55 protein-coding genes and 1 pseudogene (1 of these 56 cut by a window edge) are annotated in these 56,422 nt (G+C 59.8%); 23 read left to right on the top strand and 33 right to left on the bottom strand.

Features of this window, described 5'->3' with window-relative positions; translation table 11 throughout:
* From BVK86_RS21645 to BVK86_RS21630, 4 genes are all read left to right on the top strand, one after another.
* Positions 1-72, top strand: partial view of a hypothetical protein gene (locus BVK86_RS21645; RefSeq protein WP_075948373.1) — the final stretch only. Its footprint begins 486 nt before the window's first position; only the last 72 of its 558 coding nucleotides appear in the window; its start codon lies beyond the left edge, outside the window; its stop codon occupies positions 70-72.
* 400 nt (positions 73-472) lie between these two features.
* Positions 473-1,786, top strand: a complete 1,314-nt coding sequence (locus BVK86_RS21640; RefSeq protein ID WP_075948372.1) for a C4-dicarboxylate transporter DctA — start codon at positions 473-475, stop codon at positions 1,784-1,786.
* An 85-nt stretch (positions 1,787-1,871) separates the two neighbouring features.
* Complete coding sequence (locus tag BVK86_RS21635; protein WP_075948371.1) at positions 1,872-2,576, top strand: FadR/GntR family transcriptional regulator; 705 nt, start codon at positions 1,872-1,874, stop codon at positions 2,574-2,576.
* 25 nt (positions 2,577-2,601) lie between these two features.
* The gene (locus tag BVK86_RS21630; protein WP_083659344.1) at positions 2,602-3,372 is read left to right on the top strand and encodes a GntR family transcriptional regulator; all 771 of its coding nucleotides are present in this window, start codon (positions 2,602-2,604) and stop codon (positions 3,370-3,372) included.
* 21 nt (positions 3,373-3,393) lie between these two features.
* Here the strand turns inward: BVK86_RS21630 and yjiA are convergent, their stop codons facing one another.
* From yjiA to BVK86_RS21615, 3 genes are all read right to left on the bottom strand, one after another.
* A complete protein-coding gene (gene yjiA / locus BVK86_RS21625; protein WP_162279047.1) occupies positions 3,394-4,380 on the bottom strand; it encodes a GTPase in 987 nt (328 codons plus the stop codon).
* Positions 4,381-4,486: 106 nt separating this feature from the next.
* Complete coding sequence (locus tag BVK86_RS21620) at positions 4,487-4,684, bottom strand: YbdD/YjiX family protein (RefSeq protein ID WP_007895266.1); 198 nt, start codon at positions 4,682-4,684, stop codon at positions 4,487-4,489.
* 15 nt (positions 4,685-4,699) lie between these two features.
* Positions 4,700-6,766 carry a carbon starvation CstA family protein gene (locus tag BVK86_RS21615; protein WP_075948369.1) on the bottom strand — a complete coding sequence of 689 codons (2,067 nt, stop codon included), beginning with the start codon at positions 6,764-6,766 and terminating at the stop codon, positions 4,700-4,702.
* A gap of 159 nt (positions 6,767-6,925) precedes the next feature.
* On the opposite strand from BVK86_RS21615, the gene BVK86_RS21610 reads away from it, so the two are divergent.
* Complete coding sequence (locus BVK86_RS21610; protein ID WP_075948368.1) at positions 6,926-7,294, top strand: PilZ domain-containing protein; 369 nt, start codon at positions 6,926-6,928, stop codon at positions 7,292-7,294.
* A gap of 55 nt (positions 7,295-7,349) precedes the next feature.
* On the opposite strand, the gene radA is transcribed toward BVK86_RS21610, so the two are convergent.
* Complete coding sequence (gene radA, locus BVK86_RS21605; RefSeq protein ID WP_075948367.1) at positions 7,350-8,717, bottom strand: DNA repair protein RadA; 1,368 nt, start codon at positions 8,715-8,717, stop codon at positions 7,350-7,352.
* 540 nt (positions 8,718-9,257) lie between these two features.
* Here radA and mscL point away from each other — a divergent pair.
* Positions 9,258-9,680 carry a large-conductance mechanosensitive channel protein MscL gene (gene mscL, locus BVK86_RS21600; protein WP_075948366.1) on the top strand — a complete coding sequence of 141 codons (423 nt, stop codon included), beginning with the start codon at positions 9,258-9,260 and terminating at the stop codon, positions 9,678-9,680.
* A 35-nt stretch (positions 9,681-9,715) separates the two neighbouring features.
* Here the strand turns inward: mscL and BVK86_RS21595 are convergent, their stop codons facing one another.
* Complete coding sequence (locus tag BVK86_RS21595; protein ID WP_075948364.1) at positions 9,716-10,492, bottom strand: ferredoxin--NADP reductase; 777 nt, start codon at positions 10,490-10,492, stop codon at positions 9,716-9,718.
* A gap of 350 nt (positions 10,493-10,842) precedes the next feature.
* Between BVK86_RS21595 and BVK86_RS21590 the strand changes: the two genes are divergently transcribed.
* Positions 10,843-11,574: a helix-turn-helix transcriptional regulator gene (locus BVK86_RS21590; protein WP_075948362.1), complete on the top strand. Its 732-nt coding sequence runs from the start codon at positions 10,843-10,845 to the stop codon at positions 11,572-11,574.
* Positions 11,575-11,738: 164 nt separating this feature from the next.
* Complete coding sequence (locus tag BVK86_RS21585; protein WP_075948360.1) at positions 11,739-12,863, top strand: methyltransferase; 1,125 nt, start codon at positions 11,739-11,741, stop codon at positions 12,861-12,863.
* A gap of 72 nt (positions 12,864-12,935) precedes the next feature.
* Here BVK86_RS21585 and BVK86_RS21580 read toward each other — a convergent pair whose 3' ends face one another.
* Genes BVK86_RS21580 through BVK86_RS21570 form a run of 3 tightly spaced genes read right to left on the bottom strand, consistent with a single transcriptional unit; the run spans position 12,936 to position 15,583 of the window.
* Complete coding sequence (locus BVK86_RS21580; RefSeq protein WP_075948358.1) at positions 12,936-13,103, bottom strand: DUF2474 domain-containing protein; 168 nt, start codon at positions 13,101-13,103, stop codon at positions 12,936-12,938.
* A 32-nt stretch (positions 13,104-13,135) separates the two neighbouring features.
* Positions 13,136-14,143, bottom strand: coding sequence for a cytochrome d ubiquinol oxidase subunit II (gene cydB / locus BVK86_RS21575; protein ID WP_075948357.1), 1,008 nt, complete (start codon positions 14,141-14,143; stop codon positions 13,136-13,138).
* A 3-nt stretch (positions 14,144-14,146) separates the two neighbouring features.
* Positions 14,147-15,583: a cytochrome ubiquinol oxidase subunit I gene (locus tag BVK86_RS21570; RefSeq protein WP_075948356.1), complete on the bottom strand. Its 1,437-nt coding sequence runs from the start codon at positions 15,581-15,583 to the stop codon at positions 14,147-14,149.
* 493 nt (positions 15,584-16,076) lie between these two features.
* Here BVK86_RS21570 and BVK86_RS21565 point away from each other — a divergent pair, with 493 nt between their 5' ends.
* Positions 16,077-17,315: an MFS transporter gene (locus tag BVK86_RS21565; RefSeq protein ID WP_075948355.1), complete on the top strand. Its 1,239-nt coding sequence runs from the start codon at positions 16,077-16,079 to the stop codon at positions 17,313-17,315.
* A gap of 6 nt (positions 17,316-17,321) precedes the next feature.
* Here the strand turns inward: BVK86_RS21565 and BVK86_RS21560 are convergent, their stop codons facing one another.
* Together BVK86_RS21560 and BVK86_RS21555 are read right to left on the bottom strand one after the other, a co-directional pair.
* Entirely contained in the window at positions 17,322-17,873 is a 552-nt protein-coding gene (locus BVK86_RS21560; RefSeq protein WP_075948354.1) for a DJ-1 family glyoxalase III, read from the bottom strand.
* Between the two features lie 67 nt (positions 17,874-17,940).
* Positions 17,941-18,390, bottom strand: coding sequence for a DUF4879 domain-containing protein (locus BVK86_RS21555; protein ID WP_075948353.1), 450 nt, complete (start codon positions 18,388-18,390; stop codon positions 17,941-17,943).
* A 221-nt stretch (positions 18,391-18,611) separates the two neighbouring features.
* Between BVK86_RS21555 and BVK86_RS21550 the strand changes: the two genes are divergently transcribed.
* Both BVK86_RS21550 and trmA read left to right on the top strand, forming a co-directional pair.
* Positions 18,612-19,907: an NCS2 family permease gene (locus BVK86_RS21550; protein WP_075948352.1), complete on the top strand. Its 1,296-nt coding sequence runs from the start codon at positions 18,612-18,614 to the stop codon at positions 19,905-19,907.
* Positions 19,904-20,983 carry a tRNA (uridine(54)-C5)-methyltransferase TrmA gene (gene trmA / locus BVK86_RS21545; RefSeq protein WP_075948351.1) on the top strand — a complete coding sequence of 360 codons (1,080 nt, stop codon included), beginning with the start codon at positions 19,904-19,906 and terminating at the stop codon, positions 20,981-20,983. Before BVK86_RS21550 ends, trmA begins: the two co-directional genes overlap by 4 nt.
* A 57-nt stretch (positions 20,984-21,040) precedes the next feature.
* Here the strand turns inward: trmA and BVK86_RS21540 are convergent, their stop codons facing one another.
* Positions 21,041-21,247, bottom strand: coding sequence for a tautomerase family protein (locus BVK86_RS21540; protein ID WP_034148192.1), 207 nt, complete (start codon positions 21,245-21,247; stop codon positions 21,041-21,043).
* 119 nt (positions 21,248-21,366) lie between these two features.
* On the opposite strand from BVK86_RS21540, the gene BVK86_RS21535 reads away from it, so the two are divergent.
* The 3 genes from BVK86_RS21535 (at position 21,367) to BVK86_RS21525 (ending at position 23,779) form a co-directional block, all read left to right on the top strand.
* Positions 21,367-22,278 carry a LysR family transcriptional regulator gene (locus BVK86_RS21535; protein ID WP_075948350.1) on the top strand — a complete coding sequence of 304 codons (912 nt, stop codon included), beginning with the start codon at positions 21,367-21,369 and terminating at the stop codon, positions 22,276-22,278.
* 200 nt (positions 22,279-22,478) lie between these two features.
* Positions 22,479-22,919 carry a type II 3-dehydroquinate dehydratase gene (gene aroQ, locus BVK86_RS21530; RefSeq protein WP_075948348.1) on the top strand — a complete coding sequence of 147 codons (441 nt, stop codon included), beginning with the start codon at positions 22,479-22,481 and terminating at the stop codon, positions 22,917-22,919.
* 5 nt (positions 22,920-22,924) lie between these two features.
* Complete coding sequence (locus BVK86_RS21525) at positions 22,925-23,779, top strand: shikimate dehydrogenase (RefSeq protein ID WP_075948347.1); 855 nt, start codon at positions 22,925-22,927, stop codon at positions 23,777-23,779.
* A 35-nt stretch (positions 23,780-23,814) separates the two neighbouring features.
* Here BVK86_RS21525 and BVK86_RS21520 read toward each other — a convergent pair whose 3' ends face one another.
* Together BVK86_RS21520 and quiC are read right to left on the bottom strand one after the other, a co-directional pair.
* Complete coding sequence (locus BVK86_RS21520) at positions 23,815-24,492, bottom strand: TetR/AcrR family transcriptional regulator (protein ID WP_075948346.1); 678 nt, start codon at positions 24,490-24,492, stop codon at positions 23,815-23,817.
* A gap of 102 nt (positions 24,493-24,594) precedes the next feature.
* A complete protein-coding gene (quiC, locus tag BVK86_RS21515) occupies positions 24,595-26,496 on the bottom strand; it encodes a 3-dehydroshikimate dehydratase QuiC (RefSeq protein WP_075948344.1) in 1,902 nt (633 codons plus the stop codon).
* A 352-nt stretch (positions 26,497-26,848) separates the two neighbouring features.
* Here quiC and BVK86_RS21510 point away from each other — a divergent pair, with 352 nt between their 5' ends.
* Positions 26,849-28,150, top strand: coding sequence for an MFS transporter (locus BVK86_RS21510; RefSeq protein WP_231977849.1), 1,302 nt, complete (start codon positions 26,849-26,851; stop codon positions 28,148-28,150).
* Between the two features lie 116 nt (positions 28,151-28,266).
* Here the strand turns inward: BVK86_RS21510 and BVK86_RS21505 are convergent, their stop codons facing one another.
* The 3 genes and pseudogenes from BVK86_RS21505 to BVK86_RS21495 all read right to left on the bottom strand — a co-directional run bounded on the left by BVK86_RS21505 (position 28,267) and on the right by BVK86_RS21495 (position 30,673).
* Positions 28,267-29,145 (bottom strand): DMT family transporter, encoded by an 879-nt coding sequence (locus BVK86_RS21505; RefSeq protein ID WP_075948340.1) that lies wholly within the window; start codon positions 29,143-29,145, stop codon positions 28,267-28,269.
* A gap of 128 nt (positions 29,146-29,273) precedes the next feature.
* Positions 29,274-29,546: pseudogene (locus BVK86_RS21500) on the bottom strand (sugar phosphate isomerase/epimerase); the annotation flags it as partial.
* 350 nt (positions 29,547-29,896) lie between these two features.
* On the bottom strand, positions 29,897-30,673 hold the full coding sequence (locus tag BVK86_RS21495; protein WP_075948338.1) for an IclR family transcriptional regulator: 777 nt from the start codon (positions 30,671-30,673) through the stop codon (positions 29,897-29,899).
* Positions 30,674-30,890: 217 nt separating this feature from the next.
* Between BVK86_RS21495 and ypfJ the strand changes: the two genes are divergently transcribed.
* Both ypfJ and BVK86_RS21485 read left to right on the top strand, forming a co-directional pair.
* Positions 30,891-31,778 (top strand): KPN_02809 family neutral zinc metallopeptidase, encoded by an 888-nt coding sequence (gene ypfJ / locus BVK86_RS21490; protein ID WP_075948336.1) that lies wholly within the window; start codon positions 30,891-30,893, stop codon positions 31,776-31,778.
* A complete protein-coding gene (locus BVK86_RS21485) occupies positions 31,779-32,789 on the top strand; it encodes an alpha/beta fold hydrolase (protein WP_075948335.1) in 1,011 nt (336 codons plus the stop codon). It abuts the gene before it with no gap.
* Positions 32,790-32,817: 28 nt separating this feature from the next.
* Here the strand turns inward: BVK86_RS21485 and BVK86_RS21480 are convergent, their stop codons facing one another.
* The 3 genes from BVK86_RS21480 to BVK86_RS21470 all read right to left on the bottom strand — a co-directional run bounded on the left by BVK86_RS21480 (position 32,818) and on the right by BVK86_RS21470 (position 34,953).
* Positions 32,818-33,411 (bottom strand): HAD family hydrolase, encoded by a 594-nt coding sequence (locus tag BVK86_RS21480; RefSeq protein ID WP_075948333.1) that lies wholly within the window; start codon positions 33,409-33,411, stop codon positions 32,818-32,820.
* Positions 33,408-34,277, bottom strand: coding sequence for an acyl-CoA thioesterase II (tesB, locus tag BVK86_RS21475; protein WP_075948332.1), 870 nt, complete (start codon positions 34,275-34,277; stop codon positions 33,408-33,410). Before tesB ends, BVK86_RS21480 begins: the two co-directional genes overlap by 4 nt.
* 106 nt (positions 34,278-34,383) lie before the next feature.
* On the bottom strand, positions 34,384-34,953 hold the full coding sequence (locus BVK86_RS21470; protein WP_075948331.1) for a GNAT family N-acetyltransferase: 570 nt from the start codon (positions 34,951-34,953) through the stop codon (positions 34,384-34,386).
* A gap of 77 nt (positions 34,954-35,030) precedes the next feature.
* Here BVK86_RS21470 and BVK86_RS21465 point away from each other — a divergent pair, with 77 nt between their 5' ends.
* Positions 35,031-35,951, top strand: a complete 921-nt coding sequence (locus BVK86_RS21465; RefSeq protein WP_075948425.1) for a histone deacetylase family protein — start codon at positions 35,031-35,033, stop codon at positions 35,949-35,951.
* A gap of 281 nt (positions 35,952-36,232) precedes the next feature.
* Positions 36,233-37,474 carry a TIGR03862 family flavoprotein gene (locus BVK86_RS21460; RefSeq protein WP_175581351.1) on the top strand — a complete coding sequence of 414 codons (1,242 nt, stop codon included), beginning with the start codon at positions 36,233-36,235 and terminating at the stop codon, positions 37,472-37,474.
* 116 nt (positions 37,475-37,590) lie between these two features.
* Here the strand turns inward: BVK86_RS21460 and rhlE1 are convergent, their stop codons facing one another.
* Positions 37,591-38,928, bottom strand: a complete 1,338-nt coding sequence (gene rhlE1 / locus BVK86_RS21455; RefSeq protein WP_075948328.1) for an RNA helicase RhlE1 — start codon at positions 38,926-38,928, stop codon at positions 37,591-37,593.
* A gap of 65 nt (positions 38,929-38,993) precedes the next feature.
* Positions 38,994-39,923 (bottom strand): drug/metabolite exporter YedA, encoded by a 930-nt coding sequence (gene yedA, locus BVK86_RS21450; protein WP_075948327.1) that lies wholly within the window; start codon positions 39,921-39,923, stop codon positions 38,994-38,996.
* 163 nt (positions 39,924-40,086) lie between these two features.
* On the opposite strand from yedA, the gene BVK86_RS21445 reads away from it, so the two are divergent.
* The gene (locus BVK86_RS21445; protein WP_075948326.1) at positions 40,087-40,545 is read left to right on the top strand and encodes an Lrp/AsnC family transcriptional regulator; all 459 of its coding nucleotides are present in this window, start codon (positions 40,087-40,089) and stop codon (positions 40,543-40,545) included.
* A gap of 128 nt (positions 40,546-40,673) precedes the next feature.
* On the opposite strand, the gene BVK86_RS21440 is transcribed toward BVK86_RS21445, so the two are convergent.
* The 3 genes from BVK86_RS21440 to BVK86_RS21430 all read right to left on the bottom strand — a co-directional run bounded on the left by BVK86_RS21440 (position 40,674) and on the right by BVK86_RS21430 (position 42,725).
* A complete protein-coding gene (locus tag BVK86_RS21440) occupies positions 40,674-41,279 on the bottom strand; it encodes a 3'-5' exonuclease (protein ID WP_075948324.1) in 606 nt (201 codons plus the stop codon).
* A 22-nt stretch (positions 41,280-41,301) separates the two neighbouring features.
* Complete coding sequence (locus BVK86_RS21435; RefSeq protein ID WP_008022614.1) at positions 41,302-41,781, bottom strand: LabA-like NYN domain-containing protein; 480 nt, start codon at positions 41,779-41,781, stop codon at positions 41,302-41,304.
* 179 nt (positions 41,782-41,960) lie between these two features.
* Positions 41,961-42,725, bottom strand: coding sequence for a DUF2076 domain-containing protein (locus tag BVK86_RS21430; protein ID WP_075948323.1), 765 nt, complete (start codon positions 42,723-42,725; stop codon positions 41,961-41,963).
* 177 nt (positions 42,726-42,902) lie between these two features.
* Between BVK86_RS21430 and BVK86_RS21425 the strand changes: the two genes are divergently transcribed.
* Together BVK86_RS21425 and BVK86_RS21420 are read left to right on the top strand one after the other, a co-directional pair.
* Complete coding sequence (locus tag BVK86_RS21425) at positions 42,903-43,577, top strand: YciC family protein (RefSeq protein WP_075948322.1); 675 nt, start codon at positions 42,903-42,905, stop codon at positions 43,575-43,577.
* Positions 43,578-43,643: 66 nt separating this feature from the next.
* A complete protein-coding gene (locus tag BVK86_RS21420; protein WP_075948321.1) occupies positions 43,644-44,723 on the top strand; it encodes an endonuclease/exonuclease/phosphatase family protein in 1,080 nt (359 codons plus the stop codon).
* Between the two features lie 28 nt (positions 44,724-44,751).
* Here BVK86_RS21420 and BVK86_RS21415 read toward each other — a convergent pair whose 3' ends face one another.
* From BVK86_RS21415 to BVK86_RS21390, 6 genes are all read right to left on the bottom strand, one after another.
* Complete coding sequence (locus tag BVK86_RS21415; RefSeq protein WP_075948320.1) at positions 44,752-45,177, bottom strand: RidA family protein; 426 nt, start codon at positions 45,175-45,177, stop codon at positions 44,752-44,754.
* A 71-nt stretch (positions 45,178-45,248) separates the two neighbouring features.
* Positions 45,249-46,514 (bottom strand): flavin-containing monooxygenase, encoded by a 1,266-nt coding sequence (locus tag BVK86_RS21410; RefSeq protein ID WP_075948319.1) that lies wholly within the window; start codon positions 46,512-46,514, stop codon positions 45,249-45,251.
* Between the two features lie 338 nt (positions 46,515-46,852).
* Entirely contained in the window at positions 46,853-48,235 is a 1,383-nt protein-coding gene (locus BVK86_RS21405; protein ID WP_075948318.1) for an aspartate aminotransferase family protein, read from the bottom strand.
* Between the two features lie 28 nt (positions 48,236-48,263).
* Positions 48,264-49,709: an APC family permease gene (locus BVK86_RS21400; RefSeq protein ID WP_075948317.1), complete on the bottom strand. Its 1,446-nt coding sequence runs from the start codon at positions 49,707-49,709 to the stop codon at positions 48,264-48,266.
* Between the two features lie 101 nt (positions 49,710-49,810).
* Complete coding sequence (locus BVK86_RS21395) at positions 49,811-50,851, bottom strand: ABC transporter substrate-binding protein (RefSeq protein WP_075948316.1); 1,041 nt, start codon at positions 50,849-50,851, stop codon at positions 49,811-49,813.
* Between the two features lie 149 nt (positions 50,852-51,000).
* On the bottom strand, positions 51,001-52,491 hold the full coding sequence (locus BVK86_RS21390) for an aldehyde dehydrogenase (protein ID WP_075948315.1): 1,491 nt from the start codon (positions 52,489-52,491) through the stop codon (positions 51,001-51,003).
* 229 nt (positions 52,492-52,720) lie between these two features.
* Between BVK86_RS21390 and BVK86_RS21385 the strand changes: the two genes are divergently transcribed.
* Positions 52,721-53,641, top strand: a complete 921-nt coding sequence (locus BVK86_RS21385) for a LysR family transcriptional regulator (RefSeq protein ID WP_075948314.1) — start codon at positions 52,721-52,723, stop codon at positions 53,639-53,641.
* A 62-nt stretch (positions 53,642-53,703) separates the two neighbouring features.
* On the opposite strand, the gene argE is transcribed toward BVK86_RS21385, so the two are convergent.
* The 3 genes from argE to BVK86_RS21370 form a co-directional block, all read right to left on the bottom strand.
* A complete protein-coding gene (argE, locus tag BVK86_RS21380; RefSeq protein ID WP_075948313.1) occupies positions 53,704-54,900 on the bottom strand; it encodes an acetylornithine deacetylase in 1,197 nt (398 codons plus the stop codon).
* Positions 54,893-55,570, bottom strand: a complete 678-nt coding sequence (locus BVK86_RS21375) for a DUF1028 domain-containing protein (protein ID WP_075948312.1) — start codon at positions 55,568-55,570, stop codon at positions 54,893-54,895. Before BVK86_RS21375 ends, argE begins: the two co-directional genes overlap by 8 nt.
* 117 nt (positions 55,571-55,687) lie before the next feature.
* Complete coding sequence (locus BVK86_RS21370; protein ID WP_075948311.1) at positions 55,688-56,047, bottom strand: DUF6124 family protein; 360 nt, start codon at positions 56,045-56,047, stop codon at positions 55,688-55,690.
* Between the last annotated feature and the right edge of the window lie 375 nt (positions 56,048-56,422).

Genomic DNA, 56,422 nt, shown 5'->3' with positions numbered 1-56,422 from the left:
GGAGGCCGCCTGGTATTCTTCGAATTGAAAATCCTTGAGCGCGGTGTGCGCCAGTCCACTAACTCGAAGTAACGCAAAAAAACAGTCGGAACATGGTAAGCGCCGCGCCTTCATAAATGATTGCGGCACTTGCTGAACTCGAAAACCGGTCAACCCCTGACCGGTTTTTTTCTGGCCAAAACGGCTGTTCTCGGAGAATAACCCGACGCGCCTTTCACCATCGCGGTATCAATCGGGTCCCCTTACCGAATCCCGCATCCGAGCATTTACCCACTGCAATCGCTCAAGCTCGGGCATCAAGGCGCAACTGGTCAGACCGGTCATGCCAATTCATCACTTTTCGCTTGCGGATTGGAAAATATGGCGCCTAGACTAGGCCCGCACTGGACATACCGGTAAGACCACAATAATTAAGTCCTGAATCTGATGCGCACAGCGTACGGCAGCCAGGACACCGACCAGGATTCCTCCCATGCTCAGATGGTGCTCGCGTTCAATCTTCCTCCAAGTGGTTCTCGGACTGGTGCTCGGCATCGTCTGCGGGCTGACCCTTCCCGAATATTCCGCTCAGCTCAAACCACTCGGTGACGGTTTCATCAAACTGATCAAAATGCTCATCGGCCTGATCGTGTTTTGCGTGGTGGTCAGCGGCATCAGCGGTGCGGGCGATCTCAAGAAGGTCGGGCGCATCGGCCTGAAATCGGTCATCTACTTCGAAGTGCTGACCACCATCGCCCTGGTGATCGGCCTGGTGCTCGCCTTCAGCACCGGGATCGGCAGCGGCGCGAACATTCATCTGGACCAGCTCTCCGCCGCCGACATGGGCGACATCGCCCAGCGCGGTCAGCACATGCACACCACCACACAGTTCCTGATGGACTTGATCCCGACGTCGGTGATTGGTGCTTTCGCCGACAACAATATCCTGCAAGTCCTGCTGTTTTCCGTGCTGTTCGGCAGCGCGCTGAACCTGGTGGGCGAGGCGGCTTCAGGCATTTCGCGATTAATCAACGAACTGAGCCATGTGATCTTCCGCATCATGGGCATGATCGTGCGCTTGGCGCCGATCGGCGTGTTCGGCGCCATCGCTTTCACCACCAGTAAATATGGCCTGGATTCGCTACAGCATCTGGGTAGCCTGGTCGGCTTGTTTTACCTGACCTGTGTGGCCTTTGTGGCGCTGGTTCTCGGCCTGGTGATGCGCCTTTCCGGCTTGAAGATGTGGCCGTTGCTCAAGTACCTGCGCGAAGAACTGATGATCGTCATGGGCACCGCATCGTCCGACGCCGTGCTGCCACAAATCATGCGCAAGCTTGAGCATCTGGGCATCGGCAGCTCGACGGTCGGGCTGGTGATTCCTACCGGTTACTCGTTCAACCTCGACGGCTTTTCGATCTACCTGACGCTGGCCATCGTGTTCATCGCCAATGCCACCGGCACACCGCTGGCCTTGACCGATCTGCTGACGATTCTGCTGGTGTCGTTGATCACCTCCAAGGGTGCACACGGTATACCGGGTTCGGCGCTGGTGATTCTGGCGGCCACCCTGACGGCGATTCCCGCGATCCCGGTGGTGGGTCTGGTGCTAGTGCTGGCCGTGGACTGGTTCATGGGCATCGGCCGGGCGCTGACTAATCTGATCGGCAATTGCGTCGCCACTGTGGCCATCGCCCGCTGGGAAAAGGACATCGATATCCAGCGAGCAAACAAGGTGCTTTCCGGCCAGGAGGGTTATACCTTCCAGCCGAGAAAACCGGTCGCACCGGCGCATCAGCAGGAGTTCTGAATTCCCCCCCTGTAGGAGCCGCCGCAGGCTTCCATCGTTTGACCTAGCCTGCGGCACTGCCCTTACACGCTCATGGAGCAATCAAGTGATAAGCACCTCAACCGTCGTAAATTCAGTGGTAGAAAAACTTCGGGCCGCGCTGGCCCGTGGTCAGTGGCGCTCCGGTGAAATGCTGCCCGGGCAGCGCGAGCTGGCCGAACAACTGGGCATCAGCCGCCCGAGCCTGCGTGAAGCGGTTATCGTTCTGGAAACCCTCGGCCTGGTGCGCTCGATGCCGGGCAAAGGCGTGGTGGTGCTGGATGCCAATCTCGCTGACAGCCAGTCGCATGACAGTGCAGTGGCTGCGGCGAGCCTGGAAGACGTGCTGCAACTGCGCTACACCCTCGAACCGTTCATCGTCGGCCTCGTGGCGCAGTCCATCAGCAGCAAGGAAGTCGGGCAACTGCGCCTGACCCTGATGGACATGCGCGAAGCATTGGATGCCAACGACAGTGAAGCAGGTGTGAATGCCTACATCGCCTTCCACGAAGAGCTGTTCACACTGACGTCGAATCCGATTTTCCAGAGCGTGGTCCAGCAGACCAGCAACGCCCTCAAGCAAAGCGCCGAGGTGCTGCGCAACTCGCCGGAGCATCTGGCTGAACGCCTTGAAGAAAACGAAGCCGTAGTGCGTGCAATTCGCGGCAAGAACAGCGCTCAGGCGAGCGCCGAGATGCGTCGACACATTCTTCGCGAGGGCCAGCGAATGGGCATCGAATTGAACATTCCGGATGACAACCTCGGCAGTTGAAATCTCTTCGAACCGGAGACAGGCCATGAACAGCTTCGCCTCACTGCAAACCCTCGCCACCCTGCCCGTGCGTCCGAGCGTGGATGATCTGTATTCACAGGTCTTCGACGCCATTCTCGAACAGCGTCTCCACTCGGCCAGTCGATTTACCGAAGAAAGCCTGGCGCAAATGTTCAGCGCCAGGCGCAGCGACGTTCGCGCAGTGCTGACGCGACTGTCCCATCAGCAAGTCATCATCCTGCGAGTGAACCATCGTCCCCGCGTCGCCGAACTCGATACCGAGCAGACGCGACAGGCACTGCATGCGCGGCGTCTGGCCGAAATCATGTTGGTACGACTGGCCTGTCAGCGGCCTGTTGCGCAAGACCTGAAACGCCTTCGCGCACTGATCGAAAGCGAACGCCAATGCACAGAACAAGGCCAGGCACTGCGCCTCTGCGGAGCGTTTCATCTGCAATTGGCAGAGATGGCGGGTAACGCACCCCTGTCGCAGTTTCTCGACAACCTGGTACCCCGGATCTCGCTCGCGCTTGCGCAGTTTGATCAGCATTCGAAGGATTATTGCGTGTGGCAAGTGCACCAGGAGATTCTGGGAGCGCTAGAGCAAGGTGATGCCGCGAAGGCGGAAACCCTGCTCAACCAGCATTTGGATTATCTGGAAGAAGTGTTGCTGAGCCCTGTATCGGCAAGAGGTCAGAATTGTGCCGCAGGTAAGTCCGCTATCGCGAGCAGGCTCGCGGCCACAAGGGGCTGCATTTCAAATGTGGAAGCGAGCCTGCACGCGATATCGACTTAAGGCTCGCCGCCACTTCCAGCCTTAATCCGCCGCCACCCGCGCAAAGCCTTCGCGAATTTTCTCCTCAGGCAAATCATCGGCGATGAACACGATCACGCTTTCACGCACTTCGTCCACGGCCCACTCGGTATCCCAGTCGAAGCCGTAAAGCTTCAATACGCCCTGAAACACCATGCGTCGCGGTTCACCCAAAATGTTCAGCACACCTTTGTAGCGCAGCAGTTGTTTGCCGTGCTCTTCCAACAGCTCGTTCATGAACTCGCTGAGTTTGTCGATATCCAGCGGTTTGTCGGTGCGCAGCACCAGGCTGGAAATGCGGTCGATGGAAGGGGCCTGGCTCACCGGGCGCAGACTTACGCCACCGCCGAGGTCCGCATTGAGATTGAAACCGCGCACGTCGAGCAATTCGGCCAAGTCGATGTTGCCGTGATCGACCACACGGATCGGGGCGCGGCGGTTGATACGGGTCAGGCGTTCGCTCAATGCGTCGAAGGTCGGCTCGTCCACCAGATCGCGCTTGCTCACCAGCAAGCGGTCGGCAAAGCCGATCTGCGCCTGGGCGATGGTCTGGGTCAAGTGAGTCTCGGCATGCGCCGCGTCGACCAGCGTGATGATGCCGTCGAGGATGTAGCGCTCGCGCAATTCTTCATCGATGAAAAACGTTTGCGCGACCGGCGCCGGATCAGCCAGGCCGGTGCATTCGATCACCAGACGATCGAAGGCGATCTCTCCACTGTCCCGGCGTTCGAGTAGCAGATAAAGAGCCTTGGTCAAATCGGTGTGAATGGTGCAGCAGACGCAGCCGTTGGACAGCGTCATCACTTGCACCGGTTCGTCGCCCAATAGTTGGGTGTCGATACCGGCGTCGCTGAATTCGTTCTCGATCACGGCGATTTTCAGGCCGTGCTCGGCTTTGAGCAAATGGCGCAGCAAGGTGGTTTTGCCGGCGCCGAGAAAGCCGCTGAGGATCGTGACGGGGATTGGAGCTGACAAAAGAAGATCTCCCATGCGCTGAAAAAACTGCAGGAGCCCGGCTTGTCGGCGATAGCGACCTGAAGATCGCTATCGCCGGCAAACCGGGCTCCTGCAGTCGTGTGTGCCTAGACCTCGTGCCTCAACAGCACTTCGGCCCACCCTTGCCACCGTAACGGGCTTCCTGACGTTCTCGGAAGAACATCTCGTAGCTCATCACCGGTTTGTCCGGGTGCTTGGTTTGCATGTGCTCGACGTAGTTGTCGTAGTCGGGCATGCCGACCATCAAGCGCGCGGCCTGACCGAGGTATTTACCGAGGCGACTCAGGTCATTGAACATGCTGCAAATCCTCGATTACGCGTCCGGCTGGGCCTGGAATGGCGATTCTTTATCCGTACGCTCTTTTTTGCCCCAGGCGGCAATACCGACCTTGAGCGCATAGAACAGGATGCTGAACACCACGAACAGGAACAAAGCCGTCAGCGTTGCGTTGGTGTAGGCGTTGAAAATCACGTGCTGCATCTGAGCGATGTCCTTGGCCGGAGCGAGGATCTGGCCGTTAGCCAGGGCATCGCTGTATTTTTTCGCCAGGGACAGAAAGCCGATCGCCGGGTTGGCGTCGAACAGCTTGATGAAGCCCGCCGTCGTGGTGCAGATCAGCAACCACACAGCCGGCAACATGGTGACCCAGACATAGCGCTGGCGTTTCATCTTGATCAGCACGACGGTACCAAGCATCAACGCGATACCGGCCAGCATCTGATTGGAGATACCGAACAGCGGCCACAGGGTGTTGATGCCACCCAGCGGATCGATCACGCCCTGATACAACAACCAGCCCCACATCGCCACACAGCCGGCGGTGGCGATCAGGTTGGCGGTCCAGGACTCGGTGCGTTTCAGCGCCGGCACGAACGAGCCGAGCAAGTCCTGCAGCATGAAACGACCGGCACGGGTACCGGCGTCCACCGCGGTGAGGATGAACAGCGCTTCGAACAGGATCGCGAAGTGGTACCAGAACGCCATGGTGTTTTCACCCGGCAGCACACTGTGCAGGATTTGCGCGATACCGACCGCCAGGGTCGGCGCACCACCGGCACGGGCCAGGATGGTGGTTTCGCCGATGTCATGGGCGACTGCTTGCAGCGCTTCCGGGGTGATTGCAAAGCCCCAGCTGCTGACTGCCGTCGCCACCGACACCACATCACCGCCAACCACGGCGGCCGGGCTGTTCATGGCGAAGTACACGCCCGGCTCAATCACCGAAGCGGCCACCATGGCCATGATCGCCACGAACGACTCCATCAGCATGCCGCCGTAACCGATGTAACGGGCGTTGACCTCGTTATCGAGCAACTTCGGCGTGGTGCCGGAGGAAATCAGCGCATGGAAACCAGAGACCGCACCGCACGCGATGGTGATGAACAGGAACGGAAACAGACCGCCCTTCCATACCGGACCGGTGCCGTCGACGAACTGGGTCAGTGCCGGCATTTTCAGCTCGGGCATGGTCACCAGAATACCGATGGCCAAGGCAACGATGGTGCCGATCTTCAGGAACGTGGAGAGGTAGTCTCGCGGCGCCAGGATCAGCCACACCGGCAACACTGCCGCGACAAAACCATAACCGATCAGCATCCAGGTGATCTGGATACCGGTGAAGGTGAAGGCCTTGGCCCACACCGGATCAGCAGCAATCTGCCCACCGAGCCAGATCGAACCCAGCAGCAACAGCACGCCGATGATCGAGATCTCGCCGATGCGGCCCGGGCGGATGTAGCGCATGTAAATGCCCATGAACATCGCGATCGGGATGGTCGCCATCACCGTGAAAATACCCCATGGGCTTTCGGCCAAAGCCTTCACCACGATCAGCGCCAGCACCGCGAGGATGATGATCATGATCAGGAAGCAGCCGAACAGCGCGATGGTGCCGGGGATGCGGCCCATTTCTTCACGAACCATGTCACCCAGGGAACGACCGTTGCGGCGGGTGGACATGAACAGGACCATGAAGTCCTGAACGGCACCGGCCAGCACCACACCGGCGATCAGCCAGAGTGTGCCGGGCAGATAGCCCATTTGCGCCGCCAGAACCGGACCCACCAGTGGCCCCGCGCCTGCGATGGCCGCGAAGTGATGACCAAAGAGGATGTGTTTGTTGGTTGGAACGTAGTCCAGACCATCATTGTTGAGTACGGCGGGGGTGGCCCGTCGCGGGTCGAGCTGCATCACATTGTTAGCGATGAACAGACTGTAGTAGCGGTACGCGACCAGATAAATGGCCACGGCAGCGACCACAATCCACAAGGCATTGATTGCCTCACCTCGGCGCAGTGCCACTACACCCAGGGCGCACGCCCCTACGATTGCCAGCACCAGCCAGGGTAGATGGCGTAGCAGGCTATTATTATTTTTCATTTTATTATTCCAGCCAGAGTGGACAAGAAAGACAGCCACACCGAGTTTAGCTCTCCTGACGGTAAAGACCATACCCCAACGTTGGTCTAGAGCCCTGTCCTGGCTGGCAGGTTTGAACAATGCCGGTCTATAGTCAGCGAACATCCAGAGGATTGCGCCATGAGCGAGCACACCGCCAATCGCCGTCGTTTCAAACGTATTGCGTTCGATGCCAGGACCGAGCTCAGCCAGGGCGAGTACATCTGGCCGGTAAAGCTGATCGACCTGTCGCTCAAGGGGCTGTTGATCGAGCGGCCCGAACCCTGGCTGGGCGATGGTGAGCAAGACTTTTACGTAGACATTCATCTGAACGATGACGTCGATATAAAAATGGACGTGCGACTGGCCCATGAAGAAAACGGCCAGCTTGGATTCGTTTGCCGGCACATCGGCCTGGAATCGATCCAGCGCCTGAGACGATTGATTGAGCTGAACCTGGCGGATCCGCAGGAACTGGAGCGGGAGCTGGGTGCGCTGATCGAAGTTTGAACGCTGCTCCGTGCAGGAGCTGACGCGAGCTGCTCCTGCACAGGGGAGATTGTCGTTATTCGAAGAGTGCGTCGAGGGCTTGTTCCAGACGGGTCACGGCGATGATCTGCAGCCCTGGCGGCGATTCCTTCGGCGCATTGCCCTTGGGCACGATGGCCCGTTTGAAACCGTGTTTGGCCGCTTCCTTCAGGCGTTCCTGACCGCTGGGCACCGGGCGTACTTCACCGGACAGACCAACCTCGCCGAACACCAGCAAATCGTGGGGCAGCGGCCGGTTGCGCAGGCTGGACATGACGGCCGCCATCAATGCCAGATCGGAGGCGGTTTCCAGCACCTTCACCCCGCCTACCACATTGAGGAACACATCCTGGTCGTGGGTCGGAATGCCGCCGTGCCGGTGCAGCACCGCCAGCAACATCGCCAGGCGATTCTGATCCAGCCCCAAGGTCACACGGCGAGGGTTGGCCAGGTGGCTGTCATCCACCAGCGCCTGGACTTCCACCAGCATCGGACGGGTGCCTTCCCAAGTGGCCATGACCACACTGCCCGGGACTTCTTCTTGAGCACGGGTCAGAAAAATCGCCGATGGGTTGGAGACTTCTTTCAAACCCTTGTCCGTCATGCCGAACACACCGAGCTCGTTCACTGCACCGAAACGGTTCTTCACCGCCCGCAGCAAACGCAGACGACCATCGGACTCGCCTTCGAAATACAGCACGGTGTCGACCATGTGCTCCAGCACGCGCGGACCGGCCAGCGCGCCTTCCTTGGTGACATGCCCCACCAGGAAAATCGCCGTCCCGCTCTGTTTGGCATATCGCACCAGCAATGCCGCGCTTTCGCGCACTTGGGACACGCCGCCCGGCGCAGATTGCAACTGCTCGGTGAAGATCGTCTGGATCGAGTCGATCACCATGACCTTGGGTTTTTCGAGACGCGCCGTGGCGATAATGGTTTCGATGCAGGTTTCGGTCATGACCCGCAGTTGATCCTGCGGCAAGCCCAGACGGCGGGCACGCATCGCCACTTGTTGCTGGGATTCTTCCCCCGTGACGTAAAGGGCCGGCATGGTTTTGGCGAGATTACACAAGGTTTGCAGCAGGATGGTCGACTTGCCGATGCCAGGGTCACCGCCGATCAGCACCACCGAGCCATCGACGAGGCCACCGCCCAACACCCGGTCCAGCTCACTCGACGCAGTGGAAAAGCGCGGGATCTCTTCGACACTGACTTCGGCCAGGGTTTTGATCTGCGCCTGCTGCCCCGTCCAACCGGTGCGACCGCTTGGCGCCGCCGCCCCGCCGCTTTCCACCATGGTTTCGGTCAGCGTATTCCAGGCACCGCACTCGCCGCACTGGCCGGCCCACTTCGGGAAGGTTGAGCCGCACTCGGTGCAGCCGTACATGCGCTTGGCCTTGGCCATCTGAACTCCCGGCAAAAAACACGATGATAGCGCAGCTGACGTACATCAGCGCGAGGGAGTTGCCCGGTGGCGGCTCTTGAATATCAGACGGTTTCGAACCACCTGAACGCTGTCGTTAATCGCTCTAGTTTAAAACCTGTACAAAACTTCCCCACGGCGCGCCGTACCTTCGTTCAATTATTTATACAAAACCGTGACAATTTGAATTGGAGCGTACAAACATTAAGCGATTCATTTAGCACTTAGCGCACACACTCAAATATTACCCGTTACATCATTCATTGCATTTTTTCGTAACATGCCTGCACTGTTCCAAATGACGACCCATATTAGAGTACGCGCACTAAAAAACCCGACAACTGCAAAACCTATGAGAAACAAATTCCCATTTTTGCGCCTGACCCGTGATGTCATTCTGTAAACTTTTCGCCGTTGGTCAGGTCGATAGCAGGTAGCTTTGTAAGCAGTCGTGTCGAGCAGGATGTGTTTGGCTGATTTACACTGCGTTCACCAACCTCATCTGTAACAAGGAAATAACCTATGGGCGTGATAAGTGAGTTCAAGGCCTTCGCGGTCAAAGGCAACGTGATCGACATGGCCGTCGGTATCATCATCGGCGCCGCTTTCGGCAAGATCGTTACCTCCTTTGTCGGCGACGTAATCATGCCGCCCATTGGGCTGCTGATCGGCGGCGTGGACTTCAGTGACCTGGCCATTACCCTCAAAGCCGCCAGCGGCGATGCCCCGGCGGTGGTGCTGGCGTACGGTAAGTTCATCCAGAGCCTGATCGACTTCGTCATCGTCGCCTTTGCGATCTTCATGGGCATCAAGGCGATCAACCAACTCAAGCGTGAAGAGGCCGTCGCCCCTAAACTGCCACCGGTGCCCACCAAGGAAGAAGAATTGCTGGGAGAGATTCGCGACCTGCTCAAGGCCCAGAACAATCGGCCTGGACCGCTTTAGCGACATAGAAAACGGCGCCCTCGAGCGCCGTTTTTTTACCAGAAGTTTTCCACGGCGACCTGACCAGGCCGTCGGCTCAGGCTCAAATGCATGTCCCGTTGTTTGAGCAATTTACGCGTGTCGTCAATCATCTGTGGATTACCACACAGCATGACCCGCGAGTGTTCCGGCGTCAGCGCCACTCCAGCCGCGCGCTCCAATTCGCCATTTTCGATCAGGGTCGTAATCCGACCCTCTAGGGCGCCGGGATGCTGTTCTCGGGTGACGGTATTGATCAGTTGCAATTTATGCGCGTATTGCGCCAGATATTCTCGTTGCGCCAGCCCCGCGATCAATGCTTGATAGGCCAGTTCCCGCGACTCGCGCACACTATAGACCAGGATGATTCGCTCGAACTTCTCCCACACCTCAAAGTCCTGAAGGATCGACAGAAAGGGCGCAATCCCCGTGCCTGTGGATAACAACCAGAGATCACGCCCATCGACGAAGCGATCCAGTGTCAGGTATCCGAACGCCTGGCGATCGACCAGCAGTGTATCGCCAACGCCCAGCCGACTGAGCTCACTGGTGAACTCCCCGCCGGGAACGACAATGGAAAAGAACTCGAGATACTCGTCAAAAGGCGATGACACCATGGAGTAGGCGCGCCACACCGTGGTGCCGTCAGCCTTGGTCACGCCCAGCCGGGCAAACTGCCCGGCGCGGAATCGAAAGCCCTGATCCCGGGTGACTCGCAGGGTAAACAGGTTCGGGGTCAACGGCTGGACGTCCAGCAAGGTCTGGCGGGTAAATTTCTCTTCACTGGCGGTCATGGGTGGCTCCACTGAACGGATAACCGCAGTGTCTCGCAAAGAGGCCATCATAAACACCGATGTTTTGTAGTGCTTTTTAGCCAAGCACTCACAGTTCATATGTATCGCGTAAACCTTGGCAGCTTTACAGCTAACCATTCAGTTCACTTTGCTCAACTATTGAATTAACACCGTAATACATAATGCCTTTCAGGCCTGTAACAGAATATTTAGAACCAGATCCTTATCCATGCCTGGTGAATAAAGCAAAAAATTCTCATCATGCGTAGGAATGGTCCTACACTGAAATTCGCGCAGACCGGTTGGATCCAACTGCGCCCCCGATATCACAGCAGATAGGAGGTCTATTTATGGAGCGTTGGAAGGAGTTGCAACTCATACAATTGTCTCGAACAAACGACATTCAAATCGCCTACCGTATAGCACTCAATTTTGCAAAAAACATCGGATATAAATTTTGTGGCTTTTCAACCATTTACGCTACGACAGACGATCAACTCAAAACGTTTCGCTTCAACAACTATCCAAAGGGCTGGAACGCTCAATACGAAAAAAACAAGCTGTACTCCGTTGACCCGGTAGTAGCACATTGCAATCAATCCATGCTCCCTATTCTCTGGAGTGAAGACCTTTACAACAACATACCCTCAATGTGGGACTCACTCGAAACGCAAGGATTCCAGCATGGCTGGTCACAAGCCTTTCATGATGAAGAAAGCGGGCTGCGCAGCATTTTGAGCCTGGCGCGCAGTCATCGCTCAATCAGCGCGCTGGAGCTGTATGAACATCTTGGTTTTTCCGTATTTATCGGCCGTCACCTGCACAAGCTGGTCGCCCCGACACTGCCCATGAGGCCTGTCAAACCGCCAGGCCCACACTTGTCGCCACGGGAAATCGATGTGTTGAAACTGGCGGCGGATGGCAAAACGGCCTACGAAAGCGCCAGAATTCTCAATCTCAGTGCACGCACTGTTAATTTCCATGTGCAGGAATCCATTCGAAAACTAGGCGTCAATAACAAGGTCTCGGCCGTTATCGCTGCCGCCAAGGCGGGCCACCTCGACAGCAAGGCGATGAGCTGAGCGGAAAAACCTGCGGGTAATCCAGCACAAAAAACCGTACCATTTGCGGTCCCTCCTGAGTGATGAACGTGTGAACTCCCCACGACGCAGTCCACTCGGACGGCCCGCCCGCCAAGACGCCCCTGGGCCGCGGGATACCCGTTGATTTCCCAGAGCGACACTCCATGCCTTTGCTCCATACGCCTTTCGCCAGCCTCGATCTGATCCGCCAACCCGAACAGCAGAACGAACCGCTGCAAGCCTTTGATGCAGCCGATGAGTACCTGCTCAACCATCTGGCCGAACAGCAGCCTTCGGCCGACCTGCGAGTGTTGTTACTCAACGACAGTTTCGGTGCGTTGGCCGCCAGCCTGGCCGGCAAGGTCAGGGTAACCAGCAGCGGCGACTCGTTCCTGGCCGTTCAGGGCCTGGAAAAAAACCTGGTGCGCAATGGCCTGGCGTTTGACGCGGTAACACACGTACCTTCCAGTGAAGCCCTCGCAGGACCGTTTGACCGGGTGCTGATCCGGGTGCCGAAAACACTGGCATTGCTGGAAGAACAGTTGATCCGTCTGCAAGGCCAACTGGCGCCAGGCGCGCACGTGGTGGCCGGCGCAATGATCAAGCATTTGCCACGCGCCGCAGGTGATCTGCTGGAACGTTACGTGGGCCCGGTACAGGCCTCTCTGGCAGTGAAGAAGGCACGACTGCTGATGGCTACAGTCGAGACCAAGGCGCCGGTTACCTCGCCCTACCCGACCCGCTATCGACTCGACGAACCGGCAATCGAATTGCTTAACCATGCCAACGTGTTCTGCCGGGAAGGCCTGGACATCGGCACGCGGGCGTTTTTGCCGCACTTGCCGAAAAATCTCGGCGCCGCGCGGGTCGCCGACCTCGGTTGTGGCAACGGTGTGCTGGCCATCGCCAGTGCTCTGCAAAACCCCGAGGCGCATTACACGCTGGTGGACGAATCGTTCATGGCCGTGCAATCGGCCGCCGAAAACTGGCGCGCGGCATTGGGCGAGCGGGATGTCCTCGTGCGGGCCGGTGATGGTCTTGCCGGGCAGGAGCCCCAGTCGCTGGACGTGGTGCTGTGCAATCCACCCTTTCATCAGCAACAGGTCGTTGGCGACTTCCTGGCCTGGCGGATGTTTCAGCAGGCCCGAGAAGCGCTGGTAGTGGGCGGTGCGCTGTACATTGTCGGCAACCGACACCTGGGTTATCACAGCAAGCTTGCGCGCTTGTTCCGCGGTGTCGAGCAAGTGGCGGCCACGCCCAAATTCGTGATTCTCAAGGCCCGTAAATAACGGCAAAAAAACCCTCCGTCAGGAGGGTTGTGAAACCGTGCCGCAAGGCAACGGGATGGGATGTCAAGTTTTTCAGTGAGTGCTCAGGCCAGCGGCGTTCATGAACATGCGCATCAGGCTGGCGACGATGAACAGTGCACCGACGCTTCCCGCCCAGATCATGGCCAGCCAGCCGAGCCGCTGCCACAGCGGCTTTTTCTCGGCTTGTTGAATGTCGTGCAAGGATGGCTTGTTGGTCATTGCTTCAACCCTCTCGGTCAGGTCGATGGCGCCTAGTGATATCCATCTTCATGGGTCACCTTGCCGCGGAACACGTAGTAGCTCCAGAAGGTGTAGCCCAGGATGAACGGGATGATGAACAATGTACCCACCAGCATGAATCCCTGGCTCTGAGGTGGCGCGGCGGCGTCCCAGATCGAGATCGACGGCGGCACGATGTTCGGCCACAGGCTGATTCCCAATCCGCTGTAGCCGAGGAAGATCAGCACCAGCGTCAGCAGGAACGGCATGTAGTTCGCATTGCGCGCCACCGCCCGGATCAGACCGTACAACGTCACCAGCACCAGAATCGGCACCGGCAGGAACCAGAAAAGGTTCGGCAAGGTGAACCAGCGTGCAGCGATTTCCGCATGGGCCAGCGGGGTCCAGATACTGACGATACCGATCACCGCCAACAACACAAACGCCAACGGCCGCGCCAGGTCATGCATCTGTTCCTGCAACTTGCCTTCGGTCTTCATGATCAGCCAGGTGCAGCCGAGCAACGCGTAAGCCACCACCAGCGCGGCACCGCAGAACAGAGTGAATGGCGTCAGCCAATCCAGTGAGCCACCGGCAAACTGCCGATTGACCACCGGCAGACCATCGATGAACGCCCCCAGTGCCACGCCCTGGAAGAACGTCGCAGCCACCGAACCGCCGATGAATGCCTTGTCCCACAAGTGGCGTTTGTCGTCCTTGGCCTTGAAGCGGAACTCGAAGGCCACGCCACGGAAGATCAAGCCGATCAGCATGAAGATCAACGGCAGGTACAACGCCGAGAGCACCACCGAATAGGCCAACGGGAAAGCGCCGAACAGCGCCGCTCCGCCCAGGACCAGCCAGGTTTCGTTGCCATCCCACACCGGCGCGACGGTGTTCATCATCACGTCACGGTCAGTCTTGCCGGGAATGAACGGAAAGAGAATGCCGATGCCGAGGTCGAAGCCGTCCATGACCACGTACATCATGATGCCGAAGATGATGATCACGGCCCAGATCAGCGGAAGATCAATACCCATGATTCAAATCTCCTTGGTCACGGTGCGGTCGGTATCGGTGTTTTCATCGTCGGCTGCGGACAATGGACGTGCCGGGGTGCGTTTCTGGCCGGGACCGCCGTCGTTGGTTTCCTTGCCTTCATCGATTTTCGGCCCTTTGCGCACCAGGCGCATCATGTAGCCCAGACCCGCACCAAACAGCGCGAAATACACCACGACGAACAGGATCAGGGTGATGCTCATCTGCATGAAGCTATGGTTGGAGGACGCATCCGCCGTGCGCATCAGCCCGTACACCACCCACGGCTGACGGCCGATTTCGGTGGTGAACCAACCGGCGAGGATCGCGATCAATCCGGATGGGCCCATCCACAACGCCAGGTAGAGGAACGGGCGCGAGGTATAGAGCTTGTCGCTTTTGCGCAGCCACAGGCTCCACAAACCGGTGAAGATCATCAGCAAGCCCAGGCCGACCATGATCCGGAACGACCAGAACACGATGGTCGAATTCGGCCGGTCTTCAGGCGGGAACTCCTTGAGCGCCGGCACCTGTTTATCCAGCGAGTGGGTCAGGATCAGGCTGCCCAGGTAGGGGATCTCGACCGCGAATTTGGTCCTCTCTTCTTTCATGTCCGGCCAGCCGAACAGGATCAGCGGCGTTGCCTCGTCACCTTTGTTTTCCCAGTGGCCTTCGATCGCGGCAATTTTCGCCGGCTGATGCTCAAGGGTATTGAGGCCGTGGAAGTCACCGATGACCGCCTGGATCGGTGCCACGATCAGCGCCATCCACATCGCCATCGAGAGCATGGTGCGAATCGCCGGGTTGTCCTTGCCGCGCAGCAAATGCCAGGCTGCCGAAGAGCCCACGAAGAACGCCGTGGCCACAAACGCCGCCGTCGCCATGTGCATCAGGCGATAGGGGAATGATGGGTTGAAGATCACTGCCAGCCAGTCGGTTGGAATCACCTGACCGTTGATGATTTCAAAGCCCTGCGGTGTCTGCATCCAGCTGTTGGAGGCGAGAATCCAGAACGTCGAAATCAGCGTACCGATGGCCACCATGACGGTGGAAAAGAAGTGCAAGCCACGCCCGACCTTGTTCCAGCCGAACAGCATGACGCCCAGGAATCCGGCTTCGAGGAAGAATGCCGTGAGTACTTCATACGTCAGCAACGGACCGGTTACCGCCCCGGCGAAGTCCGAGAATCGGCTCCAGTTGGTGCCGAACTGATAGGCCATGACCAGCCCTGAAACCACGCCCATGCCAAAGTTGACGGCAAAGATCTTCGACCAGAAATGGTAAAGGTCCCGGTAAGTGTCGTTATGGGTCTTGAGCCACAAGCCCTCGAGCACCGCCAGGTAACTCGCCAGGCCAATAGTGATGGCCGGAAACAGGATGTGAAACGAGATGGTGAACGCGAACTGGATTCGGGCGAGATCAAGTGCCTCTAAACCGAACATAAGTCTTCCTCTATCAGGTAGTACGGCTGCGGGCTGAAAGCCTGCACCCACGGCCCCCACGGGTATGGAGTGTGGCGAATCTCTGTTTGTTCTTTTTTTTCACGCATCGCTACGCAGGGAGTCTGGCCGACTGGCCACCGAATCAACTCCCTCGGAAGGGTGTTGATCTGGATCAAGCAACGTAGAAAGAGTAGTCCCAATTTCGGGGATAAACTGCGTGGCCTTTTGCCGCGTGACAAGTTGCCTCATAGGGCTGTGGTATTCACCGGGGCGAGCGAGCTTGCTCGCGCTCGACTGCGCAGCAGTGGTCATACCGATAAAATGCCAGGGTTTGAGGGCGCTTCGCAGCCTGACAAAAGCAAGCTCCCTCGCCAGGGGAATCTGGCCCCGCTGATGATCGGTATCTAGCTAACTAAATATTCAGGCATGGCAACTTCCTGTTACACGTTGGTGATAACCTCACCCCTCCCTCTCCCCCAAGATTTGCCCGCAGATGCCTAGCCAAGAGCCCTTGCTGTTACGTCACCATCGCCCATTCCTTGCGTTCTGGCTGGCCCGGGTCTTTACCGCCAGCGGCTTTCAGATGCTCACGGTGGCCATTGGCTGGAACCTGTACCAATTGACCGGCAATGTGCTCGATCTGGGTCTGGTCGGGTTGGTTGAATTCGCGCCCCGCGTGCTGTTCATGCTGCACACCGGGCATGTCGCGGACCGCTACGACCGGCGCAAGGTCGCGGCCATCTGTCAATCTTTGCAAGCGCTGATTGCCCTGTCGCTGGCCATTGGCAGCGCGACTGATCATGTCACCCGGGAGATGATCTTCATCCTCGCCTTCCTGCTGGGAGCCGCCCGCTCCTTCGAGATGCCGACCACCCAGGCCTTGCTCCCCAGTATCGTGCCAAGCGCCCTCTTTCCACGCGCCGTAGCCGCCGCGCAATCGGCCCAGCAATCGGCAACCATCGTCGCCCCGGCCCTCGGCGGTTTGCTCTATGCGTTTGGCAGTGTGTGGGTCTATGGTCCGACGGTGGTCCTGTACATCATCGCTTGCGCATTGATGCTCAATTTGCCCGCTCGGCAAACGCCACTGAACAAGGGCAAGGCGACCCTGGATTCGCTGCTGGCAGGAATCCGTTTCATTCGCAGCCGGCCGGATATCCTCGGGGCGATTTCCCTGGACCTGTTCGCCGTGTTGCTGGGCGGGGCGACGGCGCTGCTGCCGGTCTTCGCCAAGGACATCCTGCTGACCGGTCCGTGGGGATTGGGCCTGCTGCGCTCAGCCCCGGCGGTGGGCGCGCTGCTGATGTCGCTGTACCTGGCACGGTTTGCCGTGGAGCGCAAAGTCGGGCGGGTGATGTTCACCGCCGTGGGCGTGTTTGGCGTGGCAACTATCGCCTTCGGCCTGTCGACCTCGTTCTGGTTTTCCCTGGCCGTGCTGGTGGTGCTGGGCGCGGCAGACATGATCAGCATGGTGATCCGCGCCTCGTTCGTACAACTGGAAACCCCGGACGAAATGCGCGGCCGGGTCAGTGCGGTGAACGGGCTGTTCATCGGCGCCTCAAACCAGCTGGGCGAATTCGAGTCCGGCCTGACCGCCCATTGGTTCGGCACCGTGCCGGCCGTGGTCATGGGGGGGGTTGGCACGCTGGTGGTGACCGGGACCTGGATCAAACTGTTCCCGACACTGGCGAATCGCGACCGCATGCATGCGCCTGCGGAGGAAGCCAGGACCTGAGCTGACCTAGGCCAAAAGCTCTGCCGCCACCGCCGCCCGTGTGGGCTTGCCGCACAATTGTTCCACCAGCGTCAGAGCAAACGCCAGCGCTGCCCCCGAACCCTGGGCGGTGATGCAGTTACCATCGACCACCACCGGTTGATCAACAAAGTTGCAACCTGACAGCTGATGGCTGGCTGAAGGCAAACACGTCATGCGCCGCTGACGCAGCACACCGGAAGCCTGCAGTGCAACGGCAGGCGCTTCGGCGATCCCGGCGAACAACCGACCGGCCGTGGCCTGATCCTTGATCAGCTGTTGCAATGGCTGGTGGGCTGCCAGGTGCTGCGCCCCTACGGAGCCACCGGGCAGGACGATCAGGTCGAAAGGCTGGGCCAGCAAATCCACCAGCATCGCATCAGAGGTCAGGCGAGTACCGCGTGCGCAGGTCAGCATGCGCCGCCCTTCGATGCTGGCCACCACGACTTCCACCCTGGCGCGGCGCAGTACATCAATCAGGGTCACGGTCTGCAGGTCATCAGTGCCCTCGGCGAGGGTAATCAAGGCTCGAAAGGTCATGGGAACAATCCACAGGAGGGTACTTAAAGCGTAGTCAGCTTTCCTTACCCTTGTTCGTGCCTGGTCGTTACTTGATGTAAAGCTGCGTCGACATCGTGTTGCGCGGCGCGTTGATCGAGGTATTGCTGTAGGTGAACGTGCCCTCCTGCTTGCCCGCCAGGCTGAAAATGTAGACGTTGCCGACGATTTTTGTTCGCTGCGAGCAATCCGTCAGGTTGCCGTTTTCGTATGCGCAGACGGGCGTACGGGTGCCATTCACCTCGAAACCATCCAGCGTCGCATGGGGCTGGCTGCGGCCGTAGCCCACTTCCAGCACGTAGATCCGGATATTCGGGCCATTGTGATTGCAGCGCGTCTGCGTCTGCCCTTCATCAATGTTTTCAAAACCACATTCAGGCGATTCGACCTTGAGCACTTTTACCTGGGTCAACGGCGGTGCCGAAGCCGCCGAAGCGCCTTGTGCCGCCAGCAGCAATGCCATCAAGCCACTGGACAAGATCGACAGACGCTTTTTCATCCAATTACCCCCCCAAAAAAACCAGTGCGCAGTATGGCGGGTTTACGTTAAACGCAAAACATCGACGACGATCACCGCCATAAGCAGCCATAACCCTGTGCGGCTGGTATGATGCGCGGCTTTTTCCGACCCACAGAAAAATCCCAGGCGCCTGCAGCGGTCTGTGCTTTGCTGTTGAGGTCGATACATTCACGGCGCCGGGCGCGCCACGGGGAGCAGACATGCTGGAAAGGCTGTTTCAACTCAAGGCACACAACACCAACGTACGCACCGAGATTCTGGCGGGCGTCACGACCTTTTTGGCCATGGCCTACATTCTGTTCGTCAACCCGAGCATCCTCGGCGAGACCGGCATGGACAAGGGCGCGGTGTTCGTCGCCACCTGCCTGGCAGCCGCCATCGGCTCGACGGTCATGGGCCTGATCGCCAACTACCCGATCGCCCTCGCACCGGGCATGGGCCTGAACGCCTTCTTCACCTACACCGTGGTCCTGCACATGGGCCACACTTGGCAAGTGGCGCTGGGCGCGGTGTTCATCTCGGCCGTGTGTTTCTTCCTGCTGTCGATCTTCCGCATCCGTGAATGGATCATCAACAGCATCCCGCTGCCGCTGCGCTCGGCGATTGCCGCCGGTATCGGCCTGTTCCTGGCGTTGATCGCCCTGCACAACGCCGGCATCGTCGTCAGTAACCCGGCGACCATGGTTGGCCTCGGCGATCTGAAACAACCGGCGCCGATCCTCGCCACCCTTGGCTTCGCCCTGATCGTCGCCCTTGAGGCCCTCGCGGTGCGCGGCGCGGTGCTGATCGGCATTCTGGTGGTGACCATCGCCTCCATCGCCCTGGGCTTCACCCCGTTCGGCGGTGTGATGTCGATGCCACCTTCGCTGGCCCCGACCTTCCTGCAACTGGACATCAAGGGTGCGCTGGATATCGGTCTGGTCAGCGTGATCTTCGCCTTCCTGTTCGTTGACCTGTTCGACAACTCCGGCACCCTGATCGGCGTCGCCAAGCGCGCCGGACTGATGGGCAAGGACGGCCACATGCCGAAAATGGGCCGTGCGCTGATCGCCGACAGTACTGCGGCGATGGCCGGTTCCCTGCTGGGCACCTCGACCACCACCAGCTACATCGAATCCGCCGCCGGCGTGAGTGCCGGTGGCCGCACCGGCCTGACCGCCGTTGTCGTTGCATTCCTGTTCCTGCTGGCGCTGTTCTTCTCGCCACTGGCCTCCAGCGTTCCGGCATTCGCCACCGCGCCGGCGCTGCTGTTCGTCGCCGTGCTGATGACTTCCGGCCTGGCCGAAATAGACTGGGACGACATTACCGTCGCCGCGCCTGTGGTAATCACCGCACTGGCGATGCCGTTCACTTATTCCATCGCCAATGGCATTGCCTTCGGCTTCATTGCCTGGACCGCCATCAAGCTGATGTCCGGTCGTGGCCGTGAGCTGAACCCGGCGCTGGTGATCCTGTCGATTCTGTTCGTGATCAAGCTGGGTTGGTTTAACGCATGACTTTTGATTCCCAGGCCTACGCCGTTCAGCTCGAAGACAAGGTCACGCGTTTGCGTGACCTGCTGGCCCCGTTCGATGCACCCGAACCCGCCGTTTTCGATTCGCCGCTGCAGAACTTCCGCCTGCGCGCCGAATTCCGCCTGTGGCGCGAAGCCGGCGAGCGGCACTACGCGATGTTTTCCCAGGAAGACAAACGCACGCCGATTCTGATTGAAGCGTTCCCGATCGCCAGCCTGCGCATCAACCAGTTGATGCCGCAACTCAAGGCCGCCTGGCAAGCCAGCGCACCGCTCAGCCACAAGCTGTTCCAGGTGGAGTTCCTGACCACCCTGGCCGGCGACGCGATGATTACCCTGTGCTACCACCGTCCGCTGGACGAGCACTGGCACGCAGCGGCGTCGAAACTGGCAGCCGACCTGAACGTCAGCATCATCGGCCGCTCCAAGGGCAAGCGCGAAGTCATCGGTCACGATTACGTGGTCGAGCAGCTGGAGGTCGGCGGCCGCACCTTCAGCTATCGCCAGCCAGAAGGCGCGTTCACCCAGCCGAACGGCACCGTGAACCAGAAGATGCTCAACTGGGCCTACGAGGCCCTGGGCGATCGCCCGGACGATTTACTGGAGCTGTATTGCGGCAACGGCAACTTCACCCTGCCGCTCGCCACCCGGGTGCGCAAAGTGCTGGCCACCGAAATCAGCAAGACCTCGGTCAATGCGGCGCTGAGCAACCTCAGCGAAAACGCTGTGGATAACGTCACGCTGGTGCGTTTATCCGCCGAAGAACTGACCGAAGCGCTGAACGAAGTGCGGCCGTTCCGTCGCCTGCAGGGCATCGACCTCAAGAGCTACGAATTCGGCAGCGTCTTCGTCGACCCGCCTCGCGCCGGCATGGACCCGGACACCTGCGAGCTGACCCGGCGCTTCGACAACATCCTCTACATCTCCTGCAACCCGGAAACCCTGGCGGCCAACATCGCCCAACTGCACGACACCCACCGCATTACCCAATGCGCGATGTTCGACCAGTTCCCGTGGACTCATCACATGGAATCCGGGGTGTTGTTGACCCGGCGTTGATCGCAAATGCCAAACACAAAAACCGTCTCAATGACGGTTTTTGTGTTTTGACGCCCGTCACCCAGGCTGATTTTTTCGAAACTCAGTCGTGGTAATGCCTTTGTATCCCCAGTTATCGGTGTCGATTTCCTCGATCACAATATGGGTCAGCTCCGGCGGCTTGCCGAGCACACGTTGCAGAGTCTCAGTGATTTCGGCGATGACTTGGGCTTTCTGCTCCCGGGTAACGCCGTCACGGGTAATGCGTACGCTGACGAAAGGCATGCTGCGTCTCCTGCTCACTGGTTGAGAAAAGCTACAGAGGGTGAATCCACTGTATCTGTGCGAGGCCATTTGAGAAATACTGAACCGAACACTTCATTTGATCCTCGGTGTAATCAATCATGCAACGACAATTCGACGATCTTCAACTGGGCAGCATCGAGCTGTTTTGCCTGGCCGCCGAGGCCGGTAGTTTCACGGCGGCGGCATTGGTGGCGGGCGTCACGCCGGCGGCGGTGAGCCGTTCGGTATCGCGCATGGAGGAGCGTCTGGGCGTGCGGTTGTTCGCGCGCACAACCCGCAGCGTCAAGCTGACCGACAGCGGTCGGCGCTACTACGAAGAATGCCGCCAGGCTTTGGCCCAGTTGGTGGAGGCCCAGCGCGAGGTCATGGGCCAACAGCAAGTGCCGTCCGGCACGCTGCGTGTCAGCATCCCGACCACCTACGCCCACCACCGGATCCTGCCGTTGATGCCGGCCTTTCGTGCGCGTTTTCCGGCGGTGAAGGTCGAGTCGCATATCAGCAATCGCAACATCGATTTCGTCGGCGAGGGTTACGACCTGGCGATTCGCGTGCGGGCGATTCCGGATTCCGGCTTGATCGCCCGACCGCTGGAGGACGCCGCGCTGGTCATGATTGCCAGCCCCGAGTACCTCAAGCACGCCGGTACACCGCAGACCCTCGACGATTTGCAGCAACACGACTGCATTCAGTACGAACTGCCCAGCAGCGGCCGACGCATTGCCTGGTTGTTCAATGACGATGGCGTGCAGCGGGAAATACTGGCCGAAGGCAATTACGTTTGTTCCGATGACGTTTTGGGCGGCGTGACCCTGGCAAAACATGGCGCCGGCCTGTTCCAGACCTATCGTTTCATCGTCGAAAAAGAACTGGCCGATGGCTCGCTGGTGGAAGTGCTCAAACCTTATGGCGGGCGTTCGCGTCCGTTTACTTTGTTGTATCCGCAAAGTCGGCATATGCCTCTGCGATTGCGGGCATTCATTGATTTTCTGGTTGAGCATTTGCCTCGTTGAATGATCGCAGCCTGCGGCAACCCCACCCAGGGTTTCAAATGCAGGAGCGGCTGCAGGCTGCGACCTTTTTTGTCCGATCACCGCACACAAATCGACTACAAGCCGGCGCGTCAATTGACCAAATTAACCAGCTAGTACAATTTATCTCCACAAGCCGAAACCTACGGCCAATGCCAAAAATAATAAGTGGAGAAACATCGATGTCCCCCATCATTCTGGTGCTCAACGGCCCGAATCTGAACCTGCTTGGCACTCGCGAACCGGCCACCTATGGCCATGAAACCCTCGCTGATATTTCTGCGCTGTGCGGCCGTGCCGCCGAAGAGTTCAGTCTGGCGGTGGAGTTTCGCCAGACCAACCACGAAGGCGAACTGCTCGACTGGATTCACGCCGCTCGAGGCCGCTGTGCCGGAATCGTGATCAACCCGGCCGCCTGGACTCACACTTCGGTAGCCATCCGCGATGCGTTGGTCGCCAGCGAGTTGCCGGTGATTGAAGTTCACCTGTCCAACGTCCACGCCCGTGAAGCTTTCCGTCACCATTCCTTTGTCTCAGCCATTGCCACTGCGGTGATGGCGGGCTTCGGCAGCCATGGCTATCGCCTGGCGCTTGAGCACTTCAGCCAACGTCTGAAAGGGTAACCGTCATGAGCCAGAACCAAGCGGTATTGGCCGGACTGATCGGCGCCGGCATCCAGGCATCCCGCACCCCGGCCTTGCACGAGCATGAAGGCGATGCCCAGGGTTTGCGCTACCTCTATCGCCTGATCGATCTCGATCAGTTGCAACTCGACAGCACTGCCCTGCCCGACCTGTTGAGCGCCGCCGAGCGCATGAACTTCACCGGGCTGAACATCACCTTCCCGTGCAAGCAGGCGATCATCCCGCTGCTCGACGAATTGTCGCCGGAGGCCCGGGGTATTGGCGCGGTAAACACGGTGGTGCTCAAAGATGGCAAACGCATCGGCCACAATACCGATTGCCTGGGCTTTGCCGAAGGTTTTCGCCGAGGCTTGCAAGGCGTTGCGGTTGAGCGCGTCGTGCAGATGGGTGCCGGTGGCGCCGGTGCGGCGGTGGCCCACGCGCTATTGAGTGAAGGCGTACGGCAACTGAGCATTTTCGATGTGGACATCAGCCGCGCCCAGAGCCTGACCGACAACCTCAACCAACATTTCGGCAGCGGGCGCGCGGTGGCAGGTCATGATTTGGCGCTGACGCTGGCCGAGGCAGACGGCCTGGTGAACACCACGCCGATGGGCATGAAAAAACTCCCGGGGATGCCGGTGCCGGTCGAATGGCTTCGGGCTGAACTGTGGGTGGCGGAAATTGTTTATTTCCCGCTGGAAACCGAACTGCTGCGCAACGCCCGCGCGCTGGGTTGCCGGACGCTGGATGGCGGCACCATGGCGGTGTTCCAGGCAGTGAAGGCGTTCGAATTGTTCAGCGGCGTGGAGCCGGACGCGCAGCGGATGCTGGCGCACTTTCAAAGCATGAATGGCTGAGATGTTCTGTGGCGAGCGAGCGTGCTCGCCACGGCTCAGGCCTGCAAATAGCGCAAAACCGACTCGCTAATCATCTCGCGATGACGCTGCTTGATGCTTTCGTCCGGCAAGTCGATCTGAAAGATCTCGCCAAAGGTGTGGCGGTTCGACACGCGATAGAAGCAGAACGAGCTGATCAGCAAGTGCACATCCAAGGGATCAAGCCCCGTGCGGAACAGCCCTTGCTCGGCGCCGCGACGGAGAATCTCGCCCAGTGAATCGAGGATGGTGTTGTTCATCGCCTTGATCGCATCGGAGCGCTTCACATACTCGGCGTTGTGAATGTTCTCGATACAGACGATACGCACGAAATCAACGTTGCGATCATGGTGATCGAAGGTGAATTCCACCAGCCGACGAATCGCCAGCACCGGTGCCAGTTCAGCCAGGTGCAATCGGCTTTCGGTGTTGCGGATATCGCCGTAGAGCTTTTCCAGAACCTCGACGTAGAGCTGTTCCTTACTGCCGAAGTAGTAATAGATCATGCGTTTGGAGGTGTGGATGCGCTCGGCGATGGCATCGACGCGGGCGCCTGAAAGACCCTGCTGAACAAACTCCACAATCGCTTCCTGAAGAATGTTCTCGCGGGTTTTTTCCGGATTGTTCTTGCGACTCTTGCGCGGCGGGGCAATCGGTTCGTCGGGCGCTGCGGAGAGTTCTGAAGTTATCGTCATTGCGGGCTCACGGCCATCACTGCACAGGCTGGCGATTATGAGCCGCGCCGCGCAGTGAAGGAAGCCGCGCGGCAGCGGTTTGTCAGCGTGGTTACGATTTTCCTACAACTTTGCCTGACGTACGGCGCCGCTTCGGGATTTGGCCATGGCCGCCAGCCGCACCGCCACGTTGGCCGCGCCATAACCGGCATAGCCGTTCTTGCGCTGGATGATCTCGAAGAAGAAGCGTCCCTCGAACGGCTCGGTGTACACGTGAAACAACTCGCCACCCTGGGCATCACGGTCGTACAGCACGTTGTAATAGGCCAGTTCACTGAGGAACTCGTCGTCAAAATCGAAGCGTGCGGCCAGGTCATCGTAGTAGTTGAGCGGGATATCCAGCAGCGGCACGCCGGCCTCTTTCGCGCGGCTGACCTGAGTGAAAATATCGTCGCAATCAAACGCAATGTGATGCACGCCAGAGCCGCGATAACTCGACAGCGCGTGTGAGATGGCGGTGTTGCGATTTTCGGAAATGTTCAGCGGCAGGCGAATCGAGCTGTCGCGGCTGCGCAGTGCGCGGCTCTTCACCAAGCCATAAGGATCGGGCAGCACCACTTCGTCATCGGCTTCGAAGTCCAGCATGCTCTTGTAGAACAACACCCAACTGTCCAGGCTGTCGGCCGGCAATGCCATGGCCATGTGGTCGATGCGCTTGAGGCCACCAGCGGTCTGCGCCTGCGGGAACAGATTGAAGTCAGTGCCATAGACGTCGACCTGCTGGTCGACCAGGTAAATCAGGCTGCCATCCGGCGCACGCACGGCCGCGAGCTCGAGTTCGTTCGGACCCACCAGCCCGCGATAGGGCTGGCCTTTATAAGCCACGGCCCGAGCCAGCGCACTGGCGCTGTCCTTGACCCGCACGGCGGTGGCGCACAATGACGGACCGTGCGCCTCGAAGAAGCTGTGGGCGAACGAGTACGGTTCGCAATTGAGGATCAAATTGATATCGCCCTGGCGCAGCAGGCTGACACTCTTGGAGCGATGCTGGCCCGCCTTGACGAAGCCCAGTCGCTCCAGCCAGTGGGAAAGCTTGGCGCCAAGGCTTTCGTCCACGGCAAACTCGAGAAACTCGATGCCGTTGTATTCGCTGGCCCGCGGCGTCTCGAACAGAATGTCGAGGTGGGTCGATGGCTTGGCTTGCTGTTCCAGGCGCTGGCGGGTTTTCTCTTCAAGGTAAAGCAACGAGCGCAAACCGTCGGCAGCGTTGGCCCGGGGCGGGGCGGCGCGGAAACCGTCATTGAAGATTTCCAGCGACAGCGGCCCGGTGTAGCCGCTCTTGATGATTGGCGCGAGAAAGCCTGGCAGATCGAACTCGCCCTGCCCGGGGAAACAACGGAAATGCCGGCTCCACTCCAGCACGTCCATGGCCAGGATGGGCGCGTCGGCCATTTGCACGAAGAAAATCTTGTCGCCGGGAATCTCGGCGATGGCGCTCGGGTCGCCCTTGAGCGACAGCGTATGGAAGCTGTCGAGCAACACACCGAGGCTTGGATGATCCGCCTGACGAACAATGTTCCACACCTGTTGCCAGGTGTTGACGTGCTTGCCCCAGGCCAACGCTTCATAACCGATACGCAGGCCTCGCGCGCCCGCGTGTTCGGCCAGCAGGCGCAAGTCATCGACTAAAATCTGTTCATCACCGACAGAATCTGCCGAGGCGTTGCTGCACACCAGCACCAGGTCCGTTCCCAGCTCCTGCATCAGGTCGAACTTGCGCTCGGCCCGCTCCAGATTGCGCGACAGGCGGTCGCGGCGGCAGCCTTCGAAGTCGCGGAACGGTTGAAACAGGGTGATGGCGATCCCGAGATCGGCGCACATCTGCTTGATTTCCCGCGGACTGCCGTCGTAGTAGAGAAGGTCGTTTTCGAAAATCTCGACACCATCAAATCCGGCGGCGGCGATGGCTTCGAGTTTTTCCGGCAGGGTACCGCTCAAGGACACGGTGGCAATGGAACGCTGCATGTTTCGACTCCTGATGGTGGAGACATCTTGTTAGGGGCATCGCACGCGGGCTCTGTCTCGGAGCTGCCGAAAACAGCGCCGACAGGGATTGCGTTTAGCTTTGATTGAATTATTGGCTGCGTGATCCTTCAGGGCAATTTAAAGTGTACTATCCGGTTAGTTTTGCGTGCGATTATCGAACACAATGGCCGTTGGCGAATTGACGATTTTTTGTTCACTGCTCAACATCAACGCCACATTGAGCCAGGTTGAAAACCATCCGGCTCGGTTACCAAAGACCCGGAACACCACATAAAAATAATCGGTGGACTACATGAATCCTTCGCAAAGTTCTCCCGTGGAGCACGCCTCCATGACTTCTGCCACTGGTGGCATCGGCGACAAAATCCGCGGCGCCATGGCTGTCGGCAAGACCCGTTGGGGAATGCTGGCGCTGGTGTTTTTCGCCACCACCCTGAACTACATCGACCGCGCCGCCCTCGGCGTCATGCAGCCGATCCTCGCCAAGGAAATGAGCTGGACGGCGATGGACTACGCCAACATCAACTTCTGGTTCCAGGTCGGCTACGCCATCGGCTTCGTCCTGCAAGGCCGTCTGATCGACCGGGTCGGCGTCAAGCGCGTGTTCTTCTGCGCCGTGCTGCTCTGGAGCCTGGCGACCGGCGCCCACGGCCTGGCCACGTCGGCGGTCGGCTTCATGGTCTGCCGCTTTATTCTCGGCCTCACCGAAGCCGCCAACTACCCGGCCTGCGTGAAAACCACGCGCCTGTGGTTCCCGGCCGGTGAACGTGCGGTAGCCACCGGTATTTTCAACGCCGGTACCAACGTCGGTGCGATGTTCACGCCGATGCTGTTGCCCTTGATCCTCCACGTATGGGGCTGGCAAGCCGCGTTCCTGTGCATGGCGTCACTGGGCGGGATCTGGTTGCTGTTCTGGGGCCTGAAATACTTCAACCCGGAAGATCACCCGAGCGTTAAAAAATCCGAACTGGACTACATCCAGAACGAAGTCGAACCTGAGCAAACCCGCGTACCGTTCTCGAAAATCCTGCGCATGCGTGGCACCTGGGCCTTCGCCCTCGCCTACTCGATCACCGCGCCGGTGTTCTGGTTCTACCTGTACTGGCTGCCGCCGTTCCTCAATCAGCAATACAACCTGGGCATCAACGTGACCCAGATGGGTATTCCGCTGATCATCATCTACCTCACCGCCGACTTCGGCAGTGTCGGTGGCGGGATCCTCTCCTCGTTCCTGATCGGCCGCGGCGTCAACCCGATCAAGGCGCGACTGATGTCCATGTTCCTGTTCGCCTGCTGCATCATTGGCGTGATCATGGCAGCCGGCTCCAGCAACCTGTGGGTCGCGGTGGCTGCCATTTCGCTGGCCATCGGTGCGCACCAGGCCTGGACCGCGAACATCTGGAGCCTGGTGATGGACTACACGCCCAAGCACATGATGAGTACGGTGTTCGGTTTCGGCGGCATGTGTGCGGCGATTGGCGGGATGTTCATGACCCAGTTGGTCGGCCATATCCTGACGGTCACCAACAACAACTACACCGTGCTGTTCACCCTGATTCCGGCGATGTACTTCATCGCGCTGATCTGGATGTACTTCATGGCACCGCGCAAGATTCCGACCATCACTGACTGACGTTCCACGCATTATCCCTGTGGGAGCCAGCCTGCTGGCGATAGCGAATGGTCATTCAACATTGACCCGACGCCATCGCCAGCAGGCCAGCTCCCATCGTTGTTTGCGCAGCCCTTCTACTTACGGCTTTGCTGCCAGGCCGCCGCCAGGCCACTGCAGCAAATCACGGCGATACCGATCACGGTGGTCAGGGTCGGTGTGTGGGAAAACAGCAACCATCCCAACAGGCCGGCAAAAATGATCTGGCAATAGCTGAACGGTGCCAGCAATGCCGGCGCCGCGAGACGGAAAGCCTGGGTCAGAAACAGGTGCGCCGTCATCCCGCAGGCCCCCAGCGCGAGCATCATCGCGCCATGCGCAAGGCTCGGTGTCTGCCAGAAGAACGGCACCAGCGCACTCATCACCAACGTGTTGCACAGCCCCGCGAAGAAGTTGCTGGTGGTCGGGCTGTCGATGTTGCTGAGCTTGCGCGTCAGCAATTGGTAGAAGCAGAAAAACAGTGCCGAGCAGAACGGCAACAACACCGCCGGCGTGAACAAATCACCGCCGGGGTGAACGATGATCAGCACCCCGATAAAGCCAAAAATGACCGCCAGCCATTGCCCCCGCGTAACCCGCTCGCCCAACAATGGCACCGACAATGCGGTGACCAGGACCGGTGCGAGGAAGTTCACCGACGTGGCCTCGGCCAGCGGGATGTACATCAACCCGGTGGTGAAAAACAGACTGGTGCCCAGCAGGCACAGTGCGCGGATCAACTGCAGCAGCGGCCGCTTCGTGCGTAAAACCCGCAGCCCCGATTGCGGGAGGAAAATCCCGGCCATCAGCAACGTGTGAACCACGTAACGCGCCCAGACCACCATGACGATCGGATAGAAACCGGAGAGGTACTTCGAAAATGCATCGTGACTGGAAAACAGGAACGTCGCGACAACGATCAGCAGGATCCCCTTGAAGGGCTGGTTGACGCCGGAGAGCGGGGTGCTGACGGTCATGAAGGCCTCTAAATGAAAGGTATGTGGCGAGAGCGCTTGCTCCCGCTGGACTGCGCAGCAGTCCCAAAACAGCATCGGCGACCGCTTCGCGCTCGAACGGGAGCGAGCTCCCTCGCCACAAAAGCAAGTCAAATCCGCGTCAACAATTCCCGATCCAACGCCATCTGCGCCCGATCCAATCCACTCACACCCTGTTCCAACAACTGCACAGTGGGAATCTCCTGACTCAATGGAATGTTAGCCGGCAAACAGCGCAACAACCCCGACAGATCGCAGTCGCCGTTGCCCGGCGAACGTCGCTCATTACGCGCCTGACGCAACATTTCGGCCATGTCTGCCGGTCGTGGTCCGGCGACATCGCACAGCTGAGGCGCAAACCGACGTGACTGTAACCGGCCCGGGCCGCGACCTCGACCATTGGCGGTGGTGGCAACGCCAGCACTGTCAGACTGGCTAGGGAAAAGATTCGTTCACTCATGGTCAGCCCCCGCCGCTCGCCCTGAAGGCAGCCACCCGCTCTCGAGCTTCATGCTGCCAGCGCCGATCAACGCGATTCGAAGGGGCGACTTCAAGATGCGGTCCTCTTATGGTTCTTGTTGGAAGGTTGACCTCCATTAATTTAGAACCTGGTTCCACAATCTTACACAGACTAACGCTGAAAGTGTTCGAACAGCGCACAGCTTCACAAGTTGAACGCTGTTCAACATGCAGAAGCGAGCCTGCTCGCTTCTGCAGGGGATGGGGATTGGCTTTAACTGAACCACTCCGACGCCAGACTCGCCGCCGCCAACTCTTCAGTAAACGCCAGCAGCAACGGCGCCAGCTCATGCAACCGCGCCCCCGGCATCCGCGCACTCGGCCCGGCGATACTGAGCACGCCAATCACCCGACCCTCCCCCGGATGACGCACCACCGCGGCAATCGCCGAAGTACCGACGGCTGAACTTTCTTCGACGCACGCGTAACCCTGCTCCCGCGCCAGACGCAGGCGTTCAAGCAGTTCGATGTTCGAGCGCGGTGCATTCGGCCCGAGCTCCTGCGGCCGGTCAGCCGCTTGGCGTTCCACCAGCGACAAGGCCTCGGCATCGCTCATGGTTGCCAGCCATGCATGCCCCGAAGCGGTGTAGAACAGGGGCGCATCGCGGCCCATGTCCGGGTCGTAACGCAGGCCAGAGCGGGCACCCTGGGACTTGGCGATCCAGGTCTGGCGCTCCCCCTCGATCACCCCGAGTCGCACCAGTTCTCCGGTTTCCTGAGCCAACCGGTCAAGCACCGGTTGCACGATATCCGCACCACTGCTCGACAGGTAACGGAAACCCATTGCCACCAATTTGGTCGACAAGTGGTAACGCAAACTTTCCGGATTCTGCCGCACATAGCCCAACCGGATCAGCTCGGCGAGCAGGCGATGGGTTGCGCTTTTTGGAATGTCCAGCTGCTGCGCCAGCGTCTGCATCGGCAAGCCGCGGGGGTCGCTGGTGAGGCTTTCGAGCACACTGAAAACACGTTCGATCTGACTGCCGGCCATGGGAGCTTCCACGCAAAATTTGCTCGATTCTAGAAGACAACCCACCGAATGCGAAATCTGGAACTGCTATCCGCGTTCAATACAAGCCTGAATCGTTCTCGGCAGCCGTCACGGATTGCCGGGACATTGGCGTGCAGGGAAAAAGCCGGACGACCGGACTGGCGCCGCTCCCACTTGGCAGCAACACTCATCGCACGGACAAACAGAGGATTCCCACATGCTATGGAAAAAAGGCCGACGCAGCGACAACGTCGTCGATGCCCGTGGTGATGATGTCGGCGGTGGCGGCGGGATGCGCTTTGGCGGCGGCAAAGGTCTGAGCCTGACTGCAATCCTGTTGATCGTCGGGATCGGCTGGATCACCGGCCAGGACCCGATGCAAATCCTCGGACAGCTGACCGGCCAGATGGACCCATCCGCACCGGCCACAACGCAGACGCGCAAGGCACCGCCGGCCAATGACGAAGGCGCCGAATTCGTCCGTTCGATCCTTGGCGACACCGAAGACACCTGGCGGCAGATTTTCCAGCAGGGCGGCCGTCAATATAAGGACCCGACCCTGGTGCTGTTCAGCAATCGGGTGAATTCGGCCTGCGGGCTGGCGACATCCGCGACCGGTCCGTTCTATTGTCCGGCAGACCAGAAAGTCTATCTGGACATGGCGTTTTTCCAGGAAATGTCGCAGCGCTTTTCCGCCGCTGGCGATTTCGCACAGGCCTACGTGATCGCTCACGAAGTCGGACACCATGTGCAGACCTTGCTCGGCGTTTCCGCGAAAATTCAGGCAGCCCGCCAGCAAGGCCGGCAGATGGAAGGTGACGGTGGCTTGCTGGTTCGCCAGGAACTTCAGGCTGACTGCCTGGCCGGGGTCTGGGCCAGCAATGCGCAGCAACGGCTGAACTGGCTGGAACCGGGCGACATCGAAGAAGCCTTGAACGCTGCAAACGCCATCGGCGACGATCGCTTGCAGCAACAGGGTCAGGGCCGTGTGGTCCCGGACTCGTTTACCCATGGCACGTCAGCGCAACGGGTGCGCTGGTTCAAAACCGGATTCGCCCAGGGCCAGGTTGGCCAGTGCGATACCTTTGCGGCGAAAAATCTGTAAATGAAGAAGTGGTTGTTGGTTTTGCTGTTCACTTGCGCAACGTCCCAGGCTGCCGAGCAGGGGGTCAAAGAGCTCAGTCCCGGGCGCCTGCTGTTGAAGTCAGGTGAAATAGCGGTGGGCATCAGCCCGGCTCCGGCAAAAATCGAGCGCGTGTTGATCATCGTCCATGGTCGGTTACGCAATGCGCAAAGCTATCTCCAGAGCGGCAACCGCGCCGCCGAACTGGCCGGTCAACGTGACTCGACCCTGGTGATCGCCCCGCAGTTTCTCAATGAAACCGACGTCGAAAAACATCCCGTGGCTGACACCGTACTGCGCTGGCAGGGCAATGAGTGGATGGCTGGCGGCGAATCCACTGCACCGTTTCGCATGAGTTCCTTCGAGGCGCTGGACGAAATCATCGCCCGACTGGGGGATCGTCAGCAGTTTCCAGACGTGAAGCAAATCGTGATCGCCGGTCACTCCGGCGGTGCGCAGGTGGTGCAGCGCTACGCCTTGCTGGGCCACGATCAGTCGGCGCTGGAGGCCGCTGGGGTAAAGCTTCGCTACGTGATCGCCAACCCTTCGTCCTATGGGTATTTCGATGAACGCCGGCCGGTTGCCTTCAACCATGCCGCTTGCCCGGACTTCAATCGCTGGAAGTATGGGCTGACAGATTTACCCGCCTACGCCGACGGACAAACCGCTGCGCAATTGCAGGAAAAGTACCTCAAGCGTGACGTCGTTTATCTGCTGGGGCAGCAGGACACTGACCCGAATCATCCGGCGCTGGATAAAAGCTGCGAGGCCAAGGCCCAAGGTCCGAATCGACTGGCCCGTGGGCGTTTTTACTTTAATTATCTGAAGCGCTTGCAACCGCAGGGATTGAATCAGCAGCTGATCGAAGTACCCGGCGTCGGGCATAACGGGGGTGGGATGTTGACTTCGCCAGAGGGGCAGAAGGCGTTGTTTGACCAGTCACCTGGGTTGTCAGCTCCGACGCATTCGCGAGCAGGCTCGCTCCCACAATGAAATGCGATCAACTGTGGGAGCGAGGGCCTCAAGCGCAAAGCATTTCCCGTAACGCCACACAATCCGCCACATGCCAATCCGTCAGCTCCGGCCATGGATTATCCGGCAGGTTTACCAGCACCGTTCGCGCCCCTGCCGCCCGACCGCAATCCAGATCAAAACGGTAATCGCCGACCATCACCATTTCGCTGGCCGGCACCTGCCAGGCTTTGGCAAGCTTCAACAACCCACCGGGATGCGGCTTCGGCGGAGCTTCATCGCGGCCCAGCACATCCTCCACCGCGAAACAGTCAGCCAGGCCGATTGCCTCCAGCGTGACATGCGCCAGCTCACGGGCATTGCGCGTGAGAATACCCAGGCGATAACCACGCCCGGCCAACTCACGCACCAGTTCCACCGCACCTGGCGCCGGTTTCGAACCGAGCGCCAGATCCCGCTCATGCTCCAGCAACCACGCATGTTTGGCCGCCGCTTCATCGGCGGGCAGCGCGGCGAGGTGAGTCAGGATGTCGTCTTCTGCCGGGATCGCCAATGCCACGCGAATCGCTGCGAAATCATGCACGGCCACCGTCAGGGTTCCGTCCATGTCGAACACCCAATGGCGTACGTCGGTCAGGCTCATGCCCAGTCCTTGCGATGACGGATCAGGCCTTCCTGAGTGACCGAGGCCACCAGTTGCCCGGCGCGGTTGAACACGCTGCCACGGGAGAACCCACGGGAATTGCCGGCCCACGGACTGTCCATCGCATAGAGCAACCAGTCATCCGCGCGCAGGTTGGCGTGGAACCACAACGCATGGTCGAGGCTGGCGACCTGCATGTCCTTGTGCCAGACCGATTTGCCGTGCGGCTGCATCGAGGTGGTCAGCAGACCGAAGTCGGAGGCATAGGCCAGCAAATACTTGTGCAGCGCCGGGGAATCGGCCAAGGCGCCGTCGGCGCGAAACCAGACGTACTTGATCGGATCGGAGGGCAACGGGTTGTAGGGATCTTTCTCGGTCACCGGGCGAAATTCGATCGGCTTCGGGCACAGCAGCTTTTCGCGCATTTTCTCGGGGATCAAGTGCGCGCGTTGCTGGGTCAACTCCAGCTCCGAAGGCAGGTTCTCCGGGCCGACCACTTGCGGCATTTCACTCTGATGCTGGAAGCCGGCTTCGTCGTACTGGAACGAAGCGCTGCAGGTGAAGATCGGGTGGCCCTTCTGGATTGCCGTCACGCGGCGCGTGCTGAAACTGCCACCATCGCGAACCCGGTCAACCTGATACACCACTGGCAAACCGGCATCGCCCGGACGCAGGAAATAACCGTGCATCGAATGCACATGACGCGCCTCTTCTACCGTCTGACTGGCCGCCGACAGCGACTGACCAAGCACCTGACCACCGAACAACTGACGAAACCCCAGATCCTGGCTACGGCCACGGAACAGGTTTTCTTCGATCGGCTCCAGCGTCAGCAGGTCGACCAGATCTTCCAACACTTGGCTCATTCAGACTCTCCTCACACAACGCAATACCGCACAGTCTTGGCTGCGGCGGTCAATTCATTTAATGGCCCGGGCCAACATGGGGTCCATTGTAAACGTCCGTGCCAGGTTATCCATGCAAGGTTTGCAGCCATTGTTCACGGCTGATGCGGTACAACACGTGATGCCGCAGGGGATGATCGACGGCGAGCTTGGGGTGATCGAAGTCATCGGCCGGATCGTGATGCATGCCGATCGCCTGCATGACTTTTTGCGAAGGCAGATTACTGTCGGCAGTGAAGGACACGACCTCGTTCAGCAGCAATCGGTCAAACCCGCAGCGCAGAGCCGTCCAGGCCGCTTCGCTGGCATAGCCAAGGCCCCAATGCTGCCGCGCCAGGCGCCAGCCGATCTCGATGGCCGGGCTGAACGGTGCCTCGAAACCGACCACGCCAAGCCCGGTAAACCCGATGAACTGGCCGGTATCCTTGCGCTCCAGCGCCCAGAGGCCAAAACCGTGTTCGGCAAAATGGCCACGGATTCGCCCGATCAATGAAGCACTTTCCAGTCGGCTCAACGGCGCCGGAAAATAACGCATGACCTGCGGATCGGCACACATCGCGGCAAATTCCGGCAAATCCTCATCACGCCATTGCCGCAACAGCAGTCGCGCGCTTGCCAGTTCAAGTATCGGCTCCATCGTGCCACTCCCCCATTTCCATGCCGCAAGTCTACAACGCTGGTAGGATCCGTCTCTCACTCTTGTCCGAAATCATCATGCCGCTGCCGCTGATTTATCACGAAGACTACAGCCCCGAGTTTCCGGCGGATCACCGCTTCCCGATGGACAAGTTTCGCCTGCTGCGCGATCACCTGGTGGACAGTGGCCTGACCCGCGACGCCGACCTGCTGCGCCCGCAACTGTGCCCGCCAGAGATTCTCGCCCTTGCCCATGACCCTTCGTATATCGAACGCTACATGACGGGTGAGTTGTCCCGTGAAGATCAACGGCGCCTCGGCTTGCCCTGGAGCGAAGCGCTGGCGCGGCGCACGGTGCGGGCGGTCGGCGGTTCGTTGCTGGCGGCCGAGCAGGCGCTGGAACATGGGCTGGCCTGCCACCTGGCGGGCGGCACTCACCACGCGCATTATGATTACCCGGCGGGCTTCTGCATCTTCAACGACCTGGCGGTGATCAGCCATTACCTGCTGCAAAGCGGTCGTGTGAATCGGGTGCTGATCTTCGATTGCGACGTGCATCAGGGCGACGGGACTGCACGCATTCTGCACAACACCCCGGAAGCCATTACCGTTTCCCTGCATTGCGAGAAGAATTTTCCTGCGCGCAAGGCCGCAAGTGACTGGGACATTCCATTGCCCAATGGCATGGGCGATTCCGATTACCTGAAGGTGGTGGACGATGCGCTCAACTACTTGCTGCCGCTCTATCAGCCAGACCTGGTGCTCTATGACGCCGGCGTCGATGTGCATAAGGACGACGCACTCGGTTATTTGAAACTGACAGACGAAGGCGTCGCCGCCCGCGATGAAAGCGTGATGCGCCATTGCCTCGGCCGGGAAATTCCAGTGGTGGGCGTGATTGGCGGCGGCTACAGCAAAGACCGTCATGCCCTGGCCCGCCGCCACGGCATCCTTCATCACAGTGCGCAGCGCGTCTGGCAGTCATCAGGTTGTCACTGACCTGTGGATGCTTTACCCACAATGCCTGTGGAACCGCCTGTGGATAACCTGAGTGAAAGGGACTACAGCCCACGCCACGCATAGGCTACAGACTGTTGTTGGTTTTTTGACCAGCCCTGGAAAGCACCACCGAACCCGGTGGAAGCGAGCCTGCTCGCGATGAGGCCGGCACATCCAGCATCTTCGCCAACTGACAGACTGCCATCGCGAGCTGGCTCGCTCCTACAGGGATCCGGGCTGCTAGAATGCGCGGCTTATCCCGTCAGACCGCAGTGCATCCCATGACCCAATCCTCGCCAACCCTCCCTCACCAAGTCGCCATCATCGGCGGCGGCCCCGCCGGGCTCATGGCGGCCGAATTGTTGAGCCGGGCCGGGATCAAGGTCGATCTGTACGACGGCATGCCTTCGGTGGGAAGAAAATTCCTCCTGGCCGGCGTCGGCGGCATGAACATCACCCACTCTGAAGCCTACCCCGCGTTCCTTTCGCGCTACGCCGAACGCGCACCGCAAATCGCCCCGCTGTTGCGCAGCTTCGCTGCCGACGCGTTGTGCCAGTGGATTCATGAACTGGGCATCGAAACCTTCGTCGGCAGCTCTGGCCGGGTTTTCCCGACCGACATGAAGGCCGCGCCGCTGTTGCGCGCCTGGCTCAAGCGATTGCGCGACAGCGGCGTCGTTATCCACACCCGCCACCGCTGGCTTGGCTGGAATGACCAAGGTGATTTGCGCATCGCCAGCCCTGATGGCGAAAAAACCGTTCAAGCCGATGCCACCCTGCTCGCCCTCGGCGGTGGCAGCTGGTCACGCTTGGGGTCGGATGGCGCGTGGATGCTGCCGCTGGAGCAACGCGGCGTAGGACTTGCGCCCTTGCAACCGAGCAATTGTGGCTTCGAAGTGCAGGCCTGGAGCGAATTGTTGGTCAGCAAATTCGCCGGTGCCCCGCTGAAAAACATCGCTATCGGCCTCAACGACGACGTGCCCCGGCTCGGTGAATGCGTGATCACCGCCACGGGAATTGAAGGCAGTTTGATCTACGCCCTGTCCGCATCGATTCGCGAGGCGATCAACCAGCGCGGTTCGGCCACGATTCACATCGATCTCTTGCCCGGCCGGCCTGTGGATAAAGTCCAGGCAGCGCTGCGCAAACCACGGGGCTCACGCTCCATGGCCAAGCACTTGCACAGTCAGTTGGGCATCGATGGGGTGAAAGCGGCGCTGTTGCGAGAACTGACCACGGCCGACACCTTCACCGACCCGGCGCTGCTGGCCCAAGCCATCAAGGCGTTGCCACTGACACTGGTGAAAACCCGTCCACTGGATGAAGCCATCAGCAGCGCGGGCGGCGTGTTGTTCGAGTCGATGGATGAACGATTGATGCTCAAGCAATTGCCTGGGGTTTTCTGCGCGGGAGAGATGCTGGACTGGGAAGCGCCCACGGGCGGCTATCTGCTGACCGCGTGTTTTGCCAGCGGGCGTGCGGCGGCGTCGGGGACGATTGAGTGGTTGCAGCGCAAGGGCTGAAAACCGAGTCGCCTCCATCGCCAGCAGGCTGGCGCCCACAGGGGATTTGTGTCGTTCACAAAAAACTGTGGGAGCCAGCCTGCTGGCGATGACGGCCAATCAGACGCCGCGTGTAATCAAGGCTTACGCTTACGCGGCCCGGTATTGAACACCGGCACTTTTCGCACAGGCTTGATCGAAGGTTCTGCCGGCGCAACTTCCCCGCTGTCCACCCACTTGCCCAGATTGCGCTTGCCGCCACCCCCCGAGGCCTTTGGCTTCTTCGGTTTCTTCGGCTTCTTGACCACTTGCCCGCTGGCATCCGTATCCGGCACGCGGTGCTCAGGTTCGAAATCCGGTTCGTTCTGACGCTTCAACGTCTGACGGGTCAACATCTCGATGGCCGACAGCAGATTCACTTCATCCGCGCACACCAGGGAAATCGCCTCGCCGGTCGAGCCCGCACGGCCGGTACGACCGATGCGGTGGATGTAATCCTCGGCGACGATCGGCAGGTCGAAGTTGACCACCAACGGCAAGTCTTCAATGTCCAGGCCACGGGCCGCCACGTCAGTGGCAACCAGGATCTGCACGTCACTCGCCTTGAAACGGTCCAGTGCGCGTTGACGGGTGGCCTGGGGTTTGTCGCCATGGATGCCGTCGGCGTTGATGCCCAGCCCCTGGAGTTTTTCCACCAGCGCGTCCACGCCGTTGCGGGTCTTGGCGAACACCAGCACTTGCTTCCACTTGCCCTTGCGCATCAGGTGCACGAAGAGTTCCGGCTTGCGCTTCTTGTCCACCGTCACAATCCATTGCTTGACGGTGTTGGCCGCAACGTTGCGCGGGCTGACTTCAATGCTCAGCGGGTCATTGAGCATTTGCCCGGCCAGCAGGCGGATGTCGTCGGAGAAGGTTGCGGAGAACAGCAGCGTCTGACGTCTCGAAGGCAGCGCGCGGTAAATGTTCGCCAGTTCCTCGGAAAAGCCCAGGTCGAGCATGCGGTCGGCTTCGTCCAGCACCAGGGTTTGCAGTTGGTTGAACTTCAGCGCGTTCTGGCGGAACAGGTCGAGCAAGCGGCCCGGGGTCGCCACCAGCAGGTCGACGCCGCTGCGCAGCTTCATCATTTGCGGGTTGATGCTGACGCCGCCATAGACCGCGTAGGTGCGCAGCGGCAGGTTCTCGGCGTACTGGCGCACCGCTTCGTGAACCTGCTCGGCCAGTTCGCGGGTCGGCACCAGGATCAGCGCGCGTACCGAATTGGCGGTGACTTTCGGCCCTTCCATGGCCAGCAGTTGCAGCAGCGGCAGGGCGAAACCGGCGGTCTTGCCGGTACCGGTCTGGGCGGCGGCCATCAAGTCGCGACCGGCCAGCACGGCCGGAATGGCTTGCGCCTGAACCGGCGTGGGAGTCTGGTAGCCGAGCGTCTCGAGGGAGCGCAGCAAGGGTTCGATCAGGCCAAGGGTGGCGAAAGTCATGGGAATACCGTAGGAAAATTCAGCGCGGTTATGCGAAACAAGTGTGCAATGCCGCGCAGTTTACCCTAATTCACACGGGATTCTGTCGGCACCACCTTCACCGTCGGCAGCGCGGGAGCACGACGCCACTGCGGCAGGCCGATCAACACCACGGCGCTGATGATCACCGCCATCGCCAACGCTTCCTCGATGCCGATCGTCTCGCCGACAAACACGATCCCCAGCAACACCGCCACCGCCGGGTTGACGTAGGCATAACTGGTGGCCGCCGCCGGGCGCACATGTTTCAACAGGTACATGTAGGCGTTGAAGGCGATGATCGAACCGAACACAGTCAGGTACGCGAGTGCGGCCCAGCCTTCGATCGGCGGCACCTTTTCCAGGTGTTCACCGCTGACCGCGCTGGCGATCAGCAGCACCACGCCGCCGACCAGCATCTCCACGGCGCTGGCCATTGCCCCTTGAGGCAAAGGCAAGTGTTTGCTCCAGACTGAGCCAAAGGCCCAGGTCGCCGCCGCAAAGATCAGCAGTGCCGCGCCAAGGGGGCTCGATTGCAGGTTGGAGCCGAGGTTGAGCATGGCGATGCCGATCAAGCCCAGCACAATCCCCGCCCATTCGAGACGGGTATTACGTGCACCCCAGAAATATCCGCAGAGCAAGGTAAACAACGGCACCGTCGCCACCGCCAGCGCCGCCACCCCGGACGCCACGCCGGTGTGTTCAGCCACGCTGACTGCGCCGTTGCCACAGGCCAGCAGTAAAATCCCGATGATCCCGGCGGCTTTCCACTGCGCCCAGGTCGGTGCCGGCGCCCCACGCCAACGCAGGAAGGCGTACATCAAGGTCCCGGCGATCACAAAACGGATGCCCGCCAGCAGCAATGGTGGCCAGTACTCCACGCCAATACGAATCACCAGATAGGTCGAGCCCCAAATCACGTACAACGCGAAGAAGGCAGCGATTAACGGTAAAGGGAAACGACGTAGGCCGGGCATGGGGTGACTCGCAGGCAAGACAAGTGAACGGCTATTCTAGAAAGGCGGGCGCCGGAAAATAAGTTACAAAACCTGTTTAAACCGCCCATACACTTTTCAAAACACGGAGTTCAGCGCTATAAACCGTTTTTTCGAAAGTCGGCTATTTTCAGGAGTGACCGCGATGGATAAATACGACCGAATGCTGCTCAGCGCCCTGCTGGAAAACGGTCGCGCGTCCTACGCCGACCTCGCGCGCAAGGTTAACCTGTCCGCCCCGGCCGTGGCCGAACGCGTGGCCAAGCTCGAAGCCAGCGGCGTGATCACCGGTTATCAGGCGAAGGTCGACATGGCCAAGCTTGGCCTGCCGATCCAGTGCGTCATCGAACTGCGACTGAACCAGCACGGCAACCAGAAAGCCTACGACGAGCTGATCAAAATCCCACAGTTAACGGAATGCCACCGGGTGACGGGCGATCCGTGCGTGATCATGCAAGCGGCGGTGGGATCGATGCCGGAACTGGAAGAGTTGATCAACCGGATTGCCACGTTCGGGTTCAGCAAGACGTCGATTGTGTTGTCCAGCGCCATCGAGAAGCGGGTGCCGTTAGGGCACATCGAGGGGAATGGCAAGTCGATCTAGGATGCAGAAGATCCATTGTGGGAGCGAGCCAGCTCGCGAACGCGCAATGCCAGTCGAGATTGATGTTGAAGTTAAATAGCCTTCGCGAGCAGGCTCGCTCCCACAGGGGTTATGCGGTGTTTTCGAGGCTAGCGGTAGCGCTGGAGGTGCTCGGTTACTTTCGCCGCCGGCACCTTCTGCAACTTGCACAGCAAATCATGGGACAACTCACGCAAGCCGTGCTTGTGCCGCAATTCCTCGGCCAGATGCGCCGTCAGGTTCGCCGCCATCTCGGCATCGGCCATCGCCCGGTGAGCCTTGCCGGTGTGGGGCAGGTTGGCAAAGGTGGTGAGGGTGCCGAGTTTGTGGTTCGGCGCGGCGGGCATCAGGCGGCGGGCCAGCAGTAGCGAACAGGCAAAGTTTTGCAGGCGGGTGCGTTTGATCCGGCCCAGTTCGAAGTCCCAAAACTTTTGGTCGAACGCGGCGTTGTGCGCCAGCAAAGGCGTGATGCCGACGAATTCATTCACTTCGTTCATCACCTGCTCGGCCGAGGGCGCGGTGCGCAGCATGGCGTTGCTGATGCCGGTGAGTTGTTCGATGAAGGCCGGGACGCGCACGCCGGCGTTCATCAGGCTCTGGTAACGCTCGACAATGCGCCCCTGTTCAAGGATCACCACGGCAATTTCCGTGGCCCGGCAGCTGTTGCTCGGGGAGATCCCGGTGGTTTCAAAGTCGATGACTGCGATGCGTTCCAAACCTGTTTCAACTCCGTAAAAATCAATTCTTGAGCAGCAATGCGCCTTCGATCGGCACGTAGCGGCTGGCGGCGCGGATCAGCGAATTGGCGGTCAGGCCCGGCACGCCGTAGGCCACCGCTTGCACCCCGTGTTTGCTGATGATGCGTTCAAGCAGCATGTCGAAATCACCGTCGCCGGAGGCCAGGACGATTTCGTCGACGTGGTCGGCGGCGTCCATGATATCGAGGGTGATGCCCACGTCCCAGTCGCCCTTGGCCGAGCCGTCGCTGCGCTGGATGTAAGGTTTGAGTTTCACCGTGAAACCGAGGTTGCGCAGGATCTGCTGGAACTGCTGCTGTTTGCTGTCGCCACGGTCAATCGCGTAGGCATAGGCCTCGACGATCTCGCCCTGTTTGCTGACATCAGCCCACAGCGCGGCGTAGTTGAAGTGGCAACCATAGGCCTGACGCACGGTGTAATAGAGGTTCTGGACATCGGCGAACACAGCGATCTTTTTCACCGCACATCCCCTTGGGCGCAGGCAGAATCAGGCACCAGGCCCGAAAAGTTGCCCAGTATGCCAGCCCGGAGGATTGTTCCGCGAATAATCACCCGTAAGCACCTGGGCGGCGCAGACGAATGGCACTATCGAATGACAACCTGTGGCGAGCAAGCTCGCTCGCCACAGGTTCGGGGTTGTCAGACGTAGGAGTCGTCGTCGCCGCCAAAGAACGATGAACTGTCATCGCTGTAGTCGGCGTCGCTGAAGCCGCCCTGGTCATTGCCGTAGGAATCGTTGCCGGCCATGCGCTGGTCATCGCCCCAGCCGTTGTTGCCCTGATCGTTGACCTGGGCCGGCTCTTCCTTGATGACTTCGACGATTTCTTCCGGTTGCTGGTTGTGATGGAACAGGCTGCTGATGCCTTGCGCCAGCATCACGCCACCGGCGACACCGGCCGCGGTTTTCAGTGCGCCACCGAGGAAACTGCTGCCGGCCGCTGCCTGCTGTGGCGGTGCGTAGTTTTGCGGCGGCGCGCCGAAGTTTTGCTGGGGCGGCTGCGAGTTGAACGAGGGCCGCGCAGGCTCACGCCAGCCACCACCGTTCGACACCGGCGCACTTTGCACCGGCGCAGGCTGCGGATCACGATTGCCGCCACCAAAGATGCTCGACAGAAAGCCACCGCTGCTTGGCGCCGGCGCGGTTGTCTGAGCCTTGGCCTGCTGCAACTCGGCCTGCAATTGCTGGACTTGCGCAGTCAGTTTTTTGTTCTGCTCGTCGAGGCTCTTGATGGCCGCCTCTTGCACCAGAATCGCCTGGGTCATGAAATAACCTGCCGCCGGTTGGCGCGTCAGGTGTTCCTTGATCCGCGCCTCGGCCTGGGCGTCGCGCGGGGCTGAGTCCGTTTCGGCTTGTTGCAGCCGGGAAAACAGTCCATCGATCAGGGTTTGTTCTTCGCTGTTCATGGCGACCTCGTAGATTGCCGGGGAAATCGTTGCCCTTCTTCACTGAAGATACGGGACTCGACCTTAATGGAGGCTGAAACAAGATGTTTCAATGGCCTTTACCGAACGTTTACGTTTGCTTCAGGCGGTACATGATCGGTTACAGTGAGTCACTGTTTATGACTGCGATACCGACTGATGAATCCGTTAGATGTACTGCGTGACTCCCTGTATTTCTTCAAGCGCAATCTTCGCCAGATCGTGCAGCTGTGCCTGCCGCTGGTGATCGTCGAAGCCCTGTTGCAACAAGTGGTCGACCACTCCACCGAGCCGGACAGTTTCCCCGGTATCAGCGTGATCGTCGGCCTGCTGATCTATCCGCTGTACACCGCCGCGCTCATTCTGTTTCTCGACGCCCGCAGCCGTGGCGAATCGCCGAGCAACCGCGATCTGTTGTCGAGGTCGGCCTACCTGTGGCCGCGCTTCGCCCTGCTGACCGCGCTCAACACCCTGTTGATCCTGCTCGGCCTGTCGTTGTATTTCCTGCCGGGTATCTGGCTGATGGTGACCCTGGCGTTCGGCGAGTACTTGCTGGTGCTGCGTGGCCTGGCGCCGTTGCAAGCGATGAAGGAAAGCCTGCGCCTGACCCGTGGCCATTTCTTGCGCATCCTGGTGTGCATTTTGTGTGTGATGGGGCCGTTGTGGCTGCTCAAGGGCGCAACGCTGGCGGTGTATCCCGATCCGCAGAACCCGGTGCTTTCGCTGCTGATCGACAGTGCCCACAGTTTCCTGCAACTGTTCACCAGCGTGGTGCTGTTCCGCCTGTTCATGCTGATCAGCGATGTGCCGGAAAAAATCGACGGACCACTCTGACCTTGGGGGGGCGCCCGTCACTCGGGTATGCTCGGGATCAACTTCCGTAACGCTATAAGCCGAGCCATGACCCGACTGCTGCGCTACACCTTGCTGGGATTGTTGATGGTCGTCGGCCTGGCGGGCGTGATGATCTACAACCTGACCTGGCGCCCCGAGGCCCGCGAAGTGCTGCCGGTCAGTTGCAGCACCCGGGCGCCGACCCTGACGCCCGGCCAGGCACTGAAGGTGATGACCTGGAACGTCCAGTACCTGGCGGGCAAGCGCTATGTGTTCTGGAATGACCTGGCCAACGGCACCGATGAAAAGCCCACCCCTGAAGACATGGCGTTCAGCCTCGATGAAGTGGCGCGGGTGATTCGTGACGAGCAGCCGGACGTGGTGCTGTTGCAGGAACTCGATGATGGCGCCAAGGCCAGCGATTACCAGCACCAGCTCAAACTGCTGCAGGAACGACTTGCCGACCTGTATCCATGCAGCACCAGCGCGTTCGACTGGAAGGCCGACTTTGTCCCCTCCCCCCACATCTTCGGCAGCGTCGGCCGGCAACTGGCAACGCTGAGCCGCTACCAGATCGACCATGCCCAGCGCCTGCAATTGCCGGTGACGCCGGCCAACCTGATCAGCCGCCAGTTCCAGCCGAAAAACGCCATGCTGGTCAGCTATCTGCCCGTGAACGATGGCAGCCAGGTCGCCATTCTCAATACTCATCTGGACCGCGCCACACAACCCGACGAAACCCTGCAAGCGCAGGTGTCGGCCGTGGCCAAAGTCCTCGATAAATTCGAAGGCCGCGGTACGCCATGGCTGATCGGCGGCGACTTCAATCTGTTGCCGCTGGGGCAATATCAACGCCTGCCCGCCGAACAACGCTCGCCCTACTCTGCCGACAGTGCGTTGCACGTGCTGTGGGACAAGTACCCGATGATCCCCAACAACAACGAAGCCAGCGGGATCGACCGCGCGCGCTGGCTGACCCAATACCCGAACGATACGAGCCTGAACGGCCCGGATCGAACCGTCGACTACCTGTTCTACAGCCCGCGCATCAAGCGGGTCGAGGCCACGGTCAGGCAGGACGATACGTTGCGCATCTCCGATCATTTACCGGTGATAGCACGGTTCCTGCTGCCCGCCACGCCATAACAACCGCCTCATACCCTGTGGGAGCGTGTCAGCCCTTCTGCCAATCGTCCGGGATGACCGCGATCACATCGATTTCCATTAGCCACTGTGGTTGGCCGAGCCCGGAGATGACCAGCCCGGTGGAGATCGGGAAAACGCCCTTCAGCCATTTGCCCACCACTTGATAAACCGGCTCGCGGTAACGCGGGTCAATGATGTACGTGGTGGTTTTGACGATGTGCGACAGATCGCTCCCCGCCTCTTCCAGAAGCTGCTTGACGTTTTTCATCGCCTGCTCGGCCTGGGCTCCCGGGTCGCCGAGGCCGACCAGGTTGCCCTCGAAATCGGTGCCGATCTGGCCGCGCACGTACACCGTGTTGCCCGCGCGCACGGCCTGGCAAAGATCATTGTCCAGTGACTGATTGGGATAGGTGTCTTTGGTATTGAACATGCGAATGCGTGTGTGAGTAGGCATCAACGGACTCCCCTGAAACGTGATTGATAACGTGGTGGGAATGGCCGTCGGGCCATTCCCTGGATCGATTCTCAGCGCTGCGACGGGTCGCGGTATTCCTGGTATTGGCGCTGGGTCGCGATGTGCCCGGCGACATGCTTGGCGTCGTGCCAGACACCCCAGATAAAACTCGAACCGCGACGGGACAACCACGGCAGGCCCACGAAGTAGATACCTGGCTCGTTCGAGACACCGCGCTGATGACGCGGCTTGCCCTTTTCATCAAAGGTGTCGACCTGCAGCCAGCTGTAATCGACCGCGTAGCCAGTGGCCCAAATGATCGAGGTGACGCCGGCCTCGGCCAGATCCAGTTCGAGAATCGGGTGGGTGACGCACTCGGGATCGTGAAGCATGAACCGGGCCTCGGGCTCTTCGGGCAGGTCGAGGCCGTTGCGCGCGATGTAGGCATCTGCCGCATCAAGCAGCGACAGGTAATTCGCGTCGCCCGCCGCGATGTTGCGCGCCAGATCCTGTTGGAACGTCACCACGCCGTCGTTGAACGATTGGGTCAGCCCCACCAGCGTGACGCCTTGCTGGGCCAGTGCCCGGAAATCGACGGTCTGCCCGCCACGCGCGCCGCTCACCGCAATGGTGACGTGCTCGCGCCCAGGTTCCATGGTTTCCAGATCCCACAGCCCCAGCACCCCCAGCCACCAGCAGAAATCACGGTTGCGATAAGCGCGAGGCGGACGGTCATGCTGGCCGACCGACAAATAGACTTGCTTGCCGGCGCGCTGCAATTCATCAGCGATCTGCACACCGGAAGAACCGGCACCGACCACCAGCACAGCACCTTCGGGAAGCTGCTGCGGATTGAAATACTGAGCCGAGTGAATTTGCGTGATGGTGTCGTCTTTCGGCGCAATCGGCGGGATGACCGGACGCTGGAAAGGGCCGGTCGCCGCCACCACCCGGTTGGCCTGAATCACGCCTTCGGAGGTTTCGATGGTGAAGCCCGGACGGTCACTGTTGCGCACCACTTTTTTGACTTCGACACCGGTACGAATCGGCGCTTCGAATTTCTCGGCATAGGCTTCGAAGTAAGCGGCCACTTGGTCTTTTGAGGCGAAGGCATCGGGCTCCAGGTCTTCGAAGGCCAGCCCCGGGAAGCGGTCATGCCAGACCGGACCGTTCGCTACCAGCGAATCCCAACGCCCGGTGCGCCACGCTTCAGCGATGCGATTACGCTCCAGCACCAGGTGCGGCACACCGAGTTTGCTCAGGTGCTCGCTCATGGCGACGCCAGCCTGGCCGGCACCGACAACAAGCGTATCTATTTCTATCTTTTTATCATTCATGCTTGTGTCCTTCAGAGAGGCGACTATGGCGCGGCAAGTCGCGACAAATCAGCTGTTTTAATATTTGAATACCGCATCGATAACGTTGCTGGCGGGGTCGTTTTATTGTGCTTAGCGAATACCAATAGCGAAAATATGATTTTTGTAGTTGCTACCCATTAAAAAACTAACTCGCAACTAAACTCGGTATTCACTGAATGAATGCAATCATTGTGGGAGCGAGCCTGCTCGCGAAGAACTTGAAAGCCCCCGCGTTTATTCAGGCAATACGCGTAATCATTAATGACCTTCGCGAGCAGGCTCGCTCCCACATTTAAAGGAACGAGCCTGATAGTGGTTTAGAGCACGCCAATTTCCTTAGCGGTTCTATCGACGGCAATCTTGGTCTTGCCAATCAGTTCATCGATTTCAGCGCGCGTCGCGATCAATGCCGGCGCCATGATCATCCGGCCGAGCGTCGAGCGAATAATCACGCCCTCTTCAAAGCCAATCGTGCGGCAACGCCAGGCGATGTCGCCTTCGTTGGCGAAGCGCTTGCGGGTTGCCTTGTCCTCGGCAAACTGCAACGCAGCCACCAGGCCAACACCCTGGATTTCACCCACCAGCGGGTGATTGCCAAATACCTCACGCAGACACTGCTGCAGGTACGGGCCGGTGTCGCTCTTGACCTGCGTAACCACACCCTCATCGCGCAACGCCGTGAGGTTGGCAATCGCCACGGCCGCCGCCACCGGGTGACCGGAATAGGTCAGACCGTGGGCAAACACACCGCCCTGTTCGACCAGCACCTCAGCCATGCGCCGGCTCAGAATCAGGCCACCCATGGGGATGTAGCCCGAGGTCAGCCCCTTGGCGATCGACAAGGTGTCCGGCTCGAAATCAAAGTGCTGGTGGGCAAACCATTCGCCGGTACGACCGAAGCCACCGATCACCTCGTCGGCACACAGCAGCACGTCGTACTGGCGGCAGATGCGCTGGATTTCCGGCCAGTAGCTCTCTGGCGGGAAGATCATGCCGCCCGCGCCCTGGAACGGTTCGGCGATGAACGCAGCAACGTTTTCCGCGCCCAGTTCGAGAATCTTGGTTTCCAGTTGCTGAGCGGCGCGCAGGCCGAACTCGGCCGGCGTCAGATCACCTTCATGGCCGAACCAGTAAGGTTCATCGATGTGCGCGACGTCAGGAATCACCCCGCCCATTTCGTGCATGAACTTCATCCCGCCCATCGCGCTGGCCGCCAGGGTAGAGCCGTGGTAGCCGTTCCAGCGACCGATCATGACTTTCTTCTGCGGCTTGCCCAGCACCTGCCAGTAGCGGCGCACAGTGCGGATCAGCACTTCGTTGGCCTCGGAGCCGGAGTTGGTGTAAATCGCGTGGCTGTAGTGTTTGGGCAGCAGGCTGAACAGCAGTTCGGACAGCTCGACCACCGCCGGGTGAGTGGTGTGGAAGAACATGTTGTAGTACGGCAACTGCTCCAGCTGACGGGTCGCCGCCGCCGCCAGATCCTTGCGCCCGTAGCCGAGGTTGGTGCACCACAAACCGGACATGCCATCGAGGTAACGATTGCCGTCGTTGTCCCACAAATGCAGGCGCTCGCCACCGACAATCACGCGCGGCCCCTCTTCGTTCAACGCCTTCTGATCGAGGAATGCGTGAATGTGGTGAGCGGCATCGGCCGCTTGGTAGTCCTTGGTGTCGCGCTGGGGTTTGTAGTCAGTTGTCATCTCTTATTCTCCTGAATTGAATAAAGGTTCAGTTCCCGGTCACGGTAGTCAGCGGTGCCACGGCAGGCACACCGTTGTCCTGCGATTCGTTCTGGATCAGGGGTTCTGGCGTGAACAGTGGTTTGCGCATCACGAACTTGACCCACACCACGGCAATCACCGAAATCACGCCCAGCACCACGCCGGCGCAAGCAAAAATACTGGCGGTCATCTCTGGCGTTGGCGATACGTGGTAGATCGCAAACAGCATGCCGACGATGCCGACGACCTGTGGCCATGGATAAAACGGTGAACGGAATGGACGCGCCAGGTGGGGATAGCGCCGGCGCAAGGCGATCACATCGATGTGCACGATGATGTAGGCCAGCAACCAGGCCAACGCGGCAGCCAGAAGCAGCAAGCTGATCGCCGCCGCGTCGTGCCCCAGAATGAGGATCGGCAGGCCGGTGATCGCGGCAACGAACAGCACCGCCACCCACGGCGTACGACCGCGCGCCGTCAGCTTCTTGAATTGCGGGAATGCCTGACCGTTTTGCGCCATGCCGTAAAGCATGCGCGGCAACGCGGCCAGTGACGAGTTCACGGTGCTGCACGTCGCGGTAATGGCCGCGACCACCAGGAACAACTTGCCGGCCTCACCGAAAACCGTGGTCGCCAGCAGGTAATGCGGCAAGGCATCACTGGCCAATTGTTCACGCGGGATGCACAGCAAAGCGCCGAAGCAATACAGGGCAATCACGCCGAAAATCACGGTCAGGCCGATGGTCATCGAACGCGGAATATTGCGCTCGGGATTGCGGGTTTCTTCCACCAGCGGGCAGACGAATTCAGCCCCGACAAAACCCCACACCGCCATGGCCGCCAGGGTGATTGCGCCGAACTCCAGCGGGTTCCAGCCCTGATCCAGCGGCAACTGCAAACTGGCCTGGCCGTTACTCAGCGACGCCAGGCCCATGGCGACGAGAATCACCACCATCACCAGCGCCAGCACGTTCTGCAGTTTGGCGAAGACATCAATGCCAAACAGGTTCAAGACGGTGAACAACCCCAGCACGCCGTAAGCCACCACCATGTGCGGAATGACATCGGGATAGACCTTGCTGATCACCAGATCCAGCAACAGCAACTCGGCGGAAAGCGCAAACATCGCCACCACCATGTACCCCGAAAAGGTCGCGAGAATCGCCGGAAAATGCCCGATCGCCACTTCGGTGTAACTGCTGAGGCTGCCTGCCCGCGGGATCATCAAGGCCAGCTCGGAAAACGACCAGGCGTAGGTGATCGCCAGCACATAGGCGATGGCCAGCGGAATGATGAAGCCGAAACCGGCGATGCCCGCGCCTTGCAGCATCAGCACCATGACGCCTTGCGACACCACGACGCCCACCGCAACGGCCAGCAACGAGCCCAGCCCCAGGACCCGGCGCAAACCACCGGACGGCGCCTGGATGGACGCGGTTGTACTTGAACTCATGACAAACTCCCCGTGTTTTCTTGTTGTTGATCGCCTCCGCGTAGAAGGCAGGGATGAACATCGCGACTCATCCTTGAGTGGCGATTGAAGACAACAGCGGCTTAGCGGGCTGCCCAGGCGTTGAAACGTTCCTCAAGCTCTTCGCCGTGATCGACCCAGAACGTGGCATCCACCAACTGGCCTTCAGACAAATTGGCTTGAGCCGTGGGCAGTTGAGCGAGCGTGTCGGCCGGCAGTTGCGCCAGGACATCCTTGCGGATCGGGCCGTAAGGAATCTGCGTGGAGAAAGACTTCTGACCGCTCGCCTGGCTGGCAAACACGATGAAACGCTCGGCCAGCGCCTTGTTCGGACTGCCGCGAACGATGGCCCAGTGATCAGGATCGTAGAGGTGACCGTTCCAAGAGATGGCCAGTTTCGAACCTTCCTTTTGCGCCACGGCAATCCGGCCGTTGTAGGCCGCCGACATCACCACGTCACCGGCCGCGAGCCATTGCGGTGGCTGGGCGCCGGCTTCCCACCACTGGATCGAGGGCTTGATCTGGTCGAGCTTGTGAAACGCCCGATCCACGCCTTCCTTGGTGCCCAGCACTTTGTACAGGTCATCCTGTTTGACCCCATCGGCGAGCAGCGCCACTTCCAGCGTGTACTTGGCGCCTTTGCGCAGACCACGCTTGCCGGGGAATTGCTGCAGGTTCCACATGTCCGCCCACGACGTTGGCGCCGCAGCCACCTTGTTCGAGTTGTAAGCGAGCACCATCGACCACACGTAGCTGGCCACGCCGCACTCGCTGACCGCGCCCGGCAAATAGCTGTTTGAATCGCCGATCAGCGCCGGGTCCAGGCGCTCGAACAGCCCTTCTTCGCAGCCGCGCAGCAGCTCAGGACTTTCGACTTCGACGACGTCCCAGCTGACCTGGCCCACATCGACCATGGCTTTGACTTTGGACAATTCACCGCTGTACTCGCCCACCACAACTTTGCCGGCACCACTTTGTTCGAAGGGTTTGAAATAAGCCCCCTCTTGCGCGGCCTTGGTCGCACCGCCGAACGAAATAACCGTGAGACTTTCGGAGTGCGCAACAACGGGCACCGTCAATACCAACAATGCTGTTACAACGCTTGAAGACGAATATCTGAACATGAAAGCTCCCTCACTTTTTAATTGTGGTTAGTTACTGAGGCAGTCACGGCCACGCAGCCGCAAGTTCACGGAAGACTCTCCGCGTGGTGACATCTTTTTATTCTTCAAACCGCACACAATCTGCATGCGGTTAATTGTTCAGCAGTCGCTTACCGCAGTTGAAACCAGGTGGTTTTCAACTGGGTGTATTTATCAAACGAGTGCAACGACAGGTCCCGGCCGAAACCCGATTGCTTGCCACCACCGAACGGCACGCAGACATCAAGCGCATCCACGGTGTTCACCGAAACGGTGCCCGCCTTCAGCGCCCGTGCAACCCGGTGCGCGCGATTCAGGTCGTCGCTCCACACAGACGCCGCCAGCCCGTAAATGCTGTCGTTGGCCAACCGCACCGCTTGCTCTTCGGTGTCGAACGTGGAGATCGCCAGCACCGGGCCAAACACTTCTTCGCGCGACAGGTGCGAATCATGATCGACGTCGGCAAAAATGGTCGGCTCGATAAAGTTGTCGGAGCCGTTGAAGCTCAAGCGCCGGCCACCGGTAAGCAGTCGGGCGCCGTCTTCGTGGGCGCGTTCGATCGCACTCATCACGCGTGACGCCTGGGTCGAATCGACAATCGCGCCAGCCGGGCTTGCAGGCTTCAGTGGATCGCCGGGCATCCAGGCTTTGGCCTTCTCCAACAGACGCTCGATAAACTCATCTTTGACCGAGCGCTGCACATACAGCCGCGAGTTGGCCGAGCACACCTCGCCCTGATTGAAGAAGATGCCGAACGCCGCTTTCTCTGCGGCCAGATCCAGATCCCGGCAATCGTCGAACACCAGGCTCGGGCTCTTGCCACCGCATTCAAGCCAGACCTGCTTGAGGTTCGATTGCGCAGCGTATTGCATGAAGTATTTGCCGACCTGAGTCGAGCCGGTGAACACCAGGCAATCGACATCCGGGTGCAGGCCCAGCGCCTTGCCGGCAGACTCGCCCAGCCCCGGCAACACGTTCAGCACGCCCGGCGGCAAACCGGCTTCCAGCGCCAGTTCGGCCAGACGCAGTGCCGAGAACGGCGATTGCTCGGCGGGCTTGAGCACCACACTATTGCCAGCCGCGAGCGCCGGGGCCAGTTTCCAGGCGGCCATGTCGAGCGGGAAATTCCACGGCACCACAGCCGCGACAACACCCAAGGCTTCACGGGTGATGGTCGCCAGCGCCGATGACGCGGTGGGCGCGACCTGATCGTAAAGCTTGTCCAGCGACTCGCCGTACCAGGCGAACACATGGGCGGCACCGGGGACGTCGATGTTGTAGGCATCCATCACCGGTTTGCCCATGTTCAGCGAATCCAGCAGCGCGAGTTCTTCGCGGTGCGCCAGCACCAGCTCGGACAGACGCAGCATCACCCGCTTGCGCTCGACCGGCGCCATCCGCGCCCACGGGCCTTCATTGAAAGCGCGACGCGCACTGCGCACGGCCAGTTCCACTTCCACTTCGCCACACGCGGCGACACGGGCAAGCAACTGATTCGTCGCCGGGTTGATCGAATCGAAGGTTACGCCCGACGACGCAGCGACCTGCCGGCCATCGATCAAGGCTTTGTCAGAGAAGGTTTGCCGGGCAGCTCGTTGCTGCCAATAGTCGAGGTCGAACACGCTACGCTCCCTTTACGACCGCCTGGGTGGTCGGGGTTGTTATCAGAGGTTGTAGAGATAGTGCGGCAACCGTACGCAGAGGAAAATTATTAAAAATGTGCTCGGGGTATAAGAAAAAACTGGGTAAGCGCTGACCCAGTCCGGAACCCGCATAGGGTAAGGTTCAGTCAACCATCTGTGCGGCGGCCATCCGGTCTTGCAGCACAAAACAAAGCAGAACGAGGTGCGTGTGGCTTCCTATACATTGCGACAACTCAAGTATTTCGTCACAACGGTAGAAGCCGGCAGTGTCGCCGAAGCCTCGCGACAGCTGTACATTGCTCAGCCTTCCGTTTCCACGGCGATCAAGAGTCTGGAAGAGTCATTCAACGTCCAGTTGTTCATCCGCCACCACGCCCAGGGCGTGTCGCTGACGCCCACCGGTACGCGCTTCTATCACAAGGCGCAAGAGCTGCTGCGGATGGCCAGGGAGTTTGAACAGAATGCGCTGGCGGATAACGACACGGTGTCCGGACAAATCGACATTGGCTGCTTCGAGACCGTCGCGCCGTTGTATTTGCCACAACTGATCGCCGGCTTTCGCAAGCTCTACCCGGGCGTGGACATCCGCATCCGCGATGGCGAACAACAAGAGCTGGTGCAAGGCCTGACCGCTGGTACTTTCGACGTGGCCTTCCTCTACGATCACGGGCTGGACGGCACCATCCAGACCACGCCGCTGATGCCACCGCAAAAGCCTTACGTCCTGCTGCCGGAAGGCCACCGCTTCGCCGGTCAGAAAGAAGTATCGCTGCGGGACCTGTGCAGCGAGCCGATGATTCTGCTCGATGTGCAGCCGAGCCGGACTTACTTCGTGAGCCTGTTCCACGAACTGGACCTGACGCCCAACATCGTCTTCAGCTCGCCTTCGATCGAGATGGTGCGGGGCATGGTTGGTCAGGGTTTCGGCTTCTCGATCCTGGTCACCCGCCCGCATTCGGAATGCACTTACGACGGCAAGAAAGTGATCTCGGTGAACATCAAAGAACCGGTGACAATGTCCGGCCTGGCGTCCGCTCACCTCAAACGCAGTCAACTGACCAAGCCTGCGCAGTTGTTCGTGGATTTTTGTCGCGAGCAGTTGAGCCAGAAGGTGGCAGGCTCCTTGTAGGAGCGAGCCTGCTCGCGATGGCCTCGCAGGCACCGCGTTCAATCAGACAACACGGGCTTTCGTTAACGACCTTCGCGAGCAGGCTCGCTCCCACAGTTCGCGTCAGCGCTCAAATAGTCGGCCAATCGCACCAACATCGCATCACAGCGGCTCAACTGCTCCAGCGCAATGAACTCATCAGGCTTATGCCCTTGATCCATGCTGCCCGGCCCACACACCACAGTGGGTATCCCGGCCTGATCAAACAGCCCGCCCTCGGTACCAAACGCGACCGTGCCAAACGCTGAAGAATTGCTCAACAGCGCCAGCAACCGCGCCGCGTCACTCTCGGGCGGTGTCGCCAAACCGGGGTAAGCGCTAAGCGGCCGCAGACGAATGTCAGTGTCGGCTTGCACCGCGCGCATCTTGGGCAAAAGGGTTTCCCGGGCGTAGGCCTGCAATTGATCCGCCACGTTTTGCGCATCAAAGTCCGGCAGTGCCCTGACCTCAAAATCGAACTCGCATTCAGCAGGAACAATATTCAACGCCCGGCCACCTTTGATCACACCCGTTTGCACCGTCGAAAACGGCGGATCGAAACGGTCGTCATGATGATCAGGATGCGCGAGCCCGGCACCGATAACACCCAACTGGCCAATCAACTGCGCGGCATATTCAATCGCGTTCACCCCGTACGGCGCATACGCCGAATGGCACGCGGCACCGCGCACTTCGCAGCGCATCGCCAGCTTGCCCTTGTGACCCAGCACAGGTTTCAGCTCCGTCGGCTCGCCGATCAGGCACAGTTTGGGCTTGAATGGCCGCTTCTCCAGCTCGGCGAGCATCGGCCGGACACCCAGGCAGCCGATTTCTTCATCGTAGGAAAAGGCCAGGTGCACCGGGCTCAAAAGCGGACGTTGCACGAAGGTCGGCACCGCCGCGAGCACCGAGGCGATGAAGCCTTTCATGTCCGCCGTGCCACGGCCGTACAGGCGCCCGTCCTTTTCCGTCAGCCGGAACGGATCGACCGTCCAGGCCTGCCCGTCAACCGGCACCACATCGGTGTGGCCGGACAGCACCACGCCACCGGATTTGAGCGGACCAATGGTCGCGAACAGATTCGCCTTGGTCCCTTCTTCGTTGAAGAACAGCTCACTCTGCACACCGTGTTCGGCCAGGTACGCCTCGATGAAACGGATCAATTCCAGGTTGGAATCGCGGCTGACGGTGGCGAAACCAATCAGGCGTTCCAGCAGGTCGCGACTGGACGCCTCACTCATCGCCCGGCACTCCGTAGCTCGGCGCCGTCGTCGGGTTGAGTGCGCGCGTCAGGTAGTCCTGCATTTGTGGTCGATAGGCTTGCCAGAGGCCATCCAGCTGCCCGATGGGATCTTCCTCGGCCCAGTCGACCCGCAAGTCGATGATCGGCCACGTATGGTCACCCACCACTTTCAACGCAGCGGAGTGCACCGGCCCCGCCTCACCACCGGCCGCCATCGCCGCGTGCATGGCCGCCAGCAAACGGTCCGCCAACTGACCCGGCTCAGCCTCGAACGCCGCGACCATCGCTTCGATGACCCGCACGTCGCCGAGCAAATTACCCGCCGCGACACACTGCTCGCCCTTCACGGCGTTGTGCACACCCAGCGACTCCTTGCCACTGAACAGCGCTATCCGCCCTGACGCATCGATCACCGTGACCTGTCGGTATTGGCTCCAGCCGTTGGACGTCAGTGCCTTGTCCAGCGCCGCGTCGGGCTCCAGATGCTGATGCTCCAGCAAATCCAGAATCTGCGGCCCCAGCGCCGGCAGCGTAATGTTCTGCGTAGACACCGCACCGACACCCGCCCGCGCCCATGGGCAGCGAGCGCCAACCGCAATGCTTGAAGAACTGATGGCAATACCGAGCTGCCCGGTTTCAGGGCAGCGTCCGATAATCGAGAACGTCATGACTCACTCCTTAAAATTCCAATGCACGCGCAACTGCATTCTGTGCATGCACTGGAATGGGAGAAAGCAGGTTTTTTGTGGCTTTGGGGAAGGAAAAAACTGGTCAGGCCTGACGTGCTACTCAGGCGGATCAATCTGATCCAGCACCCGATTGGCGGTGATCTCCGCCAGCATCACGCTGTTGGAAATCCCCAGCAGGGCATTGCGTGAACCACCGTCCAGGTGATCGACCAATTGATGGACCATGACATCCACCGAGGCCAGCGTTTCCACCAGATACACCATCAGGGTTTCGCTCGTGGCTTGCGGGTCGACGGTGAACAGGGTGCTGACGGTGCGCGGCGTGGCTTTGATGTCGGCGGTCGAGGGAAAGTGAAAGTTGAGGGCGCGTTCGGCGGCCTCGTTGAGTTTTTTCGAATCGGGTTCGTACGGGGATGCCGGATCGGTTTCCGGCGGATTTGGCGTTACCTTGAACATAATTGCGTCCCTTCTGAAGTAGGGCTGCAACCATCTCGCTACTAAACGAAAGGGTGGCAGCGGTGCGCAAGTTAGTAGACCGGCAAGGGAAAGCAAAAACCGGCGCGTCCGAGGACGCCATGCGCACAGCTGCCATCAAGTGCAGGCGAATACCTGACTGATGACGCTCGCGCGACCGCTTTACCTTAGCCGGGCTACTAAACCCGATCACTGATGAGCAGTGACACGAATCAAGTTACCGATGCCCCTGTAGTGGTCAACTAATCCCGGACACGACGTTAAGTTTTTTCTCGGCCTGAGCTGGGGCCAGTCCGTTGTTGAATTGGTGCGGTCTAATCCAGTTGTACCGATGCATCAGGTAATGACTGATGTCGC

The sequence above is a fragment of the Pseudomonas reinekei genome (assembly GCF_001945365.1).
In the GTDB taxonomy this organism is placed as follows: Bacteria; Pseudomonadota; Gammaproteobacteria; order Pseudomonadales; family Pseudomonadaceae; genus Aquipseudomonas; species Aquipseudomonas reinekei.
Note: the sequence above shows the minus strand (reverse complement) of the source record. Positions and strands in the feature narration are given on the sequence as shown.

Coding starts and splice junctions, on each gene's coding strand:
- BVK86_RS21540 (WP_034148192.1), bottom strand. CDS start 21,247: ATGCCTTTCGTCAGCGTACGCATTACCCGTGACGGCGTTACCCGGGAG.
- BVK86_RS21460 (WP_175581351.1), top strand. CDS start 36,233: ATGACCCAATCCTCGCCAACCCTCCCTCACCAAGTCGCCATCATCGGC.
- cydB (WP_075948357.1), bottom strand. CDS start 14,143: ATGGGTATTGATCTTCCGCTGATCTGGGCCGTGATCATCATCTTCGGC.
- yjiA (WP_162279047.1), bottom strand. CDS start 4,380: ATGGGAGATCTTCTTTTGTCAGCTCCAATCCCCGTCACGATCCTCAGC.
- BVK86_RS21445 (WP_075948326.1), top strand. CDS start 40,087: ATGGATAAATACGACCGAATGCTGCTCAGCGCCCTGCTGGAAAACGGT.
- radA (WP_075948367.1), bottom strand. CDS start 8,717: ATGGCCAAGGCCAAGCGCATGTACGGCTGCACCGAGTGCGGCTCAACC.
- BVK86_RS21525 (WP_075948347.1), top strand. CDS start 22,925: ATGAGCCAGAACCAAGCGGTATTGGCCGGACTGATCGGCGCCGGCATC.
- tesB (WP_075948332.1), bottom strand. CDS start 34,277: ATGAGCCAAGTGTTGGAAGATCTGGTCGACCTGCTGACGCTGGAGCCG.
- BVK86_RS21640 (WP_075948372.1), top strand. CDS start 473: ATGCTCAGATGGTGCTCGCGTTCAATCTTCCTCCAAGTGGTTCTCGGA.
- BVK86_RS21585 (WP_075948360.1), top strand. CDS start 11,739: ATGCCTTTGCTCCATACGCCTTTCGCCAGCCTCGATCTGATCCGCCAA.
- trmA (WP_075948351.1), top strand. CDS start 19,904: ATGACTTTTGATTCCCAGGCCTACGCCGTTCAGCTCGAAGACAAGGTC.
- BVK86_RS21410 (WP_075948319.1), bottom strand. CDS start 46,514: ATGAATGATAAAAAGATAGAAATAGATACGCTTGTTGTCGGTGCCGGC.
- BVK86_RS21615 (WP_075948369.1), bottom strand. CDS start 6,766: ATGAAAAATAATAATAGCCTGCTACGCCATCTACCCTGGCTGGTGCTG.
- BVK86_RS21630 (WP_083659344.1), top strand. CDS start 2,602: ATGAACAGCTTCGCCTCACTGCAAACCCTCGCCACCCTGCCCGTGCGT.
- BVK86_RS21395 (WP_075948316.1), bottom strand. CDS start 50,851: ATGTTCAGATATTCGTCTTCAAGCGTTGTAACAGCATTGTTGGTATTG.
- BVK86_RS21405 (WP_075948318.1), bottom strand. CDS start 48,235: ATGACAACTGACTACAAACCCCAGCGCGACACCAAGGACTACCAAGCG.
- BVK86_RS21480 (WP_075948333.1), bottom strand. CDS start 33,411: ATGAGCCTGACCGACGTACGCCATTGGGTGTTCGACATGGACGGAACC.
- BVK86_RS21620 (WP_007895266.1), bottom strand. CDS start 4,684: ATGTTCAATGACCTGAGTCGCCTCGGTAAATACCTCGGTCAGGCCGCG.
- BVK86_RS21595 (WP_075948364.1), bottom strand. CDS start 10,492: ATGACCGCCAGTGAAGAGAAATTTACCCGCCAGACCTTGCTGGACGTC.
- quiC (WP_075948344.1), bottom strand. CDS start 26,496: ATGCAGCGTTCCATTGCCACCGTGTCCTTGAGCGGTACCCTGCCGGAA.
- BVK86_RS21495 (WP_075948338.1), bottom strand. CDS start 30,673: ATGGCCGGCAGTCAGATCGAACGTGTTTTCAGTGTGCTCGAAAGCCTC.
- argE (WP_075948313.1), bottom strand. CDS start 54,900: ATGAGTGAGGCGTCCAGTCGCGACCTGCTGGAACGCCTGATTGGTTTC.
- BVK86_RS21510 (WP_231977849.1), top strand. CDS start 26,849: ATGACTTCTGCCACTGGTGGCATCGGCGACAAAATCCGCGGCGCCATG.
- BVK86_RS21485 (WP_075948335.1), top strand. CDS start 31,779: ATGAAGAAGTGGTTGTTGGTTTTGCTGTTCACTTGCGCAACGTCCCAG.
- BVK86_RS21470 (WP_075948331.1), bottom strand. CDS start 34,953: ATGGAGCCGATACTTGAACTGGCAAGCGCGCGACTGCTGTTGCGGCAA.
- BVK86_RS21505 (WP_075948340.1), bottom strand. CDS start 29,145: ATGACCGTCAGCACCCCGCTCTCCGGCGTCAACCAGCCCTTCAAGGGG.
- BVK86_RS21420 (WP_075948321.1), top strand. CDS start 43,644: ATGACCCGACTGCTGCGCTACACCTTGCTGGGATTGTTGATGGTCGTC.
- BVK86_RS21535 (WP_075948350.1), top strand. CDS start 21,367: ATGCAACGACAATTCGACGATCTTCAACTGGGCAGCATCGAGCTGTTT.
- BVK86_RS21580 (WP_075948358.1), bottom strand. CDS start 13,103: ATGACCAACAAGCCATCCTTGCACGACATTCAACAAGCCGAGAAAAAG.
- BVK86_RS21375 (WP_075948312.1), bottom strand. CDS start 55,570: ATGACGTTCTCGATTATCGGACGCTGCCCTGAAACCGGGCAGCTCGGT.
- BVK86_RS21590 (WP_075948362.1), top strand. CDS start 10,843: ATGGAGCGTTGGAAGGAGTTGCAACTCATACAATTGTCTCGAACAAAC.
- aroQ (WP_075948348.1), top strand. CDS start 22,479: ATGTCCCCCATCATTCTGGTGCTCAACGGCCCGAATCTGAACCTGCTT.
- ypfJ (WP_075948336.1), top strand. CDS start 30,891: ATGCTATGGAAAAAAGGCCGACGCAGCGACAACGTCGTCGATGCCCGT.
- BVK86_RS21570 (WP_075948356.1), bottom strand. CDS start 15,583: ATGTTCGGTTTAGAGGCACTTGATCTCGCCCGAATCCAGTTCGCGTTC.
- BVK86_RS21370 (WP_075948311.1), bottom strand. CDS start 56,047: ATGTTCAAGGTAACGCCAAATCCGCCGGAAACCGATCCGGCATCCCCG.
- BVK86_RS21430 (WP_075948323.1), bottom strand. CDS start 42,725: ATGAACAGCGAAGAACAAACCCTGATCGATGGACTGTTTTCCCGGCTG.
- BVK86_RS21425 (WP_075948322.1), top strand. CDS start 42,903: ATGAATCCGTTAGATGTACTGCGTGACTCCCTGTATTTCTTCAAGCGC.
- BVK86_RS21565 (WP_075948355.1), top strand. CDS start 16,077: ATGCCTAGCCAAGAGCCCTTGCTGTTACGTCACCATCGCCCATTCCTT.
- BVK86_RS21415 (WP_075948320.1), bottom strand. CDS start 45,177: ATGCCTACTCACACACGCATTCGCATGTTCAATACCAAAGACACCTAT.
- BVK86_RS21465 (WP_075948425.1), top strand. CDS start 35,031: ATGCCGCTGCCGCTGATTTATCACGAAGACTACAGCCCCGAGTTTCCG.
- BVK86_RS21520 (WP_075948346.1), bottom strand. CDS start 24,492: ATGACGATAACTTCAGAACTCTCCGCAGCGCCCGACGAACCGATTGCC.
- BVK86_RS21555 (WP_075948353.1), bottom strand. CDS start 18,390: ATGAAAAAGCGTCTGTCGATCTTGTCCAGTGGCTTGATGGCATTGCTG.
- BVK86_RS21400 (WP_075948317.1), bottom strand. CDS start 49,709: ATGAGTTCAAGTACAACCGCGTCCATCCAGGCGCCGTCCGGTGGTTTG.
- BVK86_RS21560 (WP_075948354.1), bottom strand. CDS start 17,873: ATGACCTTTCGAGCCTTGATTACCCTCGCCGAGGGCACTGATGACCTG.
- rhlE1 (WP_075948328.1), bottom strand. CDS start 38,928: ATGACTTTCGCCACCCTTGGCCTGATCGAACCCTTGCTGCGCTCCCTC.
- BVK86_RS21610 (WP_075948368.1), top strand. CDS start 6,926: ATGAGCGAGCACACCGCCAATCGCCGTCGTTTCAAACGTATTGCGTTC.
- yedA (WP_075948327.1), bottom strand. CDS start 39,923: ATGCCCGGCCTACGTCGTTTCCCTTTACCGTTAATCGCTGCCTTCTTC.
- mscL (WP_075948366.1), top strand. CDS start 9,258: ATGGGCGTGATAAGTGAGTTCAAGGCCTTCGCGGTCAAAGGCAACGTG.
- BVK86_RS21550 (WP_075948352.1), top strand. CDS start 18,612: ATGCTGGAAAGGCTGTTTCAACTCAAGGCACACAACACCAACGTACGC.